57 protein-coding genes and 3 pseudogenes (1 of these 60 running past the window's edge) are annotated in these 57287 nt (G+C 52.2%); 33 read left to right on the top strand and 27 right to left on the bottom strand.

Features of this window, described 5'->3' with window-relative positions:
* Positions 1–89, bottom strand: a pseudogene (locus tag HGO41_RS25935) (Rhs element Vgr protein); the annotation flags it as partial.
* Positions 90–334: 245 nt separating this feature from the next.
* Entirely contained in the window at positions 335–526 is a 192-nt protein-coding gene (locus HGO41_RS16805; protein ID WP_013576041.1) for a hypothetical protein, read from the bottom strand.
* 426 nt (positions 527–952) lie between these two features.
* On the opposite strand from HGO41_RS16805, the gene HGO41_RS16810 reads away from it, so the two are divergent.
* The 4 genes from HGO41_RS16810 to HGO41_RS16825 all read left to right on the top strand — a co-directional run bounded on the left by HGO41_RS16810 (position 953) and on the right by HGO41_RS16825 (position 7687).
* A complete protein-coding gene (locus HGO41_RS16810; RefSeq protein ID WP_250981243.1) occupies positions 953–2239 on the top strand; it encodes an HlyD family secretion protein in 1287 nt (428 codons plus the stop codon).
* A complete protein-coding gene (locus HGO41_RS16815; protein ID WP_013576039.1) occupies positions 2226–4325 on the top strand; it encodes a peptidase domain-containing ABC transporter in 2100 nt (699 codons plus the stop codon). Before HGO41_RS16810 ends, HGO41_RS16815 begins: the two co-directional genes overlap by 14 nt.
* 215 nt (positions 4326–4540) lie before the next feature.
* Entirely contained in the window at positions 4541–5515 is a 975-nt protein-coding gene (hemB, locus tag HGO41_RS16820) for a porphobilinogen synthase (protein ID WP_013576038.1), read from the top strand.
* A 342-nt stretch (positions 5516–5857) separates the two neighbouring features.
* Entirely contained in the window at positions 5858–7687 is a 1830-nt protein-coding gene (locus HGO41_RS16825) for a methyl-accepting chemotaxis protein (RefSeq protein ID WP_112197133.1), read from the top strand.
* A gap of 126 nt (positions 7688–7813) precedes the next feature.
* Here HGO41_RS16825 and HGO41_RS16830 read toward each other — a convergent pair whose 3' ends face one another.
* On the bottom strand, positions 7814–8029 hold the full coding sequence (locus HGO41_RS16830) for a YgdI/YgdR family lipoprotein (protein WP_013576036.1): 216 nt from the start codon (positions 8027–8029) through the stop codon (positions 7814–7816).
* Between the two features lie 415 nt (positions 8030–8444).
* On the opposite strand from HGO41_RS16830, the gene HGO41_RS16835 reads away from it, so the two are divergent.
* The 9 genes from HGO41_RS16835 (at position 8445) to HGO41_RS16875 (ending at position 19198) form a co-directional block, all read left to right on the top strand.
* The gene (locus HGO41_RS16835; protein ID WP_112152190.1) at positions 8445–9569 is read left to right on the top strand and encodes a branched-chain amino acid ABC transporter substrate-binding protein; all 1125 of its coding nucleotides are present in this window, start codon (positions 8445–8447) and stop codon (positions 9567–9569) included.
* Positions 9570–9758: 189 nt separating this feature from the next.
* Positions 9759–10673: an ABC transporter permease subunit gene (locus tag HGO41_RS16840; RefSeq protein ID WP_013576034.1), complete on the top strand. Its 915-nt coding sequence runs from the start codon at positions 9759–9761 to the stop codon at positions 10671–10673.
* Between the two features lie 13 nt (positions 10674–10686).
* Positions 10687–11973 (top strand): high-affinity branched-chain amino acid ABC transporter permease LivM, encoded by a 1287-nt coding sequence (livM, locus tag HGO41_RS16845; protein WP_250981268.1) that lies wholly within the window; start codon positions 10687–10689, stop codon positions 11971–11973.
* Positions 11970–12863: an ABC transporter ATP-binding protein gene (locus HGO41_RS16850; RefSeq protein ID WP_013576032.1), complete on the top strand. Its 894-nt coding sequence runs from the start codon at positions 11970–11972 to the stop codon at positions 12861–12863. Before livM ends, HGO41_RS16850 begins: the two co-directional genes overlap by 4 nt.
* A complete protein-coding gene (locus HGO41_RS16855) occupies positions 12860–13576 on the top strand; it encodes an ABC transporter ATP-binding protein (RefSeq protein ID WP_015690111.1) in 717 nt (238 codons plus the stop codon). Before HGO41_RS16850 ends, HGO41_RS16855 begins: the two co-directional genes overlap by 4 nt.
* 419 nt (positions 13577–13995) lie before the next feature.
* The gene (opgB, locus tag HGO41_RS16860) at positions 13996–16302 is read left to right on the top strand and encodes a phosphatidylglycerol--membrane-oligosaccharide glycerophosphotransferase (protein ID WP_013576030.1); all 2307 of its coding nucleotides are present in this window, start codon (positions 13996–13998) and stop codon (positions 16300–16302) included.
* 250 nt (positions 16303–16552) lie between these two features.
* Positions 16553–17395 (top strand): MetQ/NlpA family ABC transporter substrate-binding protein, encoded by an 843-nt coding sequence (locus tag HGO41_RS16865; protein ID WP_013576029.1) that lies wholly within the window; start codon positions 16553–16555, stop codon positions 17393–17395.
* A gap of 11 nt (positions 17396–17406) precedes the next feature.
* Complete coding sequence (locus HGO41_RS16870) at positions 17407–18561, top strand: methionine ABC transporter ATP-binding protein (RefSeq protein ID WP_112152192.1); 1155 nt, start codon at positions 17407–17409, stop codon at positions 18559–18561.
* Positions 18542–19198, top strand: a complete 657-nt coding sequence (locus HGO41_RS16875) for a methionine ABC transporter permease (RefSeq protein ID WP_013576027.1) — start codon at positions 18542–18544, stop codon at positions 19196–19198. The genes HGO41_RS16870 and HGO41_RS16875 overlap by 20 nt, the downstream gene beginning before the upstream one ends.
* Before the next feature lie 36 nt (positions 19199–19234).
* On the opposite strand, the gene HGO41_RS16880 is transcribed toward HGO41_RS16875, so the two are convergent.
* Together HGO41_RS16880 and HGO41_RS16885 are read right to left on the bottom strand one after the other, a co-directional pair.
* Positions 19235–20548, bottom strand: coding sequence for an NAD(P)/FAD-dependent oxidoreductase (locus HGO41_RS16880; protein WP_121020118.1), 1314 nt, complete (start codon positions 20546–20548; stop codon positions 19235–19237).
* 223 nt (positions 20549–20771) lie between these two features.
* Positions 20772–21647 (bottom strand): LysR family transcriptional regulator, encoded by an 876-nt coding sequence (locus HGO41_RS16885; RefSeq protein WP_013576025.1) that lies wholly within the window; start codon positions 21645–21647, stop codon positions 20772–20774.
* A 146-nt stretch (positions 21648–21793) separates the two neighbouring features.
* Between HGO41_RS16885 and HGO41_RS16890 the strand changes: the two genes are divergently transcribed.
* The 3 genes from HGO41_RS16890 (at position 21794) to HGO41_RS16900 (ending at position 23454) form a co-directional block, all read left to right on the top strand.
* On the top strand, positions 21794–21964 hold the full coding sequence (locus HGO41_RS16890; protein WP_232829729.1) for a hypothetical protein: 171 nt from the start codon (positions 21794–21796) through the stop codon (positions 21962–21964).
* Between the two features lie 29 nt (positions 21965–21993).
* Positions 21994–22863: an NmrA/HSCARG family protein gene (locus HGO41_RS16895; protein WP_013576024.1), complete on the top strand. Its 870-nt coding sequence runs from the start codon at positions 21994–21996 to the stop codon at positions 22861–22863.
* 237 nt (positions 22864–23100) lie between these two features.
* On the top strand, positions 23101–23454 hold the full coding sequence (locus HGO41_RS16900) for an MmcQ/YjbR family DNA-binding protein (RefSeq protein ID WP_112152197.1): 354 nt from the start codon (positions 23101–23103) through the stop codon (positions 23452–23454).
* Positions 23455–23563: 109 nt separating this feature from the next.
* Here HGO41_RS16900 and HGO41_RS16905 read toward each other — a convergent pair whose 3' ends face one another.
* From HGO41_RS16905 to nac, 7 genes are all read right to left on the bottom strand, one after another.
* Complete coding sequence (locus HGO41_RS16905; RefSeq protein WP_013576021.1) at positions 23564–24301, bottom strand: amino acid ABC transporter ATP-binding protein; 738 nt, start codon at positions 24299–24301, stop codon at positions 23564–23566.
* A 12-nt stretch (positions 24302–24313) separates the two neighbouring features.
* A complete protein-coding gene (locus tag HGO41_RS16910; protein WP_013576020.1) occupies positions 24314–25063 on the bottom strand; it encodes an amino acid ABC transporter permease in 750 nt (249 codons plus the stop codon).
* A gap of 4 nt (positions 25064–25067) precedes the next feature.
* On the bottom strand, positions 25068–25763 hold the full coding sequence (locus HGO41_RS16915) for an amino acid ABC transporter permease (RefSeq protein ID WP_013576019.1): 696 nt from the start codon (positions 25761–25763) through the stop codon (positions 25068–25070).
* A 50-nt stretch (positions 25764–25813) separates the two neighbouring features.
* A complete protein-coding gene (locus HGO41_RS16920; protein WP_013576018.1) occupies positions 25814–26563 on the bottom strand; it encodes an SDR family oxidoreductase in 750 nt (249 codons plus the stop codon).
* Positions 26564–26696: 133 nt separating this feature from the next.
* Positions 26697–27479 carry a LamB/YcsF family protein gene (locus HGO41_RS16925; RefSeq protein ID WP_112152198.1) on the bottom strand — a complete coding sequence of 261 codons (783 nt, stop codon included), beginning with the start codon at positions 27477–27479 and terminating at the stop codon, positions 26697–26699.
* On the bottom strand, positions 27476–27916 hold the full coding sequence (locus HGO41_RS16930; RefSeq protein WP_015690102.1) for an acetyl-CoA carboxylase biotin carboxyl carrier protein: 441 nt from the start codon (positions 27914–27916) through the stop codon (positions 27476–27478). Before HGO41_RS16930 ends, HGO41_RS16925 begins: the two co-directional genes overlap by 4 nt.
* A 140-nt stretch (positions 27917–28056) precedes the next feature.
* Complete coding sequence (nac, locus tag HGO41_RS16935) at positions 28057–28980, bottom strand: nitrogen assimilation transcriptional regulator NAC (RefSeq protein ID WP_013576015.1); 924 nt, start codon at positions 28978–28980, stop codon at positions 28057–28059.
* Positions 28981–29349: 369 nt separating this feature from the next.
* Between nac and HGO41_RS16940 the strand changes: the two genes are divergently transcribed.
* The gene (locus HGO41_RS16940; RefSeq protein ID WP_250981244.1) at positions 29350–30555 is read left to right on the top strand and encodes a pyridoxal phosphate-dependent aminotransferase; all 1206 of its coding nucleotides are present in this window, start codon (positions 29350–29352) and stop codon (positions 30553–30555) included.
* A 68-nt stretch (positions 30556–30623) separates the two neighbouring features.
* Here the strand turns inward: HGO41_RS16940 and HGO41_RS16945 are convergent, their stop codons facing one another.
* Genes HGO41_RS16945 through HGO41_RS16955 form a run of 3 tightly spaced genes read right to left on the bottom strand, consistent with a single transcriptional unit; the run spans position 30624 to position 33175 of the window.
* Positions 30624–31610, bottom strand: a complete 987-nt coding sequence (locus HGO41_RS16945; protein WP_250981269.1) for a 5-oxoprolinase subunit C family protein — start codon at positions 31608–31610, stop codon at positions 30624–30626.
* Positions 31611–31621: 11 nt separating this feature from the next.
* Positions 31622–32332, bottom strand: a complete 711-nt coding sequence (gene pxpB / locus HGO41_RS16950; RefSeq protein WP_013576012.1) for a 5-oxoprolinase subunit PxpB — start codon at positions 32330–32332, stop codon at positions 31622–31624.
* A gap of 3 nt (positions 32333–32335) precedes the next feature.
* Positions 32336–33175 (bottom strand): transporter substrate-binding domain-containing protein, encoded by an 840-nt coding sequence (locus tag HGO41_RS16955; protein ID WP_041689107.1) that lies wholly within the window; start codon positions 33173–33175, stop codon positions 32336–32338.
* Between the two features lie 239 nt (positions 33176–33414).
* Here HGO41_RS16955 and HGO41_RS16960 point away from each other — a divergent pair, with 239 nt between their 5' ends.
* Positions 33415–34335 carry a DMT family transporter gene (locus tag HGO41_RS16960; protein WP_037034595.1) on the top strand — a complete coding sequence of 307 codons (921 nt, stop codon included), beginning with the start codon at positions 33415–33417 and terminating at the stop codon, positions 34333–34335.
* Positions 34336–34438: 103 nt separating this feature from the next.
* Here HGO41_RS16960 and HGO41_RS16965 read toward each other — a convergent pair whose 3' ends face one another.
* Positions 34439–35875: an aminotransferase-like domain-containing protein gene (locus HGO41_RS16965; RefSeq protein ID WP_112198238.1), complete on the bottom strand. Its 1437-nt coding sequence runs from the start codon at positions 35873–35875 to the stop codon at positions 34439–34441.
* Between the two features lie 98 nt (positions 35876–35973).
* Between HGO41_RS16965 and HGO41_RS16970 the strand changes: the two genes are divergently transcribed.
* Positions 35974–36762, top strand: a complete 789-nt coding sequence (locus HGO41_RS16970; RefSeq protein WP_015690096.1) for an arylamine N-acetyltransferase family protein — start codon at positions 35974–35976, stop codon at positions 36760–36762.
* Between the two features lie 331 nt (positions 36763–37093).
* Here the strand turns inward: HGO41_RS16970 and HGO41_RS16975 are convergent, their stop codons facing one another.
* Both HGO41_RS16975 and HGO41_RS16980 read right to left on the bottom strand, forming a co-directional pair.
* Positions 37094–37396, bottom strand: coding sequence for a contact-dependent growth inhibition system immunity protein (locus HGO41_RS16975; RefSeq protein ID WP_112152203.1), 303 nt, complete (start codon positions 37394–37396; stop codon positions 37094–37096).
* 325 nt (positions 37397–37721) lie between these two features.
* On the bottom strand, positions 37722–39554 hold the full coding sequence (locus HGO41_RS16980; RefSeq protein ID WP_250981245.1) for an NACHT domain-containing protein: 1833 nt from the start codon (positions 39552–39554) through the stop codon (positions 37722–37724).
* Positions 39555–39772: 218 nt separating this feature from the next.
* Here HGO41_RS16980 and HGO41_RS16985 point away from each other — a divergent pair, with 218 nt between their 5' ends.
* Positions 39773–40267: a 2-thiouracil desulfurase family protein gene (locus HGO41_RS16985; protein ID WP_250981246.1), complete on the top strand. Its 495-nt coding sequence runs from the start codon at positions 39773–39775 to the stop codon at positions 40265–40267.
* A gap of 164 nt (positions 40268–40431) precedes the next feature.
* Here the strand turns inward: HGO41_RS16985 and HGO41_RS16990 are convergent, their stop codons facing one another.
* The 4 genes from HGO41_RS16990 to HGO41_RS17005 form a co-directional block, all read right to left on the bottom strand.
* The gene (locus HGO41_RS16990) at positions 40432–40842 is read right to left on the bottom strand and encodes an ASCH domain-containing protein (RefSeq protein WP_250981247.1); all 411 of its coding nucleotides are present in this window, start codon (positions 40840–40842) and stop codon (positions 40432–40434) included.
* A 323-nt stretch (positions 40843–41165) separates the two neighbouring features.
* Complete coding sequence (locus tag HGO41_RS16995) at positions 41166–41786, bottom strand: NADPH-dependent F420 reductase (protein WP_217243667.1); 621 nt, start codon at positions 41784–41786, stop codon at positions 41166–41168.
* Positions 41787–41830: 44 nt separating this feature from the next.
* On the bottom strand, positions 41831–42796 hold the full coding sequence (locus tag HGO41_RS17000) for an SDR family oxidoreductase (protein ID WP_217243668.1): 966 nt from the start codon (positions 42794–42796) through the stop codon (positions 41831–41833).
* 49 nt (positions 42797–42845) lie between these two features.
* A complete protein-coding gene (locus HGO41_RS17005; protein WP_217243669.1) occupies positions 42846–43481 on the bottom strand; it encodes an NADPH-dependent F420 reductase in 636 nt (211 codons plus the stop codon).
* 188 nt (positions 43482–43669) lie between these two features.
* On the opposite strand from HGO41_RS17005, the gene HGO41_RS17010 reads away from it, so the two are divergent.
* On the top strand, positions 43670–44119 hold the full coding sequence (locus HGO41_RS17010) for a winged helix-turn-helix transcriptional regulator (RefSeq protein WP_004946587.1): 450 nt from the start codon (positions 43670–43672) through the stop codon (positions 44117–44119).
* A 120-nt stretch (positions 44120–44239) separates the two neighbouring features.
* Here the strand turns inward: HGO41_RS17010 and HGO41_RS17015 are convergent, their stop codons facing one another.
* On the bottom strand, positions 44240–44680 hold the full coding sequence (locus HGO41_RS17015) for a GNAT family N-acetyltransferase (RefSeq protein WP_217243880.1): 441 nt from the start codon (positions 44678–44680) through the stop codon (positions 44240–44242).
* Here HGO41_RS17015 and HGO41_RS17020 point away from each other — a divergent pair.
* Together HGO41_RS17020 and HGO41_RS17025 are read left to right on the top strand one after the other, a co-directional pair.
* Positions 44670–45356 (top strand): alpha/beta fold hydrolase, encoded by a 687-nt coding sequence (locus tag HGO41_RS17020; protein ID WP_285427238.1) that lies wholly within the window; start codon positions 44670–44672, stop codon positions 45354–45356. The genes HGO41_RS17015 and HGO41_RS17020 overlap by 11 nt on opposite strands.
* A 105-nt stretch (positions 45357–45461) precedes the next feature.
* Complete coding sequence (locus HGO41_RS17025) at positions 45462–45671, top strand: DUF6434 domain-containing protein (protein ID WP_217243879.1); 210 nt, start codon at positions 45462–45464, stop codon at positions 45669–45671.
* Positions 45672–45797: 126 nt separating this feature from the next.
* On the opposite strand, the pseudogene HGO41_RS17030 reads toward HGO41_RS17025, so the two are convergent.
* From HGO41_RS17030 to HGO41_RS17040, 3 genes and pseudogenes are all read right to left on the bottom strand, one after another.
* Positions 45798–46015, bottom strand: a pseudogene (locus HGO41_RS17030) (DUF7661 family protein).
* A complete protein-coding gene (locus HGO41_RS17035; RefSeq protein WP_013578392.1) occupies positions 46015–46545 on the bottom strand; it encodes a GNAT family N-acetyltransferase in 531 nt (176 codons plus the stop codon). The pseudogene HGO41_RS17030 and the gene HGO41_RS17035 overlap by 1 nt, the downstream one beginning before the upstream one ends.
* A gap of 272 nt (positions 46546–46817) precedes the next feature.
* Positions 46818–47255, bottom strand: a complete 438-nt coding sequence (locus tag HGO41_RS17040) for a GNAT family N-acetyltransferase (RefSeq protein WP_112198480.1) — start codon at positions 47253–47255, stop codon at positions 46818–46820.
* 131 nt (positions 47256–47386) lie between these two features.
* On the opposite strand from HGO41_RS17040, the pseudogene HGO41_RS17045 reads away from it, so the two are divergent.
* The 8 genes and pseudogenes from HGO41_RS17045 to HGO41_RS17080 form a co-directional block, all read left to right on the top strand.
* A pseudogene (locus tag HGO41_RS17045) lies at positions 47387–47596 on the top strand (GNAT family N-acetyltransferase); the annotation flags it as partial.
* Positions 47597–47918: 322 nt separating this feature from the next.
* On the top strand, positions 47919–48617 hold the full coding sequence (dgoR, locus tag HGO41_RS17050; RefSeq protein WP_013575998.1) for a D-galactonate utilization transcriptional regulator DgoR: 699 nt from the start codon (positions 47919–47921) through the stop codon (positions 48615–48617).
* Positions 48614–49510, top strand: a complete 897-nt coding sequence (locus HGO41_RS17055; RefSeq protein WP_250981249.1) for a 2-dehydro-3-deoxygalactonokinase — start codon at positions 48614–48616, stop codon at positions 49508–49510. Before dgoR ends, HGO41_RS17055 begins: the two co-directional genes overlap by 4 nt.
* On the top strand, positions 49494–50111 hold the full coding sequence (locus HGO41_RS17060) for a 2-dehydro-3-deoxy-6-phosphogalactonate aldolase (RefSeq protein WP_013575996.1): 618 nt from the start codon (positions 49494–49496) through the stop codon (positions 50109–50111). Before HGO41_RS17055 ends, HGO41_RS17060 begins: the two co-directional genes overlap by 17 nt.
* Positions 50108–51256, top strand: a complete 1149-nt coding sequence (gene dgoD, locus HGO41_RS17065; protein WP_015690092.1) for a galactonate dehydratase — start codon at positions 50108–50110, stop codon at positions 51254–51256. The genes HGO41_RS17060 and dgoD overlap by 4 nt, the downstream gene beginning before the upstream one ends.
* 161 nt (positions 51257–51417) lie before the next feature.
* A complete protein-coding gene (locus HGO41_RS17070) occupies positions 51418–52734 on the top strand; it encodes an MFS transporter (RefSeq protein ID WP_013575994.1) in 1317 nt (438 codons plus the stop codon).
* A gap of 9 nt (positions 52735–52743) precedes the next feature.
* Positions 52744–53694, top strand: a complete 951-nt coding sequence (locus HGO41_RS17075) for a 2-hydroxyacid dehydrogenase (RefSeq protein ID WP_131637892.1) — start codon at positions 52744–52746, stop codon at positions 53692–53694.
* 263 nt (positions 53695–53957) lie between these two features.
* Positions 53958–54224, top strand: coding sequence for a PTS sugar transporter subunit IIB (locus tag HGO41_RS17080; protein ID WP_013575992.1), 267 nt, complete (start codon positions 53958–53960; stop codon positions 54222–54224).
* Here the strand turns inward: HGO41_RS17080 and HGO41_RS17085 are convergent, their stop codons facing one another.
* The gene (locus HGO41_RS17085) at positions 54225–55160 is read right to left on the bottom strand and encodes a LysR family transcriptional regulator (RefSeq protein ID WP_013575991.1); all 936 of its coding nucleotides are present in this window, start codon (positions 55158–55160) and stop codon (positions 54225–54227) included.
* 122 nt (positions 55161–55282) lie between these two features.
* Between HGO41_RS17085 and HGO41_RS17090 the strand changes: the two genes are divergently transcribed.
* A complete protein-coding gene (locus HGO41_RS17090) occupies positions 55283–56548 on the top strand; it encodes an ABC transporter substrate-binding protein (protein ID WP_121019199.1) in 1266 nt (421 codons plus the stop codon).
* Positions 56549–56584: 36 nt separating this feature from the next.
* Positions 56585–57287, top strand: partial view of a carbohydrate ABC transporter permease gene (locus HGO41_RS17095; RefSeq protein ID WP_037034551.1) — the 5' portion only. The gene runs 278 nt beyond the window's last position; the window shows 703 of its 981 coding nt (coding positions 1–703); the start codon lies at positions 56585–56587; the stop codon falls past the right edge of the window.

Raw genomic sequence — 57287 nt, forward strand, 5'->3', positions numbered from 1 at the left:
CTGAGCTGTTCCTCGCCGCGAAAGTTCAGCACGTCCAGACTGTAAGGGCTGTTCCAGATATCAAGTGAGTAGCGGGAAAGTGTGTCCATTCCGGTCCCTGGTTGGCATGTGAAAAGCATCCTGCTTTTCGGAGTGTGAGGAGACTGTATTCACATGGTGAAATTGTGGGAATAGAGTTTACTCAGAAATTTGGCTTCGTATAGTGATATTGATTCGAGAGTCTGAACAATATTTTAGGGAATAAAAAAAGCCCCCGCGTGTGAGCAGGGGCTTGTATTACTCTGACTAAGTTGCTTATAAATTAACTTTCGGTACAACAAAAGCTGTTTATAAACTAGGTTGTCAGATAGTTCTGTGCTTTAGCAAGACCATCGGAAATTTGTGAATACGCCTTGTTCACCGCATTACTGGTGTCACTCACCGCGTCCTGACCAAAGTTTGATAGGCGATCGGCAACCTTATTAACATCTTCCGACCAACCCGCACCATTAACCATTTCAATATCATGTTCTGTTAATTGTTTCATCTTAGGCCTTCCTTTTAATCTGTTAAAGCAAGTCCCCTTAAATAACGGGGGCGATGAAAACATTGAGTAAGTCTATGGAGATAATTTCTACGCAATGTCTTCACAGGGATTAAGCCTAGAGTACTGCGGACGGAATTTGACTAGGAATAATCTCCTATGTGAATTTAGATATGTAACTCATTGTTTGAAATCATTATTAAGATATTTTTAAATCTGAATAATTAATGCAATGTGCAAAAAATAATCGAACCAGAGGTCAGGTGGTTATTTTTTATAAGACATTGAAATTAATATTACTGCGCAATTATCCCTGCGTGGTAATAACTTCAACCGGTGTTTCAGAGTAATCGCGGTGGCAGCGTGATTATGTGCTGCTATCTTTCAAAGATTCTGTTTTTACAGCCGGTTTTTCTGGAACACTTAAATATGCTCTTTCGTAAAGAGGTAAATGAACATCAGCAAAGTCACTGGGCGGGTAAGGCTTTATTGCTCGCCGGCTGGCCTTTATGGATCATCACGACACTCACGGCCCTCTTCCTGTTTGCTTTACTGGTATTCCTGATCTTCGCTAACTACACACGTCGCATCAACGTCAGCGGTGAAATCATTACTCAGCCGCACAGCATTAATTTATTCAGCCCTGAGCAGGGCGTGGTCACCAAATTGTATGTCGATACCGGTAAACCCGTAAAAAAAGGCCAGCCTTTATATGAAATCGACGTCAGCCGCGTGACGCAGGCGGGGAATGTCAGTACCACCACGCTCGCCGCTATTAAAAAGCAGCGCGAGCAAATCGATTCCATTATTGCCCAGCTGGAACACAATAAGCAGGAAACCCTGCAAAACCTGCAACAGCAACTCGATCAGTATCAGAAGGCGCATGAAGTCTCACAAAGCATGGTGGATTCGGCGCAGGAAGGGCTGGATGCCATGAAAAAGAGCATGCAGAACTACGGGGCATATCAGAAGAAGGGCCTGATCAATACTGACCAGCTGAATAATCAGCGCTACCTGTTTTACCAGCAGCAGACATCGTTCCAGAGCCTGAACACCCAGGCGATTCAGGAAGCATTACAAATCACCAATCTGCGCAGCGAACTGGTCACCCGCGCCGCCGAGTTTGATAACCAGATTTCGCAGTACGGCTACCAGCGTAACGACCTCGAACGCCAGCTGGCGCAGGCCGATGCCAAAGGCTCATTGCTGATCACCGCGCCGACCTCCGGCAAAATCTCTTCGCTGAGCGTCACGCCCGGACAGATGGTCAACGCCGGTGACAGCCTCGCGCAACTTGTACCGGCCAGTAATTCCCCGTTCTTTCTCGTTGCCTGGCTGCCTAATGAAAGCGTGCCTTACGTGAAAGCCGGCGAGCACATCAATATTCGGTACGAAGCCTATCCGTTTGAAAAATATGGCCAATTCCCCGGCAAGGTGGAATCGATTTCCTCTGCGCCGGTTTCCGAACAGGAGCTGAATTCTTACGCCAGCGCGCCGAGAACGGCCAATGGCACGATCAGCGGGCCGTATTACAAAGTGATTGTTTCACTGGATAAAAAAGCCATGAACTGGCACGGCGAAACGCTGAATTTATCCAGCGGCATGAAAGCCGAGTCGACGTTATTCCTGGAGAAAAGGCCGCTGTATCAGTGGATGTTGTCTCCGTATTACAGCATGAAGAAAAGCGTGGTGGGGCCAATCAATGAATCTCGATAACGTACGGGAGCTGGCTGACCGCCTGCACTTTAGCTGGCGCCACCGGGTGCCGCAGATTATTCAAACCGAGGCCGCCGAGTGCGGACTGGCCAGTCTGGCAATGGTGTTTGGCTATCACGGCAAACACGTCGACTTGCAAAGCCTGCGTCAGCGCTATGGGATATCTTCACGGGGCGCGACGCTGCGCACGCTGATGGATATCGCGGCAGCGAATGAGATGAAATCCCGCGCGTTAAAGCTGGATATCGATGAGCTGAACGCGCTGAAAACGCCGTGTATTTTGCACTGGGATCTCAATCATTTCGTGGTGCTGGTTGGCGTTAAACAGGGCAAAGTGATTATTCACGATCCGGCCTTTGGCCGCCGTTCGCTTGGCATGCGCGAGGTGTCCGAGCATTTCACTGGCGTGGCACTCGAGCTGTGGCCGGACAACGGTTTTACCTCGGAGAAACCGCGCGTACGGCTGGATCTGCGCAAAATGATGGGCAATGTCAGCGGCCTTATTCCGGCGCTGACCAAAATCTTCTGCCTCTCGCTGATGATCGAATCGGTCAACCTGCTGCTGCCGGTCGGAATGCAACTGGTAATGGACCATGTGATCCCGGCGAAAGACCCGGATTTACTGACCCTGATTTGCCTCGGGTTGCTGTTCTTCATCATTTTCCGCACCGGCGTCAGCATGTTACGCGCCTGGACATCGCTGGTGATGAGTACGCTGATTGATGTGCAATGGAAAGCGCGGCTGTTCGATCATCTGATGAAACTGCCGCTCGATTATTTTGAGAAACGCAAACTCGGGGATATTCAGTCGCGTTTTACTTCCCTCGATACGCTGCGCACCACGCTGACCACCAACGTGGTCAACAGTATTATCGACGGCATTATGTCGGTCGGGTTAATCGTGATGATGGTGCTGTATGGCGGCTGGCTGATTTGGGTGATTCTTGGCTTCACGGCGATTTATGTCATCTTCCGCCTGACGACGTATAACGCTTACCGCCAGGTTTCCGAGGAGCAAATCGTTAAAGGTGCGCGTGCCGGTTCGCACTTTATGGAAACGCTCTACGGCATCAGTACGCTGAAAGCACTGGGTTTATCGAAAGCCCGCGCTAATTTCTGGCTCAATCTGAACATTGATAACGCCAATGCGACGGTGCGCAAAACCAGGTTTGAGATGATGTTTACCGGCGGCAACACGCTGATCGCCACACTCGATCAGGTCGCGCTGCTGTGGCTGGGGGCGACGCAGGTGATTGACGGCCATATGACGCTGGGGATGTTTGTGGCCTTCAACACCTACCGCGGGCAGTTCTCCGAACGTGCTGCCAGTCTGCTGAATATGGTGTTGCAACTGCGGATGCTTTCCCTGCACCGCGACCGTATCGCGGATATCGCGCTGACCGGCACCGAGAAATCACTGCCGGAACGTGAGTTGCTGCGGGCGGGCGAGGCAGCGTCGCTGGAGGTGCGGGATCTGGTGTTTCAGTACGACAGCCTTTCCGCACCGCTGATCAACGGGCTAAACCTGTCGGTGGCGGCGGGCGAAAGTGTGGCGATCACCGGGCCGTCGGGGCAGGGTAAAACCACGCTGATGAAGATCATGACCGGTTTGCTGACGCCCACCGAAGGCCGCATTCTGATTAACGGTATGGATATCACCACCGCCGGACTGAACAATTACCGCAGTTGCATCGCCTGTGTGTTACAGGATGACACGTTGTTCGCCGGATCTATCGCCGAGAACATTGCCAGTTTTGATGAGCAGAAAGACGAAGCGCGTATTATTGATTGCGCCCGCCGTTGTAACATCCATGACGATATCGAACGGATGCCGATGGGCTATGAAACGCTGATCAGCGAACTGGGCGGCAGTTTGTCCGGCGGGCAGAAACAGCGTTTGCTGATTGCCCGCGCACTGTACCGCCGTCCGGCGATACTGTTCCTCGACGAGGCCACCAGCCATTTGGATCTGGACAATGAAATGCGCATCAATCAGGCGATCAGCGAACTGGACATTACGCGGATATTTATCGCCCACCGTCCGTCTACGATTGCCTCAGCAGATCGCGAGATCAAGCTCGGTTAAATCCTTCCTTCAGGCGATCCCTGTTCCGGGATCGCCTTTCCAAAATTGCGGCCTCTGTTACATCTCCTCACGGAAAGTTCATCATTTGTTTAAAAGTTATTATAAAATGCGGGCTTCATCGTCTGACGGCGCTGCATCGCCTCCTGCCGTCTGAACTGTCTGTGCTCCTGTTTCTAAAAAATATCAGCGCAACAGATTAATTTTTAGGAGTTTTCATGTCGAATCAGTTCCCGAGCTCACGCCTTCGCCGCCTGAGACAGTCCGAATCCCTGCGCACTCTTTTTCAGGAAACTGAATTTAGCGTCAACGATCTGGTACTGCCGATTTTCGTAGAAGAAGAGACCTCTGAATACGTACCCATCGAAGCCATGCCGGGTGTGTTGCGCATCCCTGAATCCCGCCTGGCATTTGAAATCGAACGTTACGCCCGCGCCGGTATCCGCTCTGTCATGACGTTCGGTATTTCGCATCACATGGATGCCACCGGCAGCGATACCTGGAACGAAAACGGTCTGGTCGCGCGTATGGCGCGTATCTGTAAAGACACCGTGCCTGAAATGATTGTCATGTCCGACACCTGTTTCTGCGAATACACCTCACACGGCCATTGCGGTGTGTTGCACGACCACGGCGTGGATAACGACGCAACCCTGGTCAACCTCGGTAAACAGGCTGTCGTGGCGGCGGCTGCTGGTGCAGATTTCATCGCGCCATCCGCCGCGCAGGACGGTCAGGTGCAGGCCATCCGCAGTGCGCTGGATGAAGCCGGATTTATCGATACCTCAATCATGGCGTATTCCACCAAGTTTGCATCTTCCCTGTACGGGCCTTTCCGCGAAGCGGGCGGCAGTGTACTGAAAGGCAACCGCAAGCAATATCAGATGAACCCGATGAACCGCCGCGAAGCCGTGCGTGAATCGTTGCTGGACGAGCAGGAAGGCGCCGATGCGCTGATGGTGAAACCGGCCGGTGCGTATCTGGACGTGATCCGCGATATCCGCGAAGCCTCCCGTCTGCCACTGGCGGCGTATCAGGTCAGCGGTGAATACGCGATGATCAAATTTGCTGCACAAGCCGGTGCTATTGATGAGCGTGCCGTCGTACGTGAAAGCCTGGGCGCGATTAAACGTGCTGGCGCAGATATTATCCTGACTTACTTCGCGATGGATATTGCCGAAAACGGGCTGTAATTTTTGTTCTCGCTGCAAACCAAAACCGGGCTTCCGCCCGGTTTTTTTATGTCCTCGCGTCGGAAGCTGATACTGCGCGATGTATGTTCAGATAACGTCTTTAATATTTAAGAATAGCAGAAAATTAAAATAATGCTTTTTTATAGAGAATTACCTCACCATTAATAGGGTGTAATTAATAAAAAAGTATTCATACAAAGAATAAGGTTTTATAGCGGTTAAATTACTGACTTTTGTAACTTAATAAACTGAGTTTTTTATTAACTAATTTTTATAGCCTGCCGATACCCCATGTGCTTCACATACAATTGTATTTATAAAAATAATGGAGAGCCATGCGCTATGAAAATATTTATGTCATATTTTGAAAATCTAAAAGTCGGGAAAAAATTAGCATTAGGTTTCGGACTTATCTTATTGCTGAGCATTGCAGTTGCTTTATGTGGTATTAAAAATCTGAATGATATTTCCATTCGAGCTGAGAAAATAAGCCAGCTTAAAGTGATAACTGACCAGTTTGCTATGGCGAAAGCTGAAAGACTGGAATATGTGAAAACGCACGATGAAAAATACATCACAATGAATGAGGTGAACTTACAGCAGGTTGATAAAAAAATTGAAAGTCTCAGGTTGCTTCGTTGGGATACAGAGCACCTGAAGATGCTTAATGAAATGTCAGAGGTCATGAAGACGTATCGTGACAAGCGTGCTCAAACGGTCCGCGAGACCCAACAACGTGATCTTGTTGTCAGTAGTTTTGTGCTGACACGCGAAGAATCTGAGATTAACAGTCTGGCTCAGTCCTATGCACGAGATCCCGCACGTGCTGTCACCGCGATCGCGTTAGGGGATATCGTCAGACACATTGATGGGGTGGCGACACGTGTAAAACTCCTCCAGTTTGAGAATACTGAGGAATCCCTTCAGGCTTTAACAGGTTTTATGAATGAATCGATTCAGCAAATGGATGCCGTCAAATCCCAGTTAAATCCGGCTGATGTCAGCATACTTGAAGAAATTGAACGCTCAGTCTCGGCCAAAAAGGCGAGTGCCGGAAACTACCTCCAATCCTATATTGCTGAGCAGGAAGTGACTCAGTTGCTTGCGAAAGCAGGCGGCAAGCTGACTACCCTGAGTGACAATATATTTGAATCGGAGCTGAGCGCGGCGCATGACGATATCAGAAATGCAGTTATATGGATGACTTCACTCCTGGTAGCAGCAGTCTTATTAAGTATTGGCATTGCACTGATTATTTCCCGCCAAATTGTGAAGCCTCTGGCTGACACGCTTGACGTCGCCAGACAGATAGCGCGCGGTGATTTAAGAGCCCATCTCAATACCACGCGTCGTGATGAGCTGGGAGAACTGATGCAAGCTGTAGATGAGATGAACACCGATCTCCGCCGTATCATCGGGGATATTCGTACCGGTGTGACGCAGGTGAGCCATGCCTCCGCAGAAATTGCGGCAGGTAATAATGATTTATCCGCACGCACTGAGGAACAGGCTGCTGCGCTTGAAGAAACGGCAGCCAGCATGGAGCAGTTAACTGCGACGGTTAAACAGAACGTGGACAATATTCATCATACCAGCCGCCTGGCGGGCAGTACTTCAGAAACGGCGAATAAAGGCGGGCAACTCGTCTCTCATGTGGTGAAAACTATGAATGAAATTACTGCAAGCTCAGCAAAAATTGCTGAGATTACGACGGTAATTAATAGCATCGCTTTTCAGACCAATATTCTGGCTCTCAATGCGGCTGTTGAAGCGGCGCGTGCTGGCGAACAGGGGCGGGGATTTGCTGTTGTGGCAAGCGAAGTGAGAAGCCTTGCGCAGAGAAGCGCTCAGGCTGCAAAAGAAATAGAAGGTTTAATTGGTGAATCGGTAGAGCGAATTAATGCAGGGTCAGATCTGGTAGAACAGGCGGGGACTACCATGCATGACATTGTGACCAAAGTCGCTAATGTTACCGAAATACTGAATGAAATTACTCAGGCATCGGATGAACAGAACAGGGGAATATCTCAGGTAGGGCAGGCAATAGTGGAAATGGACAGCGTGACTCAACAAAATGCGGCCCTGGTGGAAGAGTCTTCTGCTGCCGCCAATGCGCTGCGAGATCAGGCACAAAATCTTGCTGCGTCTGTTTCACGTTTTATTACTGAGTAATCTGATTTTCAAAACAGTCGTGATATTGCGTGCCGTTTGTGCACCACATAGCATGACTGTTTTGTTAAGCCGACCATGTGTGTCATCGGCCAGGTTTTGAGATAAATGCAATTCCCATCCGTAACCCTACTTCTTCACAATGCCCGCAATATCATTGGTGTTCATCAGATGATAATCGCCATTCATGTCGGTGTAGCTGGTCATGCCGGTATTGCGGTCACGATCCGGTTCGCCGTGGGCGAAAAACTGGTCGCCGGATTTGGTGTTAATCACATAATCGCTGGCGCAGCCAGTTAACGACAGAGCCAGAACCACAGCCGTCAGGCAGGATAATTTCTTCATTGTTCAGTAGTTTCCCGTTGCAATCATCTGCCCATATTACAAAACAACCCGCCGCAAGAAGCAAAGAATAAAAATGTCACCCGGCGTAAGCGTGCGTGCAAAACCGTGCTTGTGCACCAGCGCGGTGCGATGTGATCCCGTCGTTGTTTCTGTCAGTTGCCCATAACGCTCTCCCGTCGCTATCTATACTCACATAACCCGTCACATTCTCAGAGGTTGAGTAACAATGGCAGATATTTTGCTTATGTTTTTTTACCTTTGATGTTTTCACCCCCGGAGATAAGCGGGAAACCCTCAGTCTTAAGGCTTAAGCGTTAAATTTCAGATTTTCTGATTACGACTTCGTGTTGGTGTTTTTGCTACATGCGTTTTCCATAACCCGTTTTGCATAAACTCTGTCCTAAGGATCATGATGATGTCGATGAAATTTATTAAAAGTCCTCTTTCTTTGTTGCTGGCAGGCTGTCTGGTCACTGCGTTTACCGCGCGTGCGGATATCGTGATTGGCGTCGCTGGCCCGTTCACCGGCCCGAATGCCACCTATGGCGATCAGTACTGGCATGGTGCCACCCAGGCCGCTGAAGACATTAATGCCGCTGGCGGAATCAACGGCGAGAAAATCAAACTGGTGCAGGGCGATGATGCCTGCGAACCGAAACAGGCCGTTGCAGTCGCTAACCGTCTTGTTGATCAGGATAAAGTGCAGGCGGTGGTCGGGCATTTTTGTTCATCTTCTACCATGCCCGCATCTGAGGTGTACAACGATGCCGGAATTATCGCCATCACGCCGGGATCCACTAACCCGCAAATCACCGAACGCGGCATGAGTGATATGTTCCGCATGTGCGGACGTGACGACCAGCAGGGGCAGGTTGCCAGTGATTACATCATCGACAAGCTGAAAGCCAAAAAAGTGGTCATCATCCACGACAAAGACACCTACGGGCAGGGGCTGGCGGATGCCACCAAAGCGGCGCTTAACAAGCGTGGCGTGAAAGAAGTGATGTATGAAGGGTTATCGCGCGGCGAAAAAGACTTCAACGCGCTGGTCACCAAAATCAGTGCGCAGAAACCGGACGTGGTGTTCTTCGGCGGTTGCCATCCTGAAGCCGGTCCGCTGGTACGCCAGATGCGTGAGCAGGGCGTGCAGGCCACGTTCTTCTCCGGCGACTGTATCGTCAACGAAGAAATGGTCACCGCCGCAGGCGGCCCGCAATATACCAACGGGATTCTGATGACCTTCGGCAAAGACCCGCGTCTGATCCCGGAAGGCAAAGTCGTTATCGATAAATTCCGCGCCAGCAAGTTCGAGCCGGAAGGCTACACCCTTTACTCCTATGCCTCCGTGCAGGCGATCGCCGCCGCCTTCAAAGCCACCGGCGGCAGTGATTCCGCCAAAGCCAGCGCCTGGCTTAAAGCCAACAGCGTCGATACCGTCATGGGCAAAAAAGCCTGGGACAGTAAAGGCGACCTGAAAGTCTCTGATTACGTGGTTTATAAATGGGACGACAAAGGCAAATATCAGGAAGTTAAGGAATAAAGCACTCTTATTTGCCATTTTGAACCCGGGCAGTGCTCACTCTTTATGAAAGAACTGGCTCACGTACTTAATGTACGCTCCGGCTCTTGTGCGCTGGCCGGGTCCAAACTGGCTGCAACGATAACGCTTTATTAGCTTTAATGAATGCGCCCTTAGCCAGGCGCGGTCACAAAAAGAGACTGCGTATTTATGGATTCATTCTTCCTGCAACAACTGTTTAATGGCATTACGCTCGGTGCTGTCTACGGTCTCATTGCCATCGGCTACACCATGGTTTACGGCATTATCGGCATGATCAACTTTGCGCACGGCGAAGTGTATATGATTTCGGCTTACCTCTGTGCCATCGCGCTGGCGCTGCTTTCCTTCTTCGGGCTTCACTCTTTTCCGCTACTGATCCTGGGCACGCTGGTGTTCACCATCGTGGTCACCGGCGTGTATGGCTGGGCGATTGAACGCATTGCCTATAAGCCGCTGCGTAATTCGACCCGTCTTGCACCGCTGATTTCTGCTATCGGCATGTCACTTATCTTACAAAATTACGCGCAAATCAGTCAGGGGCCGCGACAGCAGGGCATTCCGACCATGCTGGATGGCGCATTCCGTTTTCATATCGGCGAAAGTTTTGTCCAGATGACCTACACCAAAATTTTCATTCTGGTGGCGTCGCTGGCTGGCATGCTGGTTTTATCGTGGATTATCAGTAATACCAAACTTGGTCGTATGTGTCGTGCGGTGCAGCAGGACAGAAAAATGGCTTCCATTCTGGGTATTAACACTGACCGCATTATCTCGCTGGTCTTCATGATTGGCGCAGCGATGGCCGGACTGGCCGGGGTTCTGGTGACCATGAACTACGGCACGTTTGATTTCTACGCCGGTTTCATCATCGGCATCAAAGCTTTTACCGCGGCGGTACTCGGCGGCATTGGTTCATTACCCGGCGCGATGCTGGGCGGGCTGATCCTGGGGATTGCCGAAGCGCAGTTCTCGGGCATGGTGAATTCCGATTACAAAGATGTGTTCTCCTTTGGATTGCTGGTGGTGATCCTCATTTTCCGCCCTCAGGGCCTGCTGGGCCGTCCGGTCGTGACGAAAGTGTGAGGGAAATAAAATGATGTCACAAACTGCTGTGAACAGCGGATTTTCATTTAAACGCTGTCTGCTGGATGCCATTTTTGCCGGGCTGGTGGCGCTGATTATTTTCGGGCCGGTGGTCGGTGTGGTGCTCGATGGTTACAGCTTTAACTTTCATAGCCAGAGGCTGGTCTGGATCATTGCTGCGGTGATGACGGGCCGCTTCCTGCTCAGTGCATTTTTAGAAACCACAGGCGGGCAGAAAATGCGTGCGCGTTTCGAATCCGACAGCGCGGGCGTCTATGTCCGGTCGCCGGATTATAAAAGTCATCTGCGCTGGGTTATTCCGCTGCTGATTGTGCTGGCCATTTTCTTCCCGTTCGTCGCCACCAAATACATTCTGACGGTCGCCATTCTGGGACTGATTTATGTGTTGCTCGGCCTCGGGCTGAATATCGTGGTCGGACTGGCCGGTTTGCTCGATCTGGGGTATGTGGCGTTTTACGCCATCGGGGCTTACGGGCTGGCGCTGGGGTATCAGTATCTCGGCCTCGGCTTCTGGTCGATGCTGCCGCTGGCGGCGGTGATGGCCGCGCTGGCGGGTGCGTTGCTGGGTTTCCCGGTGCTGCGTATGCACGGCGACTATCTGGCGATCGTGACGTTAGGTTTCGGTGAAATCATCCGGCTGGTGCTGACCAACTGGTTGTCGTTTACCGGCGGCCCGAACGGTGTTTCCGCGCCTCCGCCCACCTTTTTCGGGCTGGAGTTTGGCCGGCGGGCAAAAGAGGGCGGCGTGCCGTTCCACGAGTTTTTCCATCTGACCTATAACCCGAATATGAAATTTATCTTCATCTATGCTGTGCTGGTTCTGGTGGTGTTGCTGGTGTTGTTTATCAAACACCGGCTGACCCGCATGCCGATTGGCCGCGCGTGGGAAGCGCTGCGTGAGGATGAGATTGCCTGCCGCGCGATGGGGCTGAATCATGTGCTGGTCAAGCTGTCTGCCTTTACCCTCGGGGCTTCCACGGCCGGAATTGCGGGCGTGTTTTTCGCCACGTATCAGGGCTTCGTTAATCCGACGTCTTTCACCTTTTTCGAATCTGCACTGATTCTCGCTATTGTGGTTTTGGGCGGTATGGGCTCAACCATCGGCGTGGTGCTGGCGGCATTTGTGCTGACCGTCGCGCCGGAACTGTTGCGCAGCTTTGCCGAATATCGCGTATTGCTGTTCGGCGTTTTAATGGTGGTGATGATGATCTGGCGGCCACGCGGGTTGATCCGCATCAGCCGCAGCGGGTTTGCCGTGCGTAAAGGAGTCGCGCCATGAGCGAAGCGTTAGCGGATAACAACATCCTGAGTGTCGAGCATTTGCGCATGCATTTCGGCGGCATTAAGGCGCTGAACGATGTGAATCTTGCGGTGAAACGCGGATCGATTACCGCGCTGATCGGCCCGAACGGCGCAGGAAAAACCACGGTATTTAATTGCCTGACAGGTTTTTATAAAGCGTCCGGCGGCAATATTTTGCTCAATACGCGCCGCCGGACGACCAATGTAATCCAGGTGCTCGGGCAGAAATTTCAGCCTGATGACTGGATAAAACCAGCGCAACTGGGCAAACGTATTTTCTACAAAATGTTCGGCGGTACACACCTGGTTAACCGCGCCGGGCTGGCGCGTACCTTTCAGAATATCCGGCTGTTTCGTGAAATGTCGGTGGTTGAAAATCTGCTGGTCGCTCAGCACATGCAAACCAACCGCAACCTGATTGCCGGTGTGCTCAATACGCCGGGTTATCGCCGTGCGGAAAATCAGGCGCTGGACCGCGCATTTTACTGGCTGGAAGTGGTGGAACTGGTGGATTGTGCCAACCGGCTGGCAGGGGAAATGTCTTACGGTCAGCAGCGCCGGCTGGAAATCGCCCGTGCGATGTGTACCGCGCCGGAAATGATTTGCCTGGACGAACCGGCAGCCGGTCTGAATCCGGTTGAAACACGTACGCTGAGCAAAATTATCCGCTTCCTGCGCGATCATCACGACATCACCGTGCTGCTGATCGAACATGATATGGGCATGGTGATGGACATTTCCGACCACATTATCGTGCTCGACCACGGCGATGTGATTGCCGAAGGAATACCGCAGGCTATTCAGAACGATGAGAAAGTCATTGCCGCGTATCTGGGTGCTGATGAAGACGACGAGGTCAGCTTATGAGCGACGCGATGCTGGAATTTCGTGATGTGAATGTGTATTACGGGGCGATTCAGGCATTACAGCAGGTCTCTTTGCAGGTGCATGAGGGGGAAACGGTGGCGTTGATTGGTGCTAACGGTGCCGGGAAATCAACGCTGCTGATGTCGATATTCGGTCAGCCACGTATACAGAGCGGGCAGATCCTGTTTCGCGGGGAAGATATCAGCCGCAAATCGACACACTTTGTGGCTTCGGCTGGCATAGCGCAATCGCCGGAAGGGCGACGTGTTTTTCCGGATATGACCGTGGAAGAAAACCTGCTGATGGGCACCATTCCCGTCGGGAATAAACACGCGGCAGAAGATCTGCACACCATGTTTGAGTTATTCCCGCGCCTGAAGGAACGCCGTAAACAACGGGCGATGACCATGTCCGGTGGTGAACAGCAAATGCTGGCGATTGCCCGTGCGCTGATGAGTCGCCCGAAGCTGTTACTGCTCGATGAACCGAGTCTTGGGCTGGCGCCTATTATCGTTAAACAGATTTTCCAGACCTTGCGCGAACTGGCAAAAAACGGCATGACTATCTTTCTGGTGGAGCAAAATGCGCATCATGCGCTCAGGCTTTCTGACCGGGGTTATGTGATGGTCAACGGACAAATTCGGCTTAGCGGTTCAGGCGAAGAACTTTTACATAATCAGGAGGTGCGGAAAGCTTATCTCGGAGGAATCTGATTTTTCATCTTCAATGCCCGCGATACCCCGTATTGCGGGCCTTCCCGCCAACTTTTTTCCGCATTTTCAACCTGCCTCCACATTTCGCCCACAGTATTCCGCTATCATGCAATTCTTACAGAAAGGTGACCGGAAAGTTAATTTTCTGAGGTATCATGCGGAATTAGCTGTCATGAATTTGTAAAACGTCAGTTTTTTTGGGCACATCAGTGGCCTGAAGCCGTGTTAAGGCGTTGACCCACCAGGATCAACAGGCTATATAGCGCTATCCGTTTTTGGCATGAATTTTCCTGTCTCAGGGATGAAGTAAGTGAATGACAAACGGGTCATTCGCTCGATGAGTTGAACCGTCGGCGCTGCTCGTAAAACAGCAGAAATGGGTCGTAGAGTTTATTGTTTAAATCAGACAGGGTGCTGAAATGGCTTCTGAGATAATTTCCTTCGTATTATTTCTTTCTTCTATTTTTCTCTACGTCACGCGGGCGTCGGCCAGCCGTGTCTGGTTTTCACTGGTGCTGTTTTTCCTCGGGCTTTACGTCATTCTTAACGTCATCCTGATCGGCAGCAATTATTTCACCGGTGAAGGCATCACGGACGCGGTGTTATATACCGTCACCAGTAGCCTGAAAGGGGCGGGGCTCAATAAATATATCCTGCCATTTATCGGTTTACTGGCAGGGCTTGTCAGCGTATTCGCTTTGCTGGCGTGGGGGCTGAAGCAGCGTCGTGCCAAAAACAGCAGCGCGGTCTACAGTGCGCTGGCCGTGGTGCTGGCGGTCTTTTCTGTCGGTTCCACACAGGCATTCCAGAACATCTCGCGTCTGGTCAAAACGCAAATCTCAGGCAGCGGTGCAGATTTTAGTACCTATTACAAAGTGCCCGAAAAAGCCATTAAAGGCGCGAAAAAGCCTAACCTGGTTTATATCTACGGCGAGAGTCTGGAACGCACGTATTTTGATGACAAAGTCTTCCCCGGCCTGACCACCGAATTAAACCGCCATAAAGCGCAGAGTACCGATTTCACAAACACCAAACAGTTGCCGGGCACTGGCTATACCATCGCAGGTATGGTGGCTTCTCAGTGTGGGATCCCGCTGTTTGCGCCGTTTGATGGTAATGCCTCCAGTGCACTGGCGACTTTCTACCCTGAAAACGTCTGTCTTGGCGATGTGCTCAAAGGTGCAGGTTATACCAACTATTTCTATCAGGGCGCTGAACTGGCTTTCGCAGGCAAAGGGACCTTCCTGAAATCCCATGGTTTCGACCATCTTTATGGTTACAACGAATTGCGTCCGACTGTCGCGGACCCGTCTTATAAAAATGACTGGGGCTGGTATGACGACACCTTGCTGGATGAGGTGTACAAAAAATTCGTGACGCTGAGTCAGGAAGGTAAGCCGTTCTCACTGTTCACGCTGACCGTTGATACGCATCATCCGGACGGCTTTATTTCCCGCGGCTGTACCCGCAAGGAATATAAAGTGAACGGTAAAGCCAACCAGTCACTGAGCGCCGTGTCCTGCAGTCAGGAACTGATTGCCGCATTTATCGATAAGATTAAAAAGTCCGGTTATTTCGATAACACCATCATTGTGGTGTCTTCCGATCATCTGGCGATGAACAACACGGCTTACAACATTCTGACCAAACAGAACCGTAAAGACCTGTTCTTCGTACTCGACGGGCGTCATCCGGCAGGGGAGCTGAACGGTGCGAAACGCAGCACCCTGGATAATGGCGCGACCGTACTGGATATGATGGGCGGCGACAACTACATCGGTCTTGGACGCAGCGGTGTTTCTGCGACATCGATGACTGCGCAGTTCCTCAATATTGATGACAAAGTGAATGCCTGGAAACCGGCGGTCATCAAACAGTGGGGCTTCCCGAACAGCATCAAAGACTATGCGGTGAATACCAAAGACAGCACTTTCACCTTCTCCGGCATGACCATCAAAACGCCGTTTATTCTGAAGGTCACGGCAGACAAAATTGAGCCGATGTTTGATGTCTATCTGTCCACGCCGCTGAAAAAACAACTGGCCGGACTGGCGACCAGCGATAACTTTGTCTGGGTTGATAAATGCTACGAAATGGGACGCGTCTGGGCACCAGAGTTGTCGCTCAATACCGGCCTGTGCGTTGCATCGGGGAACCTCGGGGCGAAGCCGACGATCGTGCAGATCACCGGTGATACCTTCAAAGGTAAAGTGGACTTCGTGAAAGACACCTCGGGCAGCAATGCGATTTATCAGCAAACCCTGAAGACGCTGAACATTGATGATTCCGCCACCACTTATCAGTCGAAAGCCATCGCTTTTATGGTGCCGGGATTGCCGGAGCAGGTAAAAGCGATTACCGGTGTTTCAGCCGTTGAAAACTGGGGACGCTGGTCAGATGCCAATCTGGCACCGTCGGTGAAAATTGATTACGTTAAACCGCTGCCCGCCACCTTTGATGTGGTGATCCGCGCACGGGCTTACGGCAATAACATCGATAAGCCGGTTTCCGTCCGTGTCGGGGATCAGGAGCAGTTTGTCACCTTCGGCGATAAAGACGGTATCGTGAAAGTACAGTTCACCAATCCGGGAGCGGAGCAAAGTATCGTCATCACGCCGCCGGAACCGACCGAACCCACTGAAGGCACCAGCGGCGGCTTCCAGCCTCGTAAACTGGGCATCGGCATGGTTTCTCTTGAAGTTCAGCCGGTGGATCCGCAGTCTTAATCCGCTGTTTGCCCGAAATGTTAAAAACCCGCTCCGGCGGGTTTTTTATTGGAAGCAAATTGGGGAAATGGCAATTGAAATAACACTTAGCATTTTTATCGCTTTACTATCCCATTTCGGTTATTCATTTCAAGAATAACTATCATTAAAACAATATTATAAAGAAATAAGCCGATGGGTATACTCGCCAAATTCCTGCACGGAAACACAGCCCGGAGCAGGCATCTCATCACACTTTTGGGGATAGCGTATGCGCAAGACATTCAACAAAACAAAGACCCGTATTCACCGTGCTGTTTTACTGGCCGCAACCTCGGCAGTGATCATTTCCGGCAGCGTGCTGGCGCCGCTGAGTGCGGCACAGGCCGCCGATAAAACCACGGTTAAGGTCGGAATTATCAGCGGGGAGGACGAAGATGTCTGGCGTGAAGTGGTCAGACAGGCCGCAGCAAAAGGTCTGACGGTAAAACCGGTGATTTTCAACGATTACAACCAGCCAAATGAAGCCCTGCAAAACGGCGAAGTGGATGCCAATGCCTTCCAGCATCAGCCTTTCCTCGATAACCAGATCAAAGTGAATCACTACAACATCGTGCGCGTGGGTGATACCGCTGTGTGGCCAATCGGGTTGTACTCTAAAAAAGTAAAATCTGCCGACCAGCTGAAAGAAGGGGCGGTGATTGGCGTGCCGAATGACCCGGCGAACGAAGCGCGCGGGCTGATCCTGCTTCAGCAATCTGGCGTGATCAAACTCAAACCGGGCGCCGGTATTTTCGCCACTACGGCGGATATCACTGAGAACCCGCGCCACGTCACCATTAAAGAGCTGGATTCCGGCATTATCGGCCGCTCCGTGCCGGATCTGGATGCTGCGATTGTGAACACCGACTGGGCGCTGAAAAGTGGCCTGACGCCTGCGGATCGTATCGCGCAGGAACCGGTAAAGAATAATCCTTACAACAACTTCATCGCGGTGAAAACTGAAAATGTGAATGCGCCGTGGGTGAAAACGCTGGTCAGTTCTTACCAGAACGAGGCTGTCAAACAGGTGTTTGATAAGGTCTATAAAGGCACCGGCGTGACGGCCTGGTAAGGATGTAAAGCATGACGATCATCTCTGAAACCGGTGCGCAGTTCACGGCGACGTCTTCAGAAAAAGCCCCTCCACGCCCGGCTAACGCCGGGCAGTTTGCCGGTGGCACTCTGAAAACGCATCAGGATGAGGTGCATGACGTCGTGCGCCTTGACCATGTAAGCCGTCAGTTCGGCACAATTCAGGCGCTGAAAGATGTCTCGCTGACGGTCCGGCGGGGCGAAATCCTGGGCATTATTGGCCGCAGCGGTGCGGGGAAATCCACCCTGATCCGCTGCCTGAACGGACTGGAACAGCCGGACAGCGGCGTGATTGAAATCGAAGGCCATGCCATCACCGGCCTGAGCGAGAAAGCCTTGCAGTCAGTGCGCAGCCGCGTGGGGATGGTGTTCCAGCATTTCAATTTGCTGTCGGCCAAAACGGTTGAGCAGAATGTCGCGCTGCCATTGAAAATCGCCGGATATAACAAGGCACGGCGTCAGGCGCGTGTCGCCGAACTGCTGGCGTTGGTCGGGCTGGAAGATAAGGCAAAGAACTATCCGGCGGCGTTGTCCGGCGGTCAGAAACAGCGCGTCGGTATTGCCCGTGCGCTGGCAGCCAGTCCGGCACTTCTACTTTGCGATGAAGCGACATCGGCGCTCGATCCTGAAACCACGCGTTCGATTCTGGCGCTGCTGCAATCCCTCAATCAGAAACTCGGCATCACCATTTTGCTGATCACCCATGAGATGGAGGTGATTAAAAAAATCGCGCATCGCGTGGCGGTGATTAATGGCGGTGAAATTATCGAAGAGGGGCCGGTGTGGCAGGTGTTTGCGCATCCGCAGTCCGCGCTGACCCGTACGCTGTTACAGGGATTATTGCCGCAACTGCCGGAAGCGCTGGCTGAACGGTTGTCGCCGGTACGTCAGGGCGAGGCCATTTACAGCGTCCAGTATGCGGAGCAGGGGCGGCAGGGCGAAATACTCACTCAAATGGCGACGGCATTACCGGGCAAATTCCGGCTGATCCAGGGCGGCGTGGATCATATTCAGCATTATGCCGTTGTGCGTTTCTTCTTCTCAGTGCCGGTAAACGATACGGCATCTGAGCAGGTTGTTTTAGACTGGCTGCGACAGCACCAGGCCACCGTGGAGCTGACAGGTTATGTCTCCGGTAATGATTGATTTACTGATTAACGCCGTCGAAGAAACGTTACTGATGACGGCAATTTCCGGCCTGTTCTCGCTGATCGCGGGTTTGCCTCTGGGCCTGATTCTGGTGATGAGCAGTCCCGGCGGCATTGCCGAAAATCGCTGGGTTAACCGCTCGCTCGGGCTGGTGATCAACGGTTTCCGTTCTCTGCCATTTATCATTTTGCTGGTGGCGCTGATCCCGGTAACCCGTTTTCTGGTGGGCACATCGCTCGGCACCTGGGCGGCGATTGTTCCGCTGTCGATTACCGCCACGCCGTATTTCGCCCGCGTGGCAGAAGTCTCGCTGCGCGACGTGGATCGCGGACTGACTGACGCCGTTCGCGCGATGGGTGCCAGTAAACTGCGTATTGTCTGGGACGTGCTGATCCCGGAAGCGCTGCCCGGTATTTTGTCCGGATTTGTGGTCACGCTGGTGGCGTTGATTGGCGCATCGGCGATGGCGGGCGCTATCGGCGCAGGCGGACTGGGTGATCTGGCAATCCGTTACGGTTATCAGCGTTTCGAAACGGTGGTGATGATAGAAGTGATCGTCGTGTTGATTGTGATGGTTTGCGGCATTCAGTGGCTGGGCGATCGTATCGTGGCGCGCGTCGATAAACGTCATTAAAAAGCCGGTTATGCGGCGACCGGCTATGTTCAGTCTCTACAACTCGCTGCGTGAACGCCAGCGTTCACGGGCCATAAATCCTTTCACTCCGACATCCAGGAACGGGCGCGGCGGCAGATAACTGGCGCGTCCGATGCCCTGCATATCGGCCAGCAACGGATTGTCCTCTCCCAGCGCATGTTCCGCCAGCAACCGCCCGAACGCACTCTGCTTGGAACTGCCGGAACCATTACATCCCGCTGACGAATACACGTTCGGCGCAATATTCCCCCATACCGGCGCGCCGTTGCGCGTAATGCTGATCAGCCCCGACCAGGTGTACGCCATATTGACGTCCTGTAACTGCGGATAAATACGGGCAAATAATGCCTGATGGCGGCGGGCATGACGGCCGGTTTCTACCGCACGGGTCACCAGACCTGGCGTAAAGTTGACGTGCTCACGGATCAGGAAGCGATGGTCAGAGGTATAGCGCAACGTCGCACCCGCCAGTGCATTCACCGGCGTCGAGCCCCACGGCGCAATATCACCGATAAGCTGACGTTGTGCGGGTGACAGCGGTTCAGTCAGTGTTGCAAACGTCGACATCGCGAAGACGTTGCCTTTGAACAGCGGTAACCCGCGTGCTGCTCCATTGATCGCCAGCATCAGTTTACCGGCACGCACTTCGCCGTGCGGCGTTTCTGCATGAATAGTGCCCTGAGTGTCAATCTGCAACGCAGGCGAGTTGGCATAAACCGTGACGTTTGCCGGCAACGTGGCCACCAGCCCGCTGATCAGCGCCGCCGGATTCACCAGAATACAGTTGGGCGTGTACACCGCGCTGCGGTAAAAACCGGTGCCCAAACGCTGGCGGAGTGCGGCTCTGTCCAGCAGCTCAAAGCTTTCGCCGAGCGTGGTGAGTTCCTGCTGATAATGCGCGATTTCACCGTCAAACTGCGCACTCACGGCGCAATGGTATTTGCCTGAATTCAGCCAGTCACACGCAATATCATGCTGATCGACGGTCTCTTTCAGATGATGCAACCCGTACTGTAAAAGACGCCGGTACGCATTGGCGTGTTCCAGCTCAGCCGATGTGCTGCCGACGGTATGCGGTAAATCAATCACAAAACCCGAATTACGGGCCGAAGCGTTATCGGCCACGTCGAGCGCCTCGAGTACCACAACATGCTCATGCGGGCGAAGCTCGGCAATACGACGGGCAAATGCCAGCCCGGCAAAGCCTGCACCAATCACCAGCCAGTCTGCCGTGACTTTTCCACGTAAAGCCGGATGGCGGGGAGTATCACCCCGCAGCGCCGCCCAGCCGTTAATATTTTGATCAAGAGGTAAATGTTTAATTTTCATTGTCTGTCAGGTGGTTATCCCGGGTGCAATGATCCTAAGGGATAGACGTATAGATGTCTAATGCGGATTAATGCTATCAAAAGAAGGTGAGCTGAATACTGCACAGATAGCGGCTGAATCTGGTCGTCTGCTACCCCCTGAGAATTTTGCCGGTGACCGGTCGCCTGTCTCCGGATGTTGGCTATGAAATCCTCCTGTTGCGCGAAAGAAAAAATTGAGAGCGCTATCCGTTGAGAACCAGAGACATGTCCGGGTATCGGGCGCACAGGAAATCGACGAATGCGCGAACTTTTGGCGCAGCAAGCCGCCTGGAAGTATGCAAAACCCAAAGTTCCCGCTCTGCCCCCGACACGATGCCCCACTGAACTAAATCGCCGCGGGCAAGCTGGTTCCATGCGATGGATTGCGGAATGAGGGCAGCCCCACCGCCGGCGATTGCCGCATCGCGGACCATCAGTAACGAAGAAAAGCGCAATTTTGGGATCGGCTCCAGGACCAGTTGCCCGCCATCGAGACTCCAGTGGGCAGGCTGGAAACTCGACGTTACGATGCCGGGCACTGGCCTGATTGCGCCGGGGAGTGGCCTGATTATTTCAGGTGCGGCCACGACAACCAGCCTGTCTTTGGCGAAACACCGTCCGACTAAATTGCTGTCGGGGCTTGGGTTGATGCGGATTGCGACGTCAAATTGTTCCTCGACCAGATCTACCATGCGATCTTCCGCCACGATTTCAATTTCAATTTCCGGGTAGGCCGCACAGAATTCGGCACCAATGCGCCCCATCGCAAGCTGGGAAAACAGGACCGGAGCGGCGACACGCAAACGCCCGCGAGGCGTCGAAACACCATCACCGACCGCCGTCATGGCTTCGGTCACCTCACTCAGCAGGCCTTCAGTCCGGGAGATCAGCGTCGCCCCGGCTTCGGTGAGCTTCAAACCGCGAGCGCTTCGCTCGATCAGCCTCACACCCAGTTGCTCCTCAAGATCTGCGATGCGTCGCGATAGCGTGGCTTTGGAAATGCCGCTTGCGCGGCTTGCCTTCCCCAGCCCTTCATTTGTGGCGACGAGTATAAAATCAGACAGCGCGTTCAGGTTCATGGTGTTCCATTTATGAGACAAGGTGTCTAAGTTTTAGGATCTTTGTTTTTTAATTGCAACGGAATATTGTCTCGTTATCAGAACTTGCTACGAGGAACTGCAATGAACAACGTACAACGCGCCGTACTGATTGGGGTCTCTGGTTTATGAATAAGCCCGATCTGGTATTACTCGGGAAGCTGGCCAACGACGTCGCCAGCGGCACGCTACAGTCCAGAATTGGCGGCGTAGTGGGCTTCGCTGATATTCCCAACGCAATCGAACGTAATCGTACCGTTTCACGGACCGGTAAGGTCGTTGCGGATTTCTCACGTTAACCATTATCACTATCTTGCAGGAGTTAAATATGAGCATTCTCGTTACCGGTGCCACGGGCACCATTGGTTCACTTATCATTCAGGGTCTGGCTGACGCTGGCGCCGGGGTCAAAGCCCTGGTACGCCAGGCGGGTAAGCGCGAGTTTCCGGCAGGGGTTACGGAAGTCGTTGCAGACCTGACCGACGTCGCGTCGATGCGTGCCGCGCTGTCATCGGTACGAACGCTGTTTCTGCTGAATGCGGTTACGCCCGATGAGGTTACTCAGGCCCTGATCGCCCTGAACCTCGCCCGCGAGGCGGGTATTGAGCGTATCGTTTATTTGTCGGTGATCCATGCTGATAAATTCACCAACGTTCCGCACTTTACCGGCAAGCATACGGTTGAACGCATGATCAAAAGTCATGACATCCCCGCCACCATTCTGCGTCCGGCTTATTTCATGCAAAACGACCTGATGGTTCAACAGACGATTCAGAACTACGCGGTGTACCCGATGCCTGTCGGCTCGGCGGGCGTCTCAATGATTGATGCGCGCGATATCGCGGATGTCGCCGTGGCTGAGTTGCTGCGACGCGACAAGGCATCGTCTGCGCTGGATCCTGTCACGCTGGAGTTGATTGGGCCGCAACCGCTGACCGGTGCGTCCGTGGCGAAGATCTGGAGTTCAGCCCTGGGTCGCGAGATTACTTACGGGGGAGATGACGTCACCGCGTTTGAAGGGCAACTCGCCTCGTACGGTCCCAACTGGCTGGCTTATGACATGAGCCTGATGATGGCTGGTATTCAGACGTTCGGCATGCAAGCTGCTGAAGGAACCGCAGAACAGCTACAGGCTCTCATTGGACACCCGCTGCGCACTTATGAAGATTTCGTTCGCGAGTCTGTTGCCGGGAGCTAAACCGCGAGGCAAAGGGGCGGTTTACTGTCAGGCAGTACGCCGCCGAACAACCGGTAAACGTAACCCAGTCAGGCACCTGTGACCTTGCAGGCATCTTCTCAGGAGGATACGGTATGTACTGGGTTCGGCAGTTCCTCATCCGCACAGGTTTCACCCTGGATACGACTCTGTGCATACCCGCGCAGGCGCTGGAACGGGCTGGTCAGAACGGTATAAACCGACGATACGGGAGTGATTATGAAAAGAGAGTCGTTATTCAGGTACGCGCGGGAACACTATAATTCGGAGCCGGAATATCTCTGGCGTAACCTGCCGGATTATGCCGTGCTTCGTCATCACAATGGTGATAAATGGTTTGGTCTCGTGATGAATGTATCCGGTACCAAGCTGGGGCTGAAAACGGAAGATAAAGTCGACATACTTGAGGTTAAGGTCCGGCCGGAGCACATCGGCTCATTACGTCAGAAAGACGGCATTTTGCCTGCTTATCATATGAATAAAGAGCACTGGGTCAGTGTGATCCTTTCCGGACCGCTGTCGGCAGATGAAATACACGAGCTGCTTGCCGACAGTCATGAACTGACATGCTGATAATATATTCAAAGACAGAGATACCTATGCAGGCGTTATTTCTTAAGCCCCCTTTGATGGATAAGCTCTGAGCGGCAAGGCGCTGCAAAGGAATACGCCACGTGCATAATTAATGGTGCAATAAGTCACTTAAAAACTTCCTGGCACGCGGGTGTTGCGGATGATTGAAGAAGTTTTCCGGTTTGGATTTTTCCAGAATTTTCCCCTGATCCATAAACCAGATTGTGTCCGCCACGTCGCGGGCAAAATTCATTTCGTGTGTGACGCACATCATGGTCATACCTTCACGTGCCAGACTGCGCATCACATTCAGGACTTCACCGACCATTTCCGGATCAAGCGCCGACGTCGGTTCATCAAACAACATCACCGGCGGTTTCATGGCTAATGCCCGGGCGATGGCAACACGTTGCTGCTGCCCGCCGGAAAGCTGTGCCGGATAGGCATTGGCTTTGTGTGATAATCCGACACGTTCCAGCAGTTCACCCGCGTGCTTGCGTGCTTCCTGACGTTTCACGCCGAGCACCTTTACCGGCGACATCATGATGTTGTCCAGCACCGAAACGTGCGGAAAAAGATTAAAGTTCTGAAAGACAAAACCGATACGCGTGCGCAACTGATTCAGGCGGGTGCTGGTGCCATGAATATCCATGCCATCGAACAGGATCTGGCCCTCTTCAATAGGTTCCAGCCGGTTCACGGTGCGGATCAGCGTTGATTTGCCCGAGCCGGACGGTCCGCAAACCACCACGACTTCACCACTTCTAATTTCTGCACTCAGGTCGGTGAGCGCCTGATATTCGCCATACCATTTATTAACCTGATTAAATAAGATCATTGGTCGCATCGTCGTTCCTTATTATGATTGAGTCTTCAGCAGTGGAGCCTTCGTCATTTTCTCCGCTTCCGGCATCCGGTTCTGCCGTTTGCGCGTGATACGGGCTTCAAGCTTATTGGCCAGCCACGTCAGGCTGAAACAGATGATGTAATAGCCAATCGCGACAATCGCGAAGACTTGAAAAGGTTTGGTCAGCAGTTGGTTATTCACCTGATTAGCGGCAAAGGTCAGCTCCGGCACGTTAATGACGTAACCCAGCGTGCTGTCTTTAATGATAGAAACCAGCTGGCTGACCAGACTTGGCAGTGTGTTGTATAACGCCTGCGGCAGAATAATCAGACGCAGCGTTTTGAAATAACTCATCCCTAAAGCGCGCGCCGCTTCGTACTGGCCGCCCGGCAGCGCCTGAATACCGCCGCGCACGATCTCGGCGATATACGCACTTTCATAAATCACCAGCGTACACAGCATGGTGCTGAAGCCGCTGATGTTGTGACCGATTAACAGCGGAACGCAGAAATACGTCCAGAACACCACCATCAACAGCGGAATGCCGCGTAAGCCGTAGACCCAGCAGGCTGCGGGCCAGCTCAGCCAGCGGAAAGGCGATAAACGCGCCAGCCCGAGCAGAATACCCACCGGCAGTGCAAACAAAACGGCCAGCAGGGAAATCAGTAACGTACAAAGTATCCCGCCGAGCGGTCCCTGCGGATATTGCCCCATCAGGAACAGCATCCCGTTGTCGTGCAAAATCGTGAACATCTCGAGCATGTGATTACCTCGCGTAGGCCCGCTGGAACCGGCGGGCCAGCAACGCGCCAGCACCCATCAGCAGCAGAGAGAAGAACAGATAACCGGCAGAGGCCACCAGATACGATTCGAAAGTCCGGAACGTCTGGTTTTCAATATCACGGGTCACGTAAGTCAGTTCAGCTACGCCAATGACCATAGCCAGACTGGTGTTTTTGAACAGTAAAACGGTGTGGTTGAGCAGCGAAGGCAGCGCGTTGCGGATGCCCTGCGGTAAAATAACCGAACGCAGCGATCGGGTGTAACTCATGCCCAGCGCGCGTGATGCTTCGGTTTGCCCTTCAGGAATAGCGCGTAATCCGCTGCGGATGTCTTCAGAGAAATACGCCGCCTGACACAATCCGAGCGCAAACATCGAGAACAGAAACTCGGCGTTGAAATCGTTAATCCACATCTGCACAGATTCCGGCAGCAGCGTCGGAATGGCGAAATACCACATCATCAGCTGAATAAGCGTCGGCACATTGCGGTGATACGACACATAGGCGCGGACGAAATATTCGGCGGCGCGTTTGTGCGTCAGCCGGATGACGACCAGCAGCAGGGCAATACACATCGCGAGCAGCCAGGACCCCAGCGCCAGCTTGAGGGTGACAACCATGCCATCGACGATCATCTGCCCGAACTGACCGGTCAGGACTTTGCTGAAATCGAGCGTCATCGTATTTTCACCCTCCTGAATGGTTGAACTGTGGGTTTATAGGAAAAAGATCACAGACCTTCGCCGGGGCGCATGGTGGAAAGGCCACCGGGAACCTGCAACGTCGGGGTGATTTCGATGTTGCCGATGTTGACGGCAATCGGCGCAGAAACGGCAAACGCCACGCAATCGGCGATGTCTTTGGCTTCGGGCAGTTCAAAACCGTCAATGAAACGGCGGCGGGCTTCTTCGTGATCGCCGGAAACATTGCCGAAAATGTCAGTCGCCACGCGACCCGGGCAGATTTCAGTGATGCGCACACGCTTGCCGTAGCAGTCAACGCGTAGCTGGCGCGACAGGGCGTGAACCCCGGCTTTGGTGGCGTGATAAATCGAGTTGCCGCCGAAGTTATAAATCGCGGCAATCGAGGTGATGTTGATGACGTGGCCGCGATCGCGTTCCATCATGCCCGGCACCAGCAGGCGGCAAAGATGCAAAACGGCGCGCAGATTCACATCCACCTGCGTATCCACGGATTCTTCATCGGCGCTCAGGATAGAGCCGGGACGGGAAACCCCGGCGTTGTTCACCAGAATATCCACGCTGATCTCGCTGCACAGGCGCGTCACCGCGTCGAGGTCGCTGACGTCGAGCGCATGCGGAATACAACCGGTGCGGGCGGCGAGGGCGGCCAGCTGATCGGCGCGGCGCGCGACGGCATGAACGGTGATCCCTTCCTGACAAAGGCGTTCGACAATGGCTTCACCCATTCCGGCCGATGCGCCGGTCACCAGCGCGGTTTTGTAATCTGAAAATGGCATTGCGACTCTCCTGTTAAACCGCCGGCTCCATCATGTTCTGCCGGTGGGTGTTTTCTGACTGTATCCAGTAATTCTCAGACGGTATAAGACATAAACCGTGTGAGGCGATAAGAGGGGCTTATAACAGCGTGTTTTACCCTGCCATCAGGCGGCGTTGCCGGGCTGGCGGCATCAGCGCGATGTCCATTTCGGTAATAATTTCCCGCAGCGTATGCACCATTTCGAGGGATTCCGGCGTATCGCCGTGAACCAGAATCGATGTCGCATCCACCGGCAACGTCACGCCGTCGATGCTTTGCACCGTGCCTTCGCGCAGCAACTGGCGGATGCGCGCGCGTACCTGCTCTTTGTCATGAATAACCGCGCCCGGTTTCGTCCGGCTGACCAGCAGGCCGTTGCTTTCATAGGCGCGGTCGGCGAGAAACGTACAAATCACCGGCAAATCCAGCGCCCGCGCCATGCGCTCGACGGCGTTGCCGGGCATCGTGCTGATGATCATTTGTGCATCGAAATTCTTCACCGCCTGCAATAACACCCGCGCCAGACGGGCGTCTTCGGACACCATATTGCCCAGCGCACCGTGGAAACTCATGTGCGTCAGCGGGTAATCCGCCGCTTTCGCAAAAGCAGAAAGCGCGCCAAGCTGATAGGTGACGTAATGTGCCATCACCTCCGGTTCGATGTGCATCCGGCGGCGGCCAAACCCGGACAAATCAGGGAATCCGACGTGCGCGCCGAGATCTACCTGATACTTTTTCGCCAGCGCGACGGTTTTCGCCATAATCACCGCATCCCCCGCGTGAAACCCGCAGGCCACGTTGGCGGAGGTGATCAGCGGCATCAGCGCGGCGTCGTCGGCGATGGTGTAATCGCCAAAGCCTTCGCCGATATCGGCGTTTAAATCGATGTATTTCATGCGGCCAGCTCCTCGCGGCGTAAAGTGAAAATCTCCGCGCCGTATTCCACGCAGTCACCGTCTTCCACGGACAGGGATGCCACCACGCCCTGCACCGGGCTGCGCAGCGGCAGATAAATCACGCCGACTTTCAGCAGCCCGAGCAGCGCATCTTTCCCGACTTTTTCACCCGGTTGTGTGAACGGAATTTTGTTGAGCGGATGCTGTAACAACACGATGCCGGGGAAAGGTGCACACACCGCGTCGGGGGCGGTCAGCGCGGGGAGCGCAGGCGTTTCGTCCGGCCTGCGGCATGGCAAAATGGCGGGGGAGACTGGCGCGTATTTCATGCTGACCCGAAAGCCGTTTCCACTGAGTTCAATCTGGCTCAGGCCGGACTTACGCATCTTTCGTGCGATATCTCGCAACTCGCTGAGTGCTGGTGCTTTTTTTTCCATATTCTTCCCGTCGAAGAGAGAGTGTCCCCGCGCAATAACGACGACAAAACGACCCGCTTTGCGGGCGGTAAAAGCACTCTATCGTGTCACTGCCGACGTAAGGAAAGAGGATTTCGCTTTGCGGTAATAAGGTGTGCTTATTACCCCACCAGCGTCAGTGGCCGGTTATCCACCGTGCGGCTGGCCATCAGCGACAGTAAAATCGCTTTGACCGCTTCGGCGGGCTGGGACAGCGGCAGATGGTCGGACATACAAAATGACAGCGCCGCCTGAATATTCGGTTTATCAATTTTCGCCATCCACGAATCCGAGGCTTTGAGCATCGCGCGGGCGGCGGATTCCGGCATGATCGTGCAGCCTAAACCCGCCGCCAGCGCGGCATTGAGGGTGGTTTGCGATTCGATTTCGCACTTCACGCGGTACGTCACTGCTTCATGGATAAACGCGTCGTCGATGACTTTTCGCATGATGTTGTAAATGCGCGGCAGGAACAGGTCATACTTTGCCACCTGCGCCAGGCTGACGGATTTCAGCGGTTTGCTCAGCGCGTGCGGGCACACGAAATACAACTCTTCTTTCATCAGCGGCATAAACCGTAATCCGTGAATTTCCCGGTTGCCGTAAATCACCGCCATATCCATCCGGCCATTCATGATCAGCTCACTGAGCGTGGTGCCGAAGTTTTCATTGAAATACAATACGATGCCCGGATATTGCCGGTGGACTTCTTCCATCAGCGGCAATGCCAGTTGCTGTGCGGCGGTGCCCGGCGCAAGCCCGACGGAAACGCTGCCCGAAAGCGCCAGCGCCGAGCCGTCAATCGCGCTCTGGGCCTGATCGCACTGGCGCAAAATGGCCTGCGCGTGGATATACAAAATCTTGCCCGCTTCGGTCGGCGTCACGCCGCGTTTGGTGCGGATCAGCAGTTGCTGATTCACTTCGCCTTCCAGCGTCGCGAGTTGCTGGCTGAGCGCAGGCTGCGCAATGTGCAGGATATCTGCGGCCTGAGTGAGGCTACCCACATCGACAATCTTGATAAAATATTTAAGGCGGCGGAGATTCACGATGGCATCCTCATCACGGAAACAAGTGGTGTTATAAGTAATGTGTATGAAGCAAGATGAGTGCCAACACGCACTAACAGGCTGATTTATGTCCGATATCCGGTTTTCCTTCTGATTTACCCGCCGATTTATTCACTGCATAGCCGGATGTTTTCTGCCTTTGCGCAGCCTCCCGAATAATGAAAATCCCCGCCTGCACTGCGCCGGTGCAAATTGCCTGCTTTGCGCGTTCAGCCATTGTTTTGTGTTATGTCACCACAACAAAGCGCTATTGGTCGGCGCGGTCCGTTCCTCATTACTCTTTCCCCTGAAGTGCCTCATCGCTGTCCGTCTTTTTACGTTCGATAAAAACAATGGAACCCCAGGACCATGCCTGATATCGCCGATCGCTTAAAAAATGTCTCTGTTTCTGCCTCCGTCGCCATGACGCAAAAGGCCCGTGACCTCGCAGCCGCAGGCGTGAACGTCATTGCGCTTTCTACCGGTGAACCGGATTTTCCGACGCCCCCTCATGCCACGGAAGCCGCCTACGCCGCCGCGCTCGGCGGTGATACCCGTTATCCGCCGACCGACGGAACCCCGGCGCTGCGGGCGGCCATTGCGCGTAAATTTCAGCGCGATAACAACCTGAATTACGACGTGAGCCAGATCCTCACCGCAGGCGGCGCGAAGCAAATTATTTTTAACGCGATGCTGGCGACGATTAATCCGGGCGATGAAGTGGTGATCCCGACGCCGTCGTGGATTAGCTATGCGGATATCGTCAAATTCGCGGGCGGTATTCCGGTGCCGGTGGCCTGCCCGGAGGAGAACAATTTCAAGCCGTATCCGCAGGACATCGACGCGGCGATTACGCCGAAAACCAAGTGGCTGCTGCTGAATTACCCGAGCAATCCGACCGGTTCCGTGGCAACCCGCCAGGAATTGCAGGCGATGGGCGAGGTGATGCTGCGCCATCCGGGCGTGTGGATCCTGACCGATGACATTTACGAACATCTGATTTATGACGACGTGACGTTTTATACGCTGGCCGAAGTGGAACCGCGTTTGCTCGATCGCGTGCTGACGGTCAACGGCGTGTCGAAAGCCTATTCCATGACCGGCTGGCGTTTAGGTTTTTGCGGCGGTCCGCAAGATCTGATTAAAGCCATGAGTAACGTGAACACGCAAAACAGCGGCGGCGTCACCACGCTCACGCAGGCGGCGGCGGTCGCGGTGCTTAACGGCCCGCAGGATTTACTGAAAGAGCGCGCCGAAATCTACCGCCAGCGCCGCGATTACGTGCTGGAGCGGTTAACGTCCGTGCATGAACTGCGCTGTCATAAACCGCAGGGCGCGTTCTATCTGTTCGTGAACATTGAAGGCTGCATAGGGAAAACCACCGCAGGCGGGCGTCACATCAATAGCGATGCCGATTTCGTGATGGCGCTGATCGAAGAAAAACACGTCGTCACCGTGCAGGGCGCGGCCTACGGCATGAGTCCGTATTTCCGCATTTCGTATGCGACCGGCATGGAAGTTTTGCAAGACGGCTGTGACCGGATAGCTGAGTTTTGTGCGGAGCTGAAGTCATAACGTCTGAGTCAGAAGCATAAAAAAACGGGCCTTTTCTGGCCCGTTTTCTGTTTCATCCATAGGGCATTTTAAACCCCCATGATTTTCTTCACCGGCATAACGCTATCGCGCAGGCGGGTGAGCCACTGGCTGATCTGCGCCGCAACAGCAATGGCTTCGCGTGCATCGCTTTTGATCAACTGAATGCTCTGACCGGGCTGAACCTGCGCCAGACGCCATAAATCTTCTTCAATAATTCCGGCAATTTTCGGATAGCCTCCGGCGGTATTGGCGTCAGCCAGTTGAATGATCGGCTCGCCGGCAGGCGGAACCTGAATGATGCCGGGGACTAAACCGTATGAACGCATTTCGATGACTTTCGAGGGCGTGACCGGCGCGCCGGATAAGCGGTAACCGGTGCGGTTGCTGTGCAGGGACACTTTCCACGGCTGCGACCAGAAGCGGGGAAGATCGGCTTCAAACAGCGAATATTCTCCGGCGGGAATAGCCCGCAGTTGCACGCATCCCTCAGTGCTGGTCGGGAATACGTTTGCCAGCGCGATCTCCGGCGGCTCAATGCCCATACCTTGCGCAGGCAGGGGAGATGCGGTGGTTTTACCCGCCGCGAGGCGATCGTTTTTCTCCAGTGGTCGTCCGTCTAAACCACCAAAGCCACCACGCAGCGCGGTGCTGCGCGAGCCCATAACGACCGGCACGTCAATGCCTCCGGCGACGCACAAATAGCTGCGGGCACCGTAACGCGGGAACTGCATTTCCAGCTCCTGCCCTGCGCGGACGGAACACGCCCACCAGGGCGGAAGATCTGTACCGTCGAGCTTCGTGCGGCAATCTGCGCCGGTGATGGCAATGCTGGTATCGGCGAGAAACCGGACCTTAAACGGAAACATCTGCACTTCAATGCAGGCGGCGTTTTCGTCATTGCCCAGCATGATGTTGCCCGCGTGAAACGCCAGCGGATCCATCACGCCGCTGACGGACACGCCGATATCCCGGAATCCGTTGCGGCCCGCGTCCTGAACGGTATTCAGCGGGCCGGTTTTCACTATTTCAATCACGGCTGGTTCAGTCACAATTCAATCCTTTCTGGCAGAAAGCGCACGCTGTCCCCCGGTGCCATGAGTGCAGGATTCTCCGCCTGCGGGTCAAACAGCGTCAGTTCGGCGAATCCGATGGCGTTCCAGCCGTTTGGCCCGGTCAGCGCGGAAATCCCGGTCTGTGCGCCGCCGATAGTCACGGTGCCTTTGAGCATATTCAGCGAGGGGACTTTTTTACGCGGCGTGGCCAGAGACGGATCCAGCCCGTGGAGATAGCCAAAACCCGGCGCGCTGCCCAGTGAAAACACCGTGTAGCAACCCTCAGAATGGCGGCGGATGACTTCGCGCGGCGAAAGCCCGGTATGCTGGCAAACCGCGTCCAGATCGGTGGCATGTTCGCCGCCGTAAATCACCGGAATTTCAATCAGCTTGCCTTGCGGATGTACGGCCTGTGCCTGTTCCCAGGCGGCCACCAGCAGGGCAAAGGTGGCGTCGTAATCTGCCGGTGTCTGGCGAAACAGCACCAGCAAATTGGTCACGCCGGGGATCAGTGATTCGATATCATCACGCGCGCGCAATGCGACCGCCAGTGACCAGATGCGGCGCTGGGCGGGCAGGTCGAAATCTCCCGGCGCTTCAATCAGCCATGCACGGCTGCCGATGGTGGAGATTTTGATGTTGTCGCCCTGACTGGCAAGAATAAAAGAGGCGCGGGAAGGCGCCTCGTGCGACGCAGTGATCATCGGTTATTCCAGAGGTTCGAATTTAAGGCTGGAGAGCGGCTGAACTTTGTCTTCGCGCACCATTTTGTATTCGGTATTTGGCCCGATCCAGGTATCCCAGATTTTATCGATGGTGCCGTCGTCATCCATCGCTTTCAGGCTGCTGTTAACCTTCGCCAGCAATGCCGGTTCGTCCTTTTTCATGCCGACGCCAATCGGCTCCAGCGCCATCGGCTCTTTGATCATCCCCAGTTCAATGCCGTCTTTTCCGGCCTGAGAAATCATTTTGATGGCGGTCATGGTGTTGGTCACAAAGCCCACCGCTTTATTCTGTTCCAGCGCCAGAAAGGCCGACGCAGCATCCTGGAAGGTCACGGCTTTTGCGCCTGCCAGATATATCGATTGTTCAGACGTTGTGCCTTTGGTGGCGCTGATGCGTTTGCCTTTAAAATCCGCACGAGTTTTATCGACGTTGGGCTTTTTCACCACCAGCACTTCTTTCGCCACGTAATACGGATCGCTGAACTGAATCTGTTGGCCGCGCGTTTTGGTATAAGCCAGATTGGCAATCAGCACGTCGGCGCGGCCAGTGGCGATCACTGCAATACGCGCTTCAATAGACGTCGGCATCAGATTGAGTTTTACGCCCATCTGTTTGGCTAATGCCGTGCATAAATCGACGTCCATTCCCGCCAACTGGCGCGTTTTCGGATCCGGCGACGAGAACGGCGGCACATCGGAATACACGGCACAATTGAGTGAACCGCGTGCCTGAATATCAGAAAGAACATCCGCTTTCGCAGAGGAAAAGGCCGCCATCAGTGGCAACGCCAGCAAGGAACAAGACAGTAACTTCAGTTTCATCATTCATTCTCCGGGATTTTTTAATTAGCAGTGTGTGACGACAACTTCCCCTGGCTCACTGTGAGCAAAACTGGCTGCGGTTTCTTTATGAGTCAGCCCGACTATATAAGCTCACCCTGGCGTTGTATAAGAAGTAAACCCTGTATGGCGATACGCTTTTTGTATGACCGGGAAAAAGGCGGCTCTGCCAGAATAGCGGACAGATTCATCCCGCTGCTCACCAGGAACGAAGGTTAATAATGAACGCCAGAATGGGCATTTCGCTAAAAATATTATCAGCCCTGTGTGCCACATTAATGCTGGCCTGCGTGAAAGGGCTGGGCGGAAATATACCTACCGGAGAAGTGATATTTTTTCGCTCTTTCGTTGCCTTATTCCCGCTGCTGATCTGGCTCAAATTGCAGGGCCCTGTTTTCCCCCAAATTAAAACGAAGAATATATCCGGCCATTTAATTCGCGGCTTTTCCGGCACGGGGGGAATGTATTTTAACTATCTGGCGTTAGTGTATATCTCGCTGGCGGATGCCACGGCGATAAGCTACGCCGCGCCGCTATTTACGGTGGTCATGGCCGCGGTTTTACTGCGTGAAAATGTTCACGCAGCCCGCTGGCTGGCGGTGGGCATCGGTTTCACCGGCATTATCGTCATGCTGTGGGCGCATCTGACAGACAGCGGTTCGCTGCTGTCGGGCAGTTTTAAGCAGGTTTCGGCGGGGCTGGGCGTGATTCTGGCGCTGCTGGCGGCGATGTGTACGGCGGTATCTTCGGTGCAAATCCGTTTTTTAAATGGCATCGAAAGACCGGGCGCGATCGTTTTCTACTTCTCGCTGATGACCATGCTGATTGGTCTGGCGACGATTTTCTTCGGCTGGAAAATCCCGACCACTTTGCAGCTTTTACTGCTCATCGGTTGCGGCTTTTTTGGCGGAATGGCACAGATCCTGATTACGCTGAGCCTGCGTTACGCCGATGCGTCGCTGCTGGCGCCTTTTGATTACACCACGATGGTCTGGTCGATGATGCTTGGTTTTCTGTTCCTCGACAGTTTTCCGTCATCTTCCACGCTGGCCGGTGCGTCAATCGTGGCCGCAGCCGGGATTTTCGCCTTATTGAGTGAGAGGCGTATAAACAGAACGGCTATTATCAAATCAGCAAAGTAGGGGAGTAAAGGGGGCGGTAAGCATCCTGATCTCCTCCCGGATATCTCAAACATGCGTGCTTACCTTTAGCAGAGGGATTAGTGTGGACTTAGGCATGTATGAGTCATTCGCGCTGACCAGCCAGTTCATGACAAAGCGCACCGATCTGTTCCACTGCATTGAGCAAGGTGGGCGAGGGTTCATTCGCACAATTTAACCGCAGGAAGTTCTGAAATTCCGCCCCCGGGGAAAACAGGAGGCCAGGACTGACACCAATGCCCAGCGCCAGCGCGCGACGATGTACCACCAATGCATTCAGCGGATGCGGAAGTTCTATCCACAACAAGAAACCGGCTGTCGGCACGGCAACACGAGTGCCCGGAGGGAAGCTTGCGTTGACCCGGGCGATAACGGCGTGTACTCCCTCCGTGACCCGGAGCTTCAGGCGCCGCAGATGACGTTCGTAGTCTCCACTTGCCAGTATATCGCTCGCGGCTGCTTCAAGCAGCGGTGCGCCTGCCCAATCCCCGGCCATGCGGGCCTGCAATACCTGCGTGTGGTAGCGTCCTGCCGCAATCCAACCGATTCTCCAGCCCGGGGCAAGGGTTTTGGATAATGAACTGCAGTAAATCACACTCCCGCTCTGGTCGAAGGCCTTGCAGGCCGGAGGGCGCTGCCCCTCACCGGCCAGGTCACCATATACATCGTCCTCAATTAAAGGGATGCCTGCACGTTCAATCAGCGCAACAAGTTCCTGCTTGCGGGTGACGGGCATACTGGCACCAAGTGGGTTTTGCACCGTGGGCGAAGCCAGCACGGCTGCGGGACGGTGGCGCTGAATAGCTTCACCCAGAGGTGCCAGCAACAAGCCTTCAGCGGGATCCGTGGGGATTTGCAATGCCTTGAGGCCTAGGTCCTCCAGCAGCAGGAGCGTACCGAAGTAGGCGGGTTGCTCAATGGCCACCACATCACCAGGCTGACATACAGCCCGCAGAGCCAGACGCAGTGCCTGGGTCGCGCCAGCCGTAATGACGAGATCATCCGGACCAAAACGGGCACCCCACTGTGCAGCGCGTACGGCTATATTTCTGCGCAGGTCTGCCCTTCCCGGCGGCAGGCTGTAGCTCTGACCGTGTGCGTCCAGGCGACGGCTTGCAGTCTGCAACGCCCGCTGTAGCGTATCTGTTGGCAGCCATAGGGGATCGGGCAGCGCTGCGCCAAGCGGCACCAGACGGGCTTCTGCGCTGCTGAATAGCGAACGGGCTACTGCTGACATTGTCACGGGGACCGGGCCAGGTAAATGATGGGAAGACTGCATGTTCTGAGGTGTGTTTATCTGGCAAACGAAGTAGCCCGAACGCGGACGCGCAACAATCAGGCCTTCGGCCTCAAGACAACGGAGTGCTTCCAGTGCCGTTGGGAGGCTAACTTGCTCGCGTTCGGCCAGTTTACGCGCGGAGATCATCCTGTCGCCGGCTCGCAATACACCTGATGCAAGGGTAAGGCGCAGCATTTCAGCAATCCGGCGGTAATGTGGGGACAACAGACGTGGGACGGGCATTGCGAACTGTACAGTCTGATTTTCGATAAATCTGACTATACAGACAATGATGCGGCCCTTCTATAGTAGTGCCGAACCCGAGCAATCAATGAGGCATTATGCATAGCGACAACTTTGACCTTTCGACTTATTTCCGTCGTATAAACTACACCGGGCATGCAGCCGCCGATACCGCCACGCTGCACGCGCTCATGCGTCATCAACTCTTTTCGGTACCCTTCGAGAATCTGGATGTACAGGCTGGCAAAGTCGTCTCCCTGGTACCCGAAGACATTGCAGACAAGCTGCTACAACGAGGTCGTGGTGGATACTGCTATGAGGTCAATGGGCTATTTGCAATGGCGTTGGGCGCTTTAGGTATTACCTACCGTTTCGTTGCAGCTCGTCCGATGTTCTACCCGGCACGCCGACCGAAAACGCATATGGCATTAATTGCTGAAGTCGATGACCGCCTGTGGCTTTGCGATCTAGGGTTCGGCAGCTACGGTATTCGCGCACCGATCGCCATAGACATGCCAGATACCGACATCGAACAGGATTTCGATACTTTCCGACTTATCCGTGACGTTAATAGCGAGTACCTGCTACAAGCGAAGGTGGAGGGCGAATGGGCCAATCAATACAGTTTTGATCTGTCGCCCCAGGAGTGGATTGATTTCGTCCCGGCCAACTACCTCAACTCCACCCATCCTGATGCCATCTTTGTGCAGAAGTTACTGATCGTGCAGCACGTCCCCGAGGGGCGGCTGATTTTGCTAGGTAATGTGCTGAAGACGATCACAGCAGAGGGCGTAGAAAAGCAGCAACTGACGGAAGACGATATTGCCCATGTCCTGAAAAACCGCTTTGCTCTGCCTGCACCGCAATACATCGGGAAGACAGTGTAATCCTGAGCACAGCCTTCCCTCTATTTATCCTCATGAAATATGCAGAGGGCTGGCTGGCATACCTGTCGCAGACGACTCATTCAACACAGGATGGTCTGGAGGTGTTTTTAATTCAGTTGCAACACTGATGCTAATAGACCCTTCATTGAGCAGGCAATTAATGTCTGCTCTTTGCTCATAGCAGACCTTCAGCGTCACGTGCTTGTCTGCTGTGTGCCACAAACAGACCTTCAAAAGTTACAGCCGGATCAACCCAGCGGCCAAACTGAATTGACTATACCTTGCTAGTAGTAGGTATGTTTTTGGGCGCTATTTCGCATTGGCATACACATTAAGAAAGTGAGTCGAAAACCTTTTCCCTCAACAAACTGAGAAAATCTGCTGGGGTCATATTCCATGATTCTATTGAGAATTCAGCGCCATAGCGACTTTCAAAATCATTTTCAAGGTCGTCGCATTCCTGGGTAAATTCCTCAATATCGCCTATCAAGCTATGCCGTAAAGAAGTTGATGTGTCAGCAATCCATGCATCAATTTGAGCTTCCACGCTTTCACCGCTACCAAACAGATCATAATCCTGCCCAAAATAAATTGCGATCAGACTGTCCAGCTCGGATACGTTGATATCTTTCATAGTAAAACCATAGGGTAAGCAATAAGGATGAAATAAGGTTTACGGTTTCAGTATTCAAATTTGAGCATTATGCGGAACTTATAGCAGTTGATACGCTTTTCGTCGCTTCATACACCGTGATGTAAGGATGCACACAATTACGAATGTCAGCTCCTCGCTCGAAGCAACCTGATGGACCTCACCTACAGCAGTTTGGTGCCAGGAGCGGACATTTTTCATCGTTAAGATATAACTATCTCTGTCTAAGTTTTTATTAGACCAAGAAAATCACCAAAACAGCCTTGTATATTTTTAAAACATAGTACAAATTACACAACCCTATTAGTCAGAAGTTAAAATAATCTGTGGAATTTAATGAATCCCTTCGATTATTTAACTTGTCAACAGCATTGTTAAACTTATTCCTAGTGAGCACATCAATGCCTAGGTTTAATGCTTCCAAAGCAATTGTATCGGGCAGGTTTTTAAATTTAAGGATTTCTCTAATGCTTAACTTACACCAACCATTATCTAATGCATTCTCATTCTGTCTAATGATACTCATTAACTCCTTGTCAGATAACTCTATTTTTATAAAATCAATAGAGAACGTAAATATGCTAGAGAATAGGCTAGGATATGAATCTGATTTATCGAAGTTAAAGTTTGTTTTCTCTACTTCATAGCTTTCTTTATTGCCCACTTTAAAAATAGTGAATTTGGCGCGAAGATGGATATCATCCAAGAAAACATCCTTAACAGAGGTTGGTATTGCATAGTTATCAATTTTCACAGCCTGAGAAGATAAACAAAGAAAGTTGGTTATTGCAGGGATGAACCCATATTCATGGTAGTTATAATAGTCTAATTCCTCTAGAAAAAATAAGCTATTATGAAAGGTGGTGTAAAAAGAATAGTCATTAAAGCATTTTTTATAAAATGAGGTTTTTTTGTCATGCTGCAATGACATAATAAAGGATGCGGCAAAAAATTCTTGAATTGACTTATGTACGAACCGATACTCATTAAAGCCATCTTCAATAATTAAATTTGTAATGGAAGATAACTCTTTCACAGCCTTTTCAGCTATGGAATACTCTTCATTTATATGTTTAAGTGAGATTGATACGAAATTTACTAGTTTTTCATGACTAAATCCATTCAGGCCATCGCTTAGGGAAATGAAACACAAACAATCAAAAAGCTCTCTATAAACACGTCTATTATCATTCCAGTGACGCTCTCTGTATACTTTCCCCTTTATATTGTCATGGCGATGAAAAACAGTATCGAAAATATTTGAATAAAATTGTGATAATGTATTTGGTATATCTTCACCTAAATTGTAACTGATACAGAATAAAACAACTAAAATAGGTGATTTAAGGATGGAGTCTTTTTTTGTATGTAAAGGACTACGTTTGAGAGCGCCACATAGTTCATCGCACTTTTCATGATCAGATGCTGTTTTCTTGATAATTCCAAAAATTTGCTCTTCAGTTAACTCACACACAGAAAATGTTCTAAATTCTGACAAGGAATCAATTTCAGTGCTAGGTCTGCTTGTACAGACTACATGGCATTTAAACGAATTGATAAAACGCTTTATTTCATCAATTAGTTCAATCCTAAACTCAGGCTTAACCTCATCAAATGCATCAAGGTATATTTTAACATTACTGTCGGAAAGTAATTTTTTCAGCGCGTACTCTGATATTTGAACTCCAAAATGGCTTAATGATTTTGATATGGCGAGCTCTAAGGTACCGCCATTATAATTTTTAAGCTCATAGAAAACTGGCAGTCGGCTGAACCTTTTCGCATTATTAGATAATAATTTTCGAAGCAATGTTGACTTCCCTTGCCCAGCCAGCCCTTTTATTAATATGGCTCTATCATTATCTAAAGCTGTGAAATTATTTATCTCTAATCTGCTTTGGGTGCCAGATTGCATTATATCGATTGGAATGTAAATCTCATCAACATGGAAGGATTTATCTTGAGAAACCAGCGTTTTTATTTCTAGAGTTTTTTCACAATACTCTAGATAGTGTTCCTTGAATCTTGGTATATCTAAAAGTTCATATTTTTTGACTAAGAAATCAAAGACTGGCCCTATTGTTTTTTTTACCACCTCATTAGCCGTTGAGGTTAACACCGCTCCAGTAACTGCTCCCATAGATACACTCAGACCTCATCGTAGTGAACTGTAATTTCCATTATATCAATAAAGATTAGGCTGTGTATCTATTGGATTATCTACATTTACTACTATTTTCAATGCCAATACCGTCCGTTCCTCGCTCTTAGCCGCCTGTTGCGTTGCCACAGCTATGTTTATGTAAAAAGCGAAGGTGTTATAATCGAAGTATTCATTTGCCCAGATATACGATAACGATGATAAATAAAATACTGGTCAGTGCTTGCCTGGTGGGGTTCAAAGTGCGCTATGACGGAAGCGATAAAGCACAAATGACCGATCAGTTGCAGCGCTGGCAGAAAGAACAGCGTCTTGTGATCCATTGTCCTGAACTGGCCGCCGGGTTGCCAATCCCACGTCCCCCAGCTGAGATTGTTTGTACTGATGGTAAAGACGTAAAGAAGGCGCAGGTCAGAATACTTGAAATTACGGGGCAGGATGTCACTGAGCACTACCAGCTTGCCGCCTGGTTGGCACTACGTACTGCTCGGGAATCAGGTTGTACCGCTGCGCTGTTAACCGACGGCAGTCCAACATGCGGTAGTCAATTCATCTATGACGGTTCATTTAGCGGCCAACGTAAGTCAGGCATGGGACTCGCAGCGTCTCTGCTCACTGAACATGGAATAGCCGTGTTTTCTGAGAATAGGCTCGCCGATCTCATTGCCTGGATTGATGAGAAAGAACGCTGAACATATTTTTTCATTGAGATACGAAAAGATGTCAGCTTTTTTGCTTATTACTGATGTCACACCTTCCCAGGCCGATTTTTGCCAGGAGCGAAACTTTATATAAGTTGCAGTAGGTAAAACGCTACGATATTTGTCTCATTTGAAATGTAGACACTTTGTCCGATTCATAAAATCTCAACAACTTCAAATTCTTCAGCGATCAGCTCCATATCATCAGAAAAATAACCTTCACGAGTAAAAAACCGCTGATGTTCTTTCTGCCAATACTCAAGGCTCAAATCACCTTCACCTTCCTTTCGGGCAAAGTCGGCGGTAACATCACAAAAACGCACCAGTCGCATCGAAACCAACCTAATAACGCATACTGGTACATCTAGGCTATCAAGGATGATGTTATAACTCCCAATCTTAGGTGCATATTTTTCTTGTAGGTAAGATGTAAAAGAACCGCATGAGGCCGTTTTAATCCCTTTTTTAATAAGGTCTGCAAGCTCGTTGGCCAGTTCTGGGCTATCACCAATTTGCCAAGCATCAGCGCTTGGATACTTCACCTTTAATTCATCAATCGCAGACATTTAAAATCCTACTTAATCTTAATAAAAAGAAATTTTATACATATTTTGAGCGTGAATTGCTCGAAAATTTACATTGATGCTTTCATATTACTTTTAGTCCGCTTCTCGCTCATAGCTGCCGGTCAAAAAAACAAAAAGCCCACTTAAGTTTCCCTAAGTGGGCTTATCTAATAGGGCTACTCTGACCGGGAACGCCATTTCCATTAAGTGATTAATAACTTAGAAAAACACCCATCCTGTCAACATCACCAAAATGGCCGCCATTGGCCTCGCGTCATCGTGAGACCCGCGCCAGTGCTACCGGTGAAGCTGTGGTGTCTGATTCAGCCGATATCGACTTTCATGGCGATGTCCCAGCTGCCGGCGCCATTCTTGGCCAGGCCGATCATCATCAGGCCGAGCGACTCCAGTGTCTGGGCCATTTGCAGGCCGCCGACATCGAACGGACGCAACCCGAGGCTGTCGAGGAAGGCCGAGACGCGTGCCTTCGCCTGTGCATCGTCGGCTGCGATGAACGCATCGAGGTCTCCGCCCCTGGCAAGTACGCGACCGAAGAGGGTATTGAACGCCTTCACGACATGCGCACCGGCGGGGAGGAGTCTGGCGATCTCCTGCGCACCGGAACTGCCGTGGGGAGTGGCGAGGCCCGAGAGATCGGAAGCAAACGGGTTCGTGATGTCGATGATTACTTTGCTGTCGAGTGCTTCGCCAAAGTCGGCCACCACCGCCGCGACACTGGTGTATGGCACGGCGAGAATGACGATGTCGCCCGCTGGTGCGGCACCGTACATCCCGGTGATCGCTCCGGCTGTGAGCTGGTCGGCCAGCGCCTGCGCCCTGGCGGCATCGCGGCTGATCACCTCAACAGTATGTCCGGCCCGGGCTGTACGGTGGCCGATGGCCGTAGCCATGCCTCCTGATCCGATGATGCTGATAGTGCTCATAGATACATTCCTCGTGAGTGGGGGTATTTTCTGCTGCCGGCAGATCAGCTGGCAGGGAAGTAATGGCCGTTGTCCAAATCGGCGAGCAGCCCGGACTGGGCGGGTTCCCAGCCGAGGGTCTGGCGGGTGATGAGGTTGGACGCCGGGAGGTTCAGCGTGACCAGATTCGCGAGGAACCCAAAGTATCCCGGCAGCATTAGTTCGTCGGTGGGAATGCTCACCGCGGGCAGGCCCAGACGGCTGCCAATGGCCTCGGCGATCTCGCGGAACGGGATGCCCTCGCTCTCGATCCCATGCCAGGTTTTGCCGGCCGGCCCCTTCTCCAGCGCCAGGCGGAACAGCGCGGCGAGGTCGCGGGCATGCACCGCCGGCCACAGGTTTGCGCCATCTCCGGGGTAGCCGATGACCCCCTTCTCCTTGGCGAGGCCAATCAGCAGCGGGAGGAACCCGGTATTGTCGGTCATGCTGTGCGCGATAGTCGGGATCCGCACGATCGAGGATCGCACGCCGCGCTCCGCAAGGCCGATTACCGCGAGTTCCACGACGTTACGAACCCGCAGGGAGCCCTTGTACGCATCGCCGCCGGGAAGGGCCGGGTCTTCTTCGGTTGCTGGTCGGTCGAGGAAGCTGGCTCCGGGCGCTGCCCAGCCCAGGTTTGTGGGCGAGCCAATGCTCCCCGAAACGACCAGCGGTTTTCCGGTTCCAGCCAATGCCTCGCCGTACGCGAGCATGATCTGGAGTTCCGCTGCGGCCACGGCGTCAATTCCGCCGACGGGAAGCAGGTCTTGCCGGTGTGCGACGTGGATGACGCCATCGGACTCTGCCGCCGCTGCCTTGAGCCCATCCAGGTCGGAAATATCCCCGCGACGCACCTTGGCGCCGAGTGCGGATAGCGCAGCGGCGGATTTGTCCGATCTGGCCAGGCCGGTGACCTCGTGGCCAGCGGCGATAAGCTCGGAGATGATGTATGAGCCGATATGGCCGGTCCCGCCAGTGACTAAAACGTGCATGATATTGCTCCTGTTAGGTGTGATGCGAATGTCAGGTGGTGCCGTGCGCTCAACCGGGAAGGCTGACACCGATCGAGAAATTAGTGTGTTTGATGGCGTGGGTCATGAGGCCCAACCACAGCATGCAGGCATGCTCCAGTGTCCGCGCCATGAACAGCGGCCCGGTATCCATCGGGCGCAGCCCGAGGCTCCCGATGAACGCCGAGACGTGTGCCTTCGCCTGCGCGTCGTCCCCGGCGATGAACACGTCCAGCAACTGACCGTGAACTGAACCGGCAGCCAGGACGTGGGAAGACTGGGTGTTGAATGCTTTGACGATATTGGCATTAGCAGGGGCAACCCTGGCGATCTCCTGCGCGCCGAAACTGTCTTCAGGTGTCAGGAAGCCCGAGAAGTCGGATTTGATGGGGTTGGTGATGTCGATAACAAGCTTGCCCGCCAGCTTTTCGCCGTACTGCTTCAGCACGTCGAGAACGGCGGAGTAGGGAACCGCCAGGATGACGATGTCCCCGGCCGGGGTGGCGCCGAAGGTTCCCGTCGTTGCACCGGCTCCGATCTGCCCTGCCAGCGCCCGCGCCTTGGCAGCGTCGCGACTCATTACCTCGACGAGGTGTCCGGCCCTGGCGGCAAGACCGCCGATCGCCGCCGCCATGCCGCCGGAGCCGATGATGCTGATAGTGCTCATGTGCAATTTCCTTACGGATAGGGGGTTAATCGTTCATGGACTGCAGGTGCGATCCCACAACCGGACTCAACGTACAGGTCATGCTAGCCTTGTCACTTGCAATAAACAAGTAAAATTACTTGTAAAAAGCAAGTGAGAACAAGAGAGGGGGGTTTGCTTGCGATAGACAAGCGATGTAAGATCTCGCCATGAAAACGACGAATAAAGAAATTCGGTCCCATTGCGCGGTAAATTACGGCGTGGAGATCTTCGGCGACCGGTGGTCGCTCTTGATCATTCGCGACATCGTTTTTACCGGTAAGAAGACCTATGGCGAGTTTATGAAATCGGAAGAGGGGATTGCGACCAATGTCCTGGCTTCCCGCCTTGCCTTTCTTGAGCAGCAGGGGATTCTTGCGAGGGCGCCCAGTCCCGACGACGGGCGCAAGGATTTATACACTCTGACCGAGAAGGGCCTCGACCTCATTCCTGTCATGCTTAACATCGTTCTTTGGAGCGCGAAGCACGATTCGAAGTCGTACGTATTGCACCGCAAGGAGTGGGTTGATCGATTAAGTCGAAACCCCGTGGAAGTGAGCGAAGAGGTGAAGGCGCTGGTTCGCAATGGCGGATGTATGTTTCCCGCTGGCAAGGAATGAGCAAGATGGCAAGCATCCCCTGCCACGCGTAGAACGAACAACGTGAAAACGATGCGGGTACAAAGAGATCTGACAGTCTGCTCTGTGCCAGAAGCGGACATTGATGGAAGTTGAATTGGTTTAAATATCGCGACGTTTTTCTAATTTGATATCAGTGCCGTTAATATTTGTTTCATTGCCCCAGCCCAGTTGCATGTAGAATTTCGCCGCGCGACTATTTTTATCGGTTTCCAGCCAAGCAATCTCATGATGTTTGAATAATTCCTGCTCAGCTAGCACAACAAGCCTGCGACCTACACCTCTGCCTTCATATTCCGGGAGAACAAAGGCCGCAAAAAGACAACCTTCATCCGGCAAAATCATTGTAAAACCGATGATTTTGTCGTTTTCAATCGCAACCCATGCGCAATGATTCTTCTCAATCATATCGGCCACGACGCTTTCGGTAATCCCCATCTGCCGCATTTCTTCACGACTCAGATGATTCTCGATTACCGATGTTCTCACTTCGAACATACCATCAATATCAGAAAGTTGAGCTGTTCTTACATTGATACTCATTAGTCTTACTCCATGTTTTATAATAAATTTTGATAATTATAACGGCTACGGCGCACGCAGCGATATACCTGTAGGGAAAATAAACATCTGGGGGCAGGTGAAACGGATTTATGAGGTGATCCAGGCCGGATATCAGGGATCCGCCGTGAGCCTTGTGGGTCATTCTGTCGGAGGCGCTGTGGCCTACGCGTTTGCGCATAAATATCCCGAATGCGTTAAGGAGATTGTCAGTGTAGAAGGCAACTTCTCTCTTAAAGATGCGTTCTGGACATCCACCATCGCGAAAATGACATTAACGCAAGTCGAATCCATGTCGGCGGAGATGCAAGATTCGCCAGAAACCTGGCTGGAGGGCTCCGGAATCGATCCGCAGTCTGACAAAATACAAATCGCGACAATCTGGCTTAAACATCAGCCAGCTTCAACGCTGCTTGCCATGGCCCGGTCAGTTGTCGAGGTCACCGGGGACCCTGGCTATCAAACTCTGGTCAAAACCGTGTTTACTTCTGTCCCTGTGCATTTACTGGCGGGTGAACATTCAGCGAGTGGCTGGGATGTTCCCGACTGGGCAACTCAGCACGCGAAAAGTGTCACTGTCATGCCTTCAACGGGTCATCTCATGATGTTACAGGATCCCACAACCTTCGGCCAAAGAGTGGCAGAAATACTGAGTTGATAGCAATTAACTTCAAAACAAGCTTATTCTTTCACTTAAACATATCTTTAAGCCCATTTAGTATCCTAATTTCTAATCAACCTCTTCATCATAGGAGTGAGTAAATTGAAAATTGATTGGCATAGCTCATTACTGACCAGTGCCACTAGCATTGATAAAAACTACAAAAATACGCAAAACGTTCGTCGTTTCATGATTAAGGAGTGTGGCGAAGATTTTCGATTCGATCGTGAATTTATTATGTGGATACGTAATGATGATCCAAAAACTTTGGGTGATGTTGTAAATGAGTGGAAGCGCAGACATTCGTTTTAATAAGCCGGGGTCAGCGCCTCGCTCATAGCAGTCTGTCCGCACCTTCGGGCGGCTTTGTTACATGAGCGGAAGTTGAAGGACTTATGGTAAAACGGTTGTATTAGGGAGGGTGAGCCTGACAGATTGCTATTCAACACGTATCACATCAGGATGACGCTCTGTTGCTGCTTCATGGAAAATATCGCCCAGACAGCCAATGATCTCGTCTTCTGCCATACTGTCCGGAATAGTAATATTGTAAAGTCGGGAAAGTTTTCGCTCTGTCAGGTCTGCGCGAAATATCAGCAGCGATCATCTTCGCGCTTGATCCCAATGTGTCGTCCCAATACGTTGTAAATCAACATTATTGTTTGTGCCATTCGGCATAGGTCAGTGTAAACAGCATGCTGGCTGGAGCATTTTCCACATCATGAATGTCACGTACATACCTTAGTCCGGCATTCGTTAGGACTTTCTGTGACGCCAGGTGATTTGCTCTTACTGTGGCAGATATATCAGGCAGTTTGAGCTCATTAAACCCATAGCTGACCGCATAGTTAGCAAACTCTGTCGCCAGGCCTTTTCCCCATGACTCAGTGGAGAAACGATATCCCAAGTTATTGATAGAAATATCGGCATAACTGCGGATGTTTAGCCCGCCAAAACCGATAATCCTTTCAGGATTATCTTTTAACGAGATAGCCCAGTTTCCGAAACCGTAATCTTCCCAGTGTTTAAGCCATCGAGCCAAGACATCACGAGCATAATCAATATCAGGATACGGTCCTACAGGATTAAACGTATTTGTGGCAGGGTCGCCATAAATTCTGAAAAGGTCATCTCCGTCTGAGTTGATTACAGGGCGAAGATGCAGTCGAGAGGTAGTTATCGGCAAAATGTCTCCTGAGTTTTTGATTCATTCAATGAGTTATCTTGCTGTTTTTATAACCAAAATCCTTCAGATTCACAACAGGGATGTTATGTTTAAAATGATGAAAATATTTAGTAGTCCTCAGTAAACGTCCGCTCCCCGCTCACAGCGGACAGTCCGTCTGCGTGGAGGCTGCTATGTGACAGAAATGGGCAGAGCGCGAGTAAATACTCATCAACAAGATGATATTGGGGAACTAACTACCCCTGGTTATATTTGCCAAAATTTAAGATGTCCTATAATGATTTTTTCATAAAAATACGGCTTGTTCCTTCCGGTTGACAGTCAATACGCCCGAACTCTTCCCAGCCATACTTTTTATAAAAATCAGGAGCCTGAAAGCTTATTGTATAGAGAAACGCAGCAGAGCAGCCTCTTTTTCGCCCTTCATCTTCAAAGCGATGAAGGATGTCTGAACCTATCCCCATTTTTCGCAACTCGGGTGGAAGATAAAAAAGATCTATAAACAGGAGTCCCAGCGATGACCGCCCTTGCATTCCGCCAAGTACCTTACCCGTGCGGGTTGATCTGACCAATACAGACAGTGGCTTACGATCGTTTATACCCGTCATAAGATCGTTAAATTCATTGAGCCCTTCTTCAATTAGCAGCAATTGCGCTGCATCTGAATCTTCACATACCTCAAGACTGATTTCTTCCGCTAAGCTGACCATTCCCTATGCCCTTTCAAAAGTGACAGACCCAATGCCTGAGTAGCCAGTGAGGTTAGCGCGGACAACCTGGATTTACCAGTTGCCCGCCTTTTCAGAATGCATAAACGCCTGCCAGATAATATGTAGTCTTAATGATTTTAACTACCACACCGCGACTCATTATTCGCGCATTCAAACAGAAAGACGCATCGGCACTTTTCGATTACCTGTCTTCACCCCGCACACCTTGTTTTCAGGACGAGAAACTCAATTCACTGGAAAATGCAATAGAAGAGGTTGACAGGAGAGCCCGTGATACCGGCCAGTTCGCTGTATGCCTAAAAGAGACTGATGGCATCATCCAGCCTGTTTAATTCAATTCGACGCATTTCTCTCAGCCCATCTTTCCAGCGAACTCAGGCCAGAAAGGGATAAAAGATTCTCATCTTGTTGGATTTTCGCCAAACGAAAACGATCTTCGTGCTAACCCCTGCTGTTCAGCAAAATCGCAAGGCATCGACCGTTTTGTGATCTACATTGCAGTACATGATTAATACTTTGTACTACAATTTTAATCAAGGTTAAGAACAATAATTGTGAATTGTGCGGTGATCTTGCGACGCATAGGCTCGATACAGGTAAAGTACCCGGCAACTTTTCCTTTTAGTCTTTTGTGGAGCATCTATGAGTAGCCAGGAGTTGAGCAAAACCGATCGCATTATTCTCGAGATAGGGCAGCAAATCGTCAGTGGCAAATATGCCCCGGGGTCTGCGCTGCCAGCGGAAACGGAGTTGTGCGAAGAGTTCCAGACGTCACGGAACATCATTCGTGAAGTGCTTCGCTCGTTGATGTCGAAGCGGCTGGTGGAGATAAAGCGTTATCGCGGTGCTTTTGTGGCTTTACGCAACCAGTGGAATTATCTGGATACCGATGTTTTGCAGTGGTCGTTGGCGAATGATTATGACCCGCGGCTGATCCCGGCGATGAGCGAGGTGCGTAATCTGGTTGAACCGGTCATTGCCCGCTGGGCTGCGGAAAGGGCGACCTCCAGCGAATTAGCGGTTATTGAAAAAGCGCTTAACGATATGATCGCCGATCACCAAAATCGTGACGCCTTCAATGAGGCTGATATCCGTTTTCACGAAGCGGTACTGGCGTCGGTGCATAACCCGGTGCTGCAACAACTCAGTGTGGCGATAAGTTCCTTACAGCGTGCCGTATTTGAACGGACCTATATGGCCGATGAAGCCAACATGCCGCGCACATTGAAGGAGCATCAGGATCTGTACGATGCGATACGGCATCAGAACGCAGATGCAGCAGAACAGGCGGCACTGACAATGATCGCCAGCTCGACCAAAAGGCTGAAGGATATTACATGAGAGAAAGTTATATCGCCATTGACTGGGGTTCGACCAACTTGCGCGCCTGGCTCTACCTGAACGGTGAATGTACCGATCACCTGGAGTCAGAAGCGGGGGTTACCCGGCTCAATGGCCGTACTCCTGAACAGGTTTTCCGCGACACACTTTTACCCTGGCAAGCTCATCAGGTACCGGTTCTGATGGCGGGAATGGTTGGCAGCAACGCAGGATGGATGACGGTACCTTATCTGCCTTGCCCGACGCGGCTGACTGATTTCTCCAGACAGTTAACGCGGGTGGAGCAGGCCACACCGTTCAACGCGTGGATTATTCCCGGTCTGAGTGTGGTCAGCGAGGGTAATTGCAATGTCATTCGCGGTGAAGAAACACAGTTAATAGGTGCTTATACAGAATGTCCGGCTTCGCTTTATCTGATGCCGGGAACGCACAGTAAATGGGTACAGATGGACGGTAGCGAGGTTGTTGATTTCCGTACTGTCATGACCGGCGAACTCCACCATTTGCTGATACACCATTCGCTGATTGGTATCGGGCTGACCGGGCAACAGGCAAATCCGGCGGTATTCCAGCAGGGGCTGGAGAGTGGTTTCAAAGAAACCAACATTATTCGCAGTCTTTTTGAGACCCGCGCGGCGCATGTGTTAGGGCAATTAGATAAAAGCGCCGTCAGTGAATGGCTGTCGGGGTTGTTGATCGGCAATGAAGTGTCGCAAATGCAGCGGCAATACGGCATCACTGGCGATCAGCCCATTACCTTAATTGGGAGTCCCAAACTGACCGCACGTTACCAGCAGGCATTGAAGTTTGCCGGACTGACCTGGCAAACGCTGGAAGGCGATCGCGCTTTCCAGGCAGGTGTAAGGAGTATTATCAATGAGTTGGAATACTGAACTTCCGTTAATCGCCATTCTGCGCGGTATCACGCCACAAGACGTTCAGGCGCATGTGACAGCATTGCTGGAGGCAGGTTTTGATGCCGTGGAGATCCCACTCAACTCGCCTGACTGGCAGCGCAGCATCAGTGAAACGGTGAAAGAGTTCGGGCATCGGGCGCTGATTGGTGCCGGGACGGTTTTACAACCTGCACAAGTTGATGAACTGAATGCGATGGGCAGCCGTCTGGTGGTCACCCCTAATATTCAGCCGGAAGTGATTCGCCGGGCTGTGGGGTATGGCATGACCGTCTGCTCTGGTTGCGCGACCGCGACGGAAGCCTTCAATGCGCTGGATGCGGGCGCTCAGGCGCTGAAAATCTTCCCTTCCAACGCCTTTGGACCGGATTACATCAAAGCGTTGAAAGCGGTGCTACCGCCAGAAATTCCGGTCTTTGCCGTGGGGGGTATCACTCCTGAAAATTTACATCTCTATCTTAATGCCGGTTGTATCGGTGCAGGGCTGGGAAGTGATCTCTACCGTGCCGGACAGTCTGTTGAACGTACGACACAACAAGCTAACGCCTTTGTTAAAGCTTATAAGGAATCAACCCGATGAAAGTGACCAAACTAACCACCTACCGGCTGCCGCCGCGCTGGATGTTCCTGAAAATAGAAACTGATGAAGGCATTGTCGGTTGGGGAGAGCCGGTTGTTGAAGGCCGTGCCCGCAGTGTTGAGGCTGCTGTGCATGAGCTGTCTGAATATGTGATCGGACAGGATCCGGCGCGCATCAATGACATTTGGCAGACCCTCTATCGCGGTGGATTTTATCGCGGTGGTCCGATTCTGATGAGCGCGATTTCCGGCATCGATCAGGCACTGTGGGACATTAAGGGCAAAGCCCTGGGCGTTCCTGTTTATCAACTGCTCGGTGGTCTGGTTCGCGATAAGATTAAAGCCTACAGTTGGGTTGGCGGCGACCGCCCGGCAGATGTGATTGAAGGCATTAAAAAGTTGAAAGGCATTGGTTTTGATACCTTTAAACTCAATGGCTGCGAAGAAATGGGCATGATAGACAATTCACGTAAAGTTGACGATGCCGTCGCCGTCGTGGCGCAAATTCGTGAAGCATTCGGTAACAGCATTGAGTTCGGACTCGACTTCCATGGCCGCGTCAATGCACCTATGGCGAAGATTCTGATCAAAGAGCTCGAACCTTACCGTCCGCTATTTATCGAAGAACCGGTACTGGCCGAACAGGCAGAATACTATCCTCGTCTGGCTGCTCAGACACATATTCCCATTGCTGCCGGTGAACGCATGTTCTCGCGCTTTGAGTTCAAACGTGTATTGGCCGACGGTGGTTTAGCCATTATCCAGCCGGATTTGTCGCACGCAGGTGGGATCACGGAATGCTTCAAAATTGCGGCGATGGCAGAGTCTTACGATATTTCGCTGGCACCGCATTGTCCGTTGGGGCCGATCGCACTGGCTTCTTGCCTGCATCTGGATTTTGTGGCGCGTAATGCGGTATTCCAGGAGCAGAGTATGGGTATCCATTATAATAAGGGAGCCGAATTATTGGATTATGTCATTAATAAAGAAGACTTTACCATGACGGATGGTTATTTCTATCCGCTGAATAAACCCGGACTGGGCGTTGAAATTAATGAGGAGTTGGTGATTGAGCGCAGTAAGAATGCCCCTGACTGGCGCAACCCAATTTGGCGTTATGAAGATGGTGCTGTCGCCGAATGGTAACCTGTTCTATATATTTTAAGTCACAGAGCTATCAGGTAAAACTATATCAATAAAGCAATTAATAATAATATCGATATATCCGTATTTGTTTTTTAATCCACATTACGTGGAATGGCCATCTTATGCCCTGACACCAGAGCAGACTCATTAAGGTGATAATAATGAACATCGATCTGTGCTCTACAACACTAAAAAAATTAAACGCAAAAATAATACCTTTTATTATTATTTGCTACTTTGTTGCCAATCTGGATAAAACCAATATATCCGTTGCGGCACTGCAAATGAATGCCGATTTGGGCCTGTCTGCCAGTATGTATGGCCTGGGTGTCGGTATGTTCTATATCTCCTACATCATTTTTGAAATACCCAGTAACGTCATTATGACGCGGGTTGGTGCACGCATCTGGATTGCGCGCATCATGATTACCTGGGGGGTTGTCAGCGCCGGGATGTCACTGGTCCATACGCCGACACAACTGTACGTGATGCGCTTTTTGCTGGGTATGGCAGAAGCCGGGTTTACACCGGGGATTATCTACTATATCTCCTGCTGGTTTCCCAAGAGCAACCGCGCCCGTGCCATGTCGTTCTTCTATATGGGATCGGTGCTGGCGTCAGTGATTGGATTACCGATTTCCGGCAGTATTCTCAATATGCACGGCATTGCTGATATCGCGGGCTGGCGCTGGCTGTTTGCGATGGAAGGCATCCCGGCCATCATTCTCGGCTGTCTGGTACTGTTACGTCTGCCGGATACGCCAAATCATGCCACCTGGTTGAGTGCGGACGAGAAAAAATGGCTGAACACCCGGTTACAACAAGAGAATGGTGACGTAGAAGTAGGGAAACATCATTCATGGGCCAGTGCGCTCAGGAATAAAGTGGTATTGATGTTGAGTCTGGTGTGGTTCCTGCAAGCATTTTGCTCAATTGGTATTACACTCTTCCTGCCGCTCATTATTAAAAGTGTGGCTACAGAACAGAGTAATTTCGTTATTAGCGTTTTGTCGGCCATTCCTTTTGCCTTTGCCGCGATCTTTATGTACGTGAATGGACGTCATTCGGATCTCACCAAAGAGCGATCGCTGCATCTGGGGGTGCCGTTAATTATTTCCGGCTTACTGCTGGCTGCTTCGATATATACCAGTAACCTCTTTATTGCCTATATTATGCTGGTATTGACTGTAGGCTTTAACTTCGCGCTGACCCCGATATTCTGGGCGGTAACGACCGAAAAATTAGCGGGTGTTGCTGCGGCGGCTTCTATTGCTTTCATTAATGCCATTGCCAACTTTGCCGGTCTGGGATTGCCGCCATTGCTGGGAAAAATAAAGGATGTCACCGGCAGTTTCCATTATGGCTTATTGATCATTGCTACGGCACTGGTTATCGGCGGCATCGTCGGTATCTATGTCGGCCGTCCGGCTAAAGTAATAGCGACAAAATCGTCAGCCTCATCATTATCGCAACACTAAGGTCTCGTTATGAAGAATATCGCGGTTAAACAGAAAATATTGAAGCAGGCATCGCTGCCAGATCAGTTGAATGCACAACTGAACGCGCTATACGATGTGTATGAATACAACGACATGGCCGCCGGGGAGTTTGACCGGCTGGCCGCCGAGTTTCGTGTAGTACTCACTAACGGCGAAGCCGTGGTCAGTCGCGAATTTATGGGACGGCTACCTAACCTTGAACTCATCAGCGACTTTGGTGTTGGCTATGACGGTATTGATGTTGCCGCAGCAAGAGAGCGTGAGATTGCTGTGACCCATACCCCCGGCGTATTGACGGATGACGTCGCCGACCTGGCCATGGGGTTGATACTGGCAACGTCACGCCAGATCCCCGCAGCACAACGCTTTATCGAACAGGGAGCATGGCAGAAGGGCGGTTATCCCTGGACCCGTAAAGTCTCAGGGGCGCGGTTAGGCATTATTGGCATGGGGCGTATTGGGCGTGCTATCGCCAAACGCGCTGCGGCATTTAATATGTCGATCGCCTATACGGATCGCGCTGCACTTGCCGACACGGATTACACCTTCCATGCAACTTTGCTATCGCTGGCCGGGGCGAGTGATTTTCTGGTGGTCTGTACCAACGGTGGTGCCGAAACCCGCGGCCTCGTTAACCGCGATGTATTGAATGCTCTGGGCGCGGAAGGCATTCTGATCAATATTTCCCGTGGTTCGGTAGTCGATGAGCGGGCGCTGATTGAAGCCATCGAAGAGGGGACACTCGGGGGAGCCGGTCTTGATGTTTTCACCGACGAACCGCACGTTCCGCACGCATTGTTACACCGGGCAAATGTGGTGGTCACGCCGCATATGGCCAGTGCTACCTGGGCGACGCGCAAAGAGATGTCGCGTCTGGTGCTGGAAAATGTCAACGCCTATTTTGCTGGCGAGCCGTTGGTGACACCTGTTCCGCAGTAAGCGAGTGAAAACGTATTCTGCATGTAAATCAAAGCGCGGCGTTACGTCGCGCTTATTGATTGTCAGCGTTAAACCCCCCATCCGGGAGGGGATGATTGTCCCGGAGCGGAGGGAAAACTGGAAATGCCTGAGGTATTCAATGGCAGAGACCCTGCCGTAAAGATATAGACAACGTCTATATCGCTTGCGAATAAATCGATTTCACTTTGTTGAACGTCAGACTTATGCTGCTGCGGAAACATTAAGGGCTATCAGGAGAGAATATGGAAACCCAACAACTGGCAGCGTTAGTTGTTCACTCAATTGGCGGCGCGGATAACCTCACTAAAATGACCTACTGTGCCAGTAGGATCCGGATGCAGGTGCGCGATGCTTCCCTGCTCGACAGGCAGGCATTAGAAGCACCGGAGGCCATTCGGGCTGTACTTGAAGTAGAAACACCACAATGCGACACGGAGTATCATCTGGTGGTCGGACCGGGCAATACCCGGTCGCTGTATCAGGCGCTGACGGCGTTAACTCAAAAATAGTCAGACCAGCAGGTGGCTGACCCGCGCCAGATGCTCTTGCATCAATGCCTGCATCTGCACCACGTGCGCCGCATCCATCTTCTCCCGCATCATATAAAAGCCCACGTTATAGCGCGGGCTTTGTTGCGTGGTTTGCAGCGGTATAATGCCGTAACGCGCAAAGTAGTCCGCCATGCACGTCGGATAACTCAGCATGATGGCGTCGGAATCATTGACCATGTCTATCGCCGCCATCATCGAGTTAGTTGACCAGATCACCCTATCTTCAAGATGCATCTGGTTGCGCGCCAGCCTTTTGGGTTGCATGTCCTCGACCATGTGTTGAAAACGCCCTTCATCCGGCGTCAGTTCAACGCAAGGATAGTCTTGCAGCTGGAAGGGGTCGATGACGTTGTTGCCTAACGGATGCCCGCGTCGGACAAACAGGCTGTCGGTGACGCTGAACAGCGGCACAAAGGTGATGCCTGCCCTGGAATTCAGCCCCTGAATCTCATGCCCGATAAAGAGATCGATATCACCGCCAAGCAGTAAGTCCATCAGTCGCAGGTGATTTCCCTGATCGATATGGATATTTACCGTGGGATGCAGCGTGCGGTAAGTGTTGAAACTGTCGCGTACAAACATGTGCCACCAGGCATGCCCGGTGCCCATTCGCAAACTCTGCACCTGACGCGCTTTGATAAGCGCCAGTTTACTCAGCGTATTTTCATAAATACGCTGCATCATCTGCGCCTGCTCCAGCAAAAGATCGCCGTACTCGGTCGTTTTCACGCCCGTTGAGGTGCGCACAAGCAGTTGCACGCCCAGATTCTCCTCCAGCTTCTTCATATTATGCGTAAGTGTCGGCTGACTAAGGCAAAGTTTGTTTGCTGCATGACTCACATTTTTGAACATCGCCACTTCGATAAACTGCCGCAGAATTTTATCCAAGATCACACATTTCCCAGGTGGTATAGATAATTTGTATACCTTAGCAGTGAAAATCAATTTCCACCAATGTCTCCGCTTCGCTATTTTCCTCCTATGACGGTATTCCCGCCACGACCTGAGAGTAAGCCATGAGACGAGTAATCCCGGGACTGGTTGCAGCCACGCTGACCCTGACATCGAGTCTGGTTCATGCCGACACCCTGCGTATGGAATGTCCGCCTGGCAAGGAAAGTCGTCAGTTCTGTAACGACATTAAACAGCAGTTTGAAGCGCGGACCGGTCACACGCTGGAATTTATCGATCTTCCACCGGCCTCGAATGAAAAATTGTCGTTGTTTCAACAGATATTTGCCGCCAAAGATTCGGGCGCGATCGATCTCTTCCTGGCCGACACCGTCTGGATCGGTGTGCTGGATAAACATCTGCTGGATTTAACAGATAGCGTCAGTGATATCCGCAATGATTTTTTCCCGAACGCGTTCCAAAACGACATCGTTAACGGTCGTGTCAAAGCCATTCCCGCTTACATGGATGCAGGCGCGCTGTTTTATCGCAAAGATTTATTGGCGAAATACGGCCAAAAGCCGCCTGTGACCTGGAGCGAGCTGACGCGTATTGCCACGCTGATTCAACAAGGTGAGCGTGAAGCGGGACATCAAAACTTCTGGGGGCTGGTGTTTCAGGGCAAAGCCTATGAGGGGCTGACCTGCAATGCGCTGGAGTGGGTGGAGTCGCAGAAGGGCGGCAGTTTTATTGATACTAACGGCAATATCACCATCAACAATCAACGCGCCGCACAGGCGCTGGATATGGCCGCGGCATGGATCGGGAAAATCGTTCCACCGGGAGCATTAGGTTACATGGAAGAGGAGTCCCGTCCGGTCTTCCAGAACGGTGATGCCCTGTTTATGCGCAACTGGCCTTATGCCTACACGCTGGCGCAAGACCGCAGCAGCCCGATCCGTGGCAAAGTCGGCGTCATTCCGTTACCCCGGAGCGAGGACGGCACCTCTGTTAGCACCATGGGCGGCTGGCACTGGGCGATCAGCGCTTACACCAAAAATCCGAAAGCCGCGCTGGCGCTGTTAAAAATTGTCAGCAGTGCCGAATCACAGAAGAAAGGGCTGACGCTGATGGGCAGGGCGCCGTCGCGCACCGCGCTGTATGACGATCCTGACGTCCTGGCGCAGGCACCCTATCTCGCCGAGTTTAAAGAGATCTTCCTGCTGGCCAGGCCTCGCCCTGCATCGCAGACCAAACGCCAGTACGCGCAGGTCTCCAAAGCGATTTATAACGCAACTTACAACGTGCTGCGTGGCGACAGCGACGGGGCGACCGCAGTGGCAGAGTTGCAGCAGCGGCTGGAGAGAATTAAAGCCAGAGGATGGCGCTGAGTTCAGCGTCCCCATTAACGGTCCGGAGTTTGACGCATGAAGCCAGAAACACCCTCACTATCACTTCCTGACGATAACGTTGGCAGCCGCGCGGTGAAGCGCAGCAAGCCCGGTTATCAGCTACGCCGCAGCCGTATCGCCTGGCTGCTGGTGGCGCCATCTCTTCTGTTACTGGCCGCCGTTGCAGGCTGGCCGCTGTTCCGCACACTGTTTTACAGCTTCACCGATGCCATGCTGGATTCGCCCGATGATTACCGTTTTGTCGGCTTCACCAACTACATTGACCTGGCCGACGGTGCCCATTATTACGGCGTCCTGGCCGATCCGCTGTGGTGGAAGGCCGTTGGTAACACGCTGCGTTTCAGCGTGATGTCGGTGTCGCTTGAACTGGTGTTCGGCATGCTGCTTGCCTTGCTGATGAACCAGAAGTTTCGCGGTCAGGGGCTGGTGCGAACCGCCATTCTGGTGCCGTGGGCGATCCCGACGATTGTGTCCGCCAGAATGTGGAGCTGGATGTTCCATGACCAGTATGGGGTGGTGAACAATCTGTTGCTCAGGCTTGGGGTTATTCACTCCCCGCTGGCATGGGTAGCAGACCCGGGGTTATCCATGTGGGCGGTGGTCATCGTCGATGTCTGGAAAACCACACCGTTTATGGCGCTGATGCTGCTGGCCGCGTTGCAGCTGATTCCGCGCGATCTGTATGAAGCGGCGCGGATTGACGGGGCCAATACCTGGC

It is taken from the genome of Rahnella sp. CG8, assembly GCF_023701875.1.
GTDB lineage: Bacteria > Pseudomonadota > Gammaproteobacteria > Enterobacterales > Enterobacteriaceae > Rahnella > Rahnella aceris.

Coding starts and splice junctions, on each gene's coding strand:
- HGO41_RS16805 (WP_013576041.1), bottom strand. CDS start 526: ATGAAACAATTAACAGAACATGATATTGAAATGGTTAATGGTGCGGGT.
- HGO41_RS16810 (WP_250981243.1), top strand. CDS start 953: ATGCTCTTTCGTAAAGAGGTAAATGAACATCAGCAAAGTCACTGGGCG.
- HGO41_RS16815 (WP_013576039.1), top strand. CDS start 2,226: ATGAATCTCGATAACGTACGGGAGCTGGCTGACCGCCTGCACTTTAGC.
- hemB (WP_013576038.1), top strand. CDS start 4,541: ATGTCGAATCAGTTCCCGAGCTCACGCCTTCGCCGCCTGAGACAGTCC.
- HGO41_RS16825 (WP_112197133.1), top strand. CDS start 5,858: ATGAAAATATTTATGTCATATTTTGAAAATCTAAAAGTCGGGAAAAAA.
- HGO41_RS16830 (WP_013576036.1), bottom strand. CDS start 8,029: ATGAAGAAATTATCCTGCCTGACGGCTGTGGTTCTGGCTCTGTCGTTA.
- HGO41_RS16835 (WP_112152190.1), top strand. CDS start 8,445: ATGTCGATGAAATTTATTAAAAGTCCTCTTTCTTTGTTGCTGGCAGGC.
- HGO41_RS16840 (WP_013576034.1), top strand. CDS start 9,759: ATGGATTCATTCTTCCTGCAACAACTGTTTAATGGCATTACGCTCGGT.
- livM (WP_250981268.1), top strand. CDS start 10,687: ATGTCACAAACTGCTGTGAACAGCGGATTTTCATTTAAACGCTGTCTG.
- HGO41_RS16850 (WP_013576032.1), top strand. CDS start 11,970: ATGAGCGAAGCGTTAGCGGATAACAACATCCTGAGTGTCGAGCATTTG.
- HGO41_RS16855 (WP_015690111.1), top strand. CDS start 12,860: ATGAGCGACGCGATGCTGGAATTTCGTGATGTGAATGTGTATTACGGG.
- opgB (WP_013576030.1), top strand. CDS start 13,996: ATGGCTTCTGAGATAATTTCCTTCGTATTATTTCTTTCTTCTATTTTT.
- HGO41_RS16865 (WP_013576029.1), top strand. CDS start 16,553: ATGCGCAAGACATTCAACAAAACAAAGACCCGTATTCACCGTGCTGTT.
- HGO41_RS16870 (WP_112152192.1), top strand. CDS start 17,407: ATGACGATCATCTCTGAAACCGGTGCGCAGTTCACGGCGACGTCTTCA.
- HGO41_RS16875 (WP_013576027.1), top strand. CDS start 18,542: ATGTCTCCGGTAATGATTGATTTACTGATTAACGCCGTCGAAGAAACG.
- HGO41_RS16880 (WP_121020118.1), bottom strand. CDS start 20,548: ATGAAAATTAAACATTTACCTCTTGATCAAAATATTAACGGCTGGGCG.
- HGO41_RS16885 (WP_013576025.1), bottom strand. CDS start 21,647: ATGAACCTGAACGCGCTGTCTGATTTTATACTCGTCGCCACAAATGAA.
- HGO41_RS16890 (WP_232829729.1), top strand. CDS start 21,794: ATGAATAAGCCCGATCTGGTATTACTCGGGAAGCTGGCCAACGACGTC.
- HGO41_RS16895 (WP_013576024.1), top strand. CDS start 21,994: ATGAGCATTCTCGTTACCGGTGCCACGGGCACCATTGGTTCACTTATC.
- HGO41_RS16900 (WP_112152197.1), top strand. CDS start 23,101: ATGAAAAGAGAGTCGTTATTCAGGTACGCGCGGGAACACTATAATTCG.
- HGO41_RS16905 (WP_013576021.1), bottom strand. CDS start 24,301: ATGCGACCAATGATCTTATTTAATCAGGTTAATAAATGGTATGGCGAA.
- HGO41_RS16910 (WP_013576020.1), bottom strand. CDS start 25,063: ATGCTCGAGATGTTCACGATTTTGCACGACAACGGGATGCTGTTCCTG.
- HGO41_RS16915 (WP_013576019.1), bottom strand. CDS start 25,763: ATGACGCTCGATTTCAGCAAAGTCCTGACCGGTCAGTTCGGGCAGATG.
- HGO41_RS16920 (WP_013576018.1), bottom strand. CDS start 26,563: ATGCCATTTTCAGATTACAAAACCGCGCTGGTGACCGGCGCATCGGCC.
- HGO41_RS16925 (WP_112152198.1), bottom strand. CDS start 27,479: ATGAAATACATCGATTTAAACGCCGATATCGGCGAAGGCTTTGGCGAT.
- HGO41_RS16930 (WP_015690102.1), bottom strand. CDS start 27,916: ATGGAAAAAAAAGCACCAGCACTCAGCGAGTTGCGAGATATCGCACGA.
- HGO41_RS16940 (WP_250981244.1), top strand. CDS start 29,350: ATGCCTGATATCGCCGATCGCTTAAAAAATGTCTCTGTTTCTGCCTCC.
- pxpB (WP_013576012.1), bottom strand. CDS start 32,332: ATGATCACTGCGTCGCACGAGGCGCCTTCCCGCGCCTCTTTTATTCTT.
- HGO41_RS16955 (WP_041689107.1), bottom strand. CDS start 33,175: ATGAAACTGAAGTTACTGTCTTGTTCCTTGCTGGCGTTGCCACTGATG.
- HGO41_RS16960 (WP_037034595.1), top strand. CDS start 33,415: ATGAACGCCAGAATGGGCATTTCGCTAAAAATATTATCAGCCCTGTGT.
- HGO41_RS16965 (WP_112198238.1), bottom strand. CDS start 35,875: ATGCCCGTCCCACGTCTGTTGTCCCCACATTACCGCCGGATTGCTGAA.
- HGO41_RS16970 (WP_015690096.1), top strand. CDS start 35,974: ATGCATAGCGACAACTTTGACCTTTCGACTTATTTCCGTCGTATAAAC.
- HGO41_RS16975 (WP_112152203.1), bottom strand. CDS start 37,396: ATGAAAGATATCAACGTATCCGAGCTGGACAGTCTGATCGCAATTTAT.
- HGO41_RS16980 (WP_250981245.1), bottom strand. CDS start 39,554: ATGGGAGCAGTTACTGGAGCGGTGTTAACCTCAACGGCTAATGAGGTG.
- HGO41_RS16985 (WP_250981246.1), top strand. CDS start 39,773: ATGATAAATAAAATACTGGTCAGTGCTTGCCTGGTGGGGTTCAAAGTG.
- HGO41_RS16990 (WP_250981247.1), bottom strand. CDS start 40,842: ATGTCTGCGATTGATGAATTAAAGGTGAAGTATCCAAGCGCTGATGCT.
- HGO41_RS16995 (WP_217243667.1), bottom strand. CDS start 41,786: ATGAGCACTATCAGCATCATCGGATCAGGAGGCATGGCTACGGCCATC.
- HGO41_RS17000 (WP_217243668.1), bottom strand. CDS start 42,796: ATGCACGTTTTAGTCACTGGCGGGACCGGCCATATCGGCTCATACATC.
- HGO41_RS17005 (WP_217243669.1), bottom strand. CDS start 43,481: ATGAGCACTATCAGCATCATCGGCTCCGGCGGCATGGCGGCGGCGATC.
- HGO41_RS17010 (WP_004946587.1), top strand. CDS start 43,670: ATGAAAACGACGAATAAAGAAATTCGGTCCCATTGCGCGGTAAATTAC.
- HGO41_RS17015 (WP_217243880.1), bottom strand. CDS start 44,680: ATGAGTATCAATGTAAGAACAGCTCAACTTTCTGATATTGATGGTATG.
- HGO41_RS17040 (WP_112198480.1), bottom strand. CDS start 47,255: ATGGTCAGCTTAGCGGAAGAAATCAGTCTTGAGGTATGTGAAGATTCA.
- dgoR (WP_013575998.1), top strand. CDS start 47,919: ATGAGTAGCCAGGAGTTGAGCAAAACCGATCGCATTATTCTCGAGATA.
- HGO41_RS17055 (WP_250981249.1), top strand. CDS start 48,614: ATGAGAGAAAGTTATATCGCCATTGACTGGGGTTCGACCAACTTGCGC.
- HGO41_RS17060 (WP_013575996.1), top strand. CDS start 49,494: ATGAGTTGGAATACTGAACTTCCGTTAATCGCCATTCTGCGCGGTATC.
- dgoD (WP_015690092.1), top strand. CDS start 50,108: ATGAAAGTGACCAAACTAACCACCTACCGGCTGCCGCCGCGCTGGATG.
- HGO41_RS17070 (WP_013575994.1), top strand. CDS start 51,418: ATGAACATCGATCTGTGCTCTACAACACTAAAAAAATTAAACGCAAAA.
- HGO41_RS17075 (WP_131637892.1), top strand. CDS start 52,744: ATGAAGAATATCGCGGTTAAACAGAAAATATTGAAGCAGGCATCGCTG.
- HGO41_RS17080 (WP_013575992.1), top strand. CDS start 53,958: ATGGAAACCCAACAACTGGCAGCGTTAGTTGTTCACTCAATTGGCGGC.
- HGO41_RS17090 (WP_121019199.1), top strand. CDS start 55,283: ATGAGACGAGTAATCCCGGGACTGGTTGCAGCCACGCTGACCCTGACA.